The following is a 56,944-nucleotide window of genomic DNA, read 5'->3' as shown; positions in this document are numbered from 1 at the left end:
CGGCACCGTCGAACAGGCCCATGACGCCCTCGACCAGCAACAGGTCTGCGCCCACGGCCTGCATGGATGCGAGGGATTTGAGCCGAGCGGGCGACATCGACCACGGATCAAGATTGACCGCTTCGCGCAGCGCGGCGCGGCCGAGAAAGGCCGGGTCGATATAGTCCGGCCCGGTCTTGGCGGGTGCCACGACAACGCCGCGCCGGCGCAAGGCGGCCAGCAGGCCGAGCGTGATCACGGTCTTGCCCGAACCGGACCGCGGCGCAGCTATCACAATGCCCTTAGCCAAAGACATGCCTCCGGGCTTCCCCGACATACCAGTCGAGCGTCTCGCGATAGGCGCTGACCGGGCCGAGCACGACAATGGCCGGCGTGGGCACGTCGACAAGCCCCGGCACCTCGGCGAGGGTGGTTTCAATCACCGATTGCTGCGGGGTCGAAGCATGCGAGACGATGGCGACACGGTCGGCCCCGTCGCGGCCGGCCGCAAGGAGCTTTTGCGAGATCGAGTTTAGATGCTTGATCGCCATGAACATGACGATGACCGGCGCCGCCTTGGCCACTGCCGGCCAGTCGACCCCGCCAGGCACCGCGCCGGTCTCGTCATGCCCGGTGAGGAAGATCACGGCCTGGTTGGTGTCGCGGTGCGTCACCGGTACGCCGGCATAGGCAAGACCGCCGAGGCCCGCCGAAATGCCCGGCACGATGCGGAACGGCACGCCGGCCCGGGCCAGCGCGCCGGCTTCCTCGCCGCCACGGCCGAACATGAAAGGATCCCCGCCCTTGAGGCGAAGGACCCGCTTGCCGGCCTTGGCCAGCTCGATCAGCTGCAGGGAAATGTCGGCCTGCTTGGGCGATGGCCGGCCGCCGCGCTTCCCGGCAAACAGCCTCTGGGTACGCCTGGGCGCCATGGCCAGCAGATCGGGCGAGACCAGTGCGTCATGGACGATCACGTCGGCCTGGCTGAGGGCATGATAGGCCAGCAGCGTGACCAGCCCCGGCCCGCCGGGCCCGGCGCCGACCAGCCAGACCGTGCCCGGCTCCATTATCGGAAAATCCGCATGGTCGAGCGCGGCGAAGTGGCCCGGGCGGAATGGACGTCTGATCCAGTCGAACATCAGCGTGACCACCCTTGAGACAGCGGCCGGGAATGGGCACATTGGGCGCGAGGAGACCTGCAAGCCCGATGAAGATTCTGATCCTTGGCGGCACCGCCGAAGCCCGCCAGCTGGCCAACAGGCTGGTGGGCATGGGCCACGATGTCATCACGTCGCTGGCCGGGCGCACGCAGGATCCCATCCTGCCCGCTGGCGGGCTGCGCATGGGCAAGTTTGGTGGCATTCCCGGGCTGGCGGCCTATCTGAGCGTGGCCAATATCGGCCGCCTGGTGGATGCGACGCATCCCTATGCGGGGCAGATTTCCATCAATGCCGTCGCTGCGGCGCAGGCGGCCGGCGTCGCGCTGGTGCGCTACATGCGTCCGGCATGGGAGCAGCAGATCGGGGATGACTGGCTGACGGTCGAGACCGCCGCAGAAGCCGCTGCCGCCCTGCCGCCCAATGCGGACGTTCTGCTGACCACCGGCCATACCGGGCTCGAGCATTTCCTCGGACGCAATGACTGCCAGTTTGTGGTGCGGACCATTGAGGCGCCGGCCATGGAGCTGCCACGCCACGCCCGCCTGCTGCAGACGCGGCCGCCCTATACGCTGATCGATGAAATGGCGCTGATGGAGCGCGAGGGCATCACTCATCTGGTGACCAAGAATTCAGGGGGCGGACAGACGGCCGCCAAACTGGAGGCGGCCCGGAAACTGGGGGTCAAGGTCTTCATGATCGCACGCCCCGCCTATGGTCCGGCGCATGAGGTCGACAGCGTTGAAGCGGCGATCGAGGCCCTGGGGCTCGACGCCTGAGCCTGCATATCCAAACGACCGTCGCAGAGTGCCAGCGCGCAGGTGGCATGCGATGACCTGCGCTTGGCGAGCAGCAGGGGACCGACCGCGGCCGCGGCGGCCTCGGCAATCGAGGGCTGGCCGATGGCCGCCAGGACGCGGGGCGACGGCGTGGGCATATCGGCACGCAGTTCTGCATCATCCAGCAGGCGGACCGGGATGTCGAAATGCTGCGCAGCAGCCAGAAGCCCGGGATGGTTCGCCTTCCGGCTGTGGCTGACGAGGCCAATGAGCGAAGCGGGCGCTGCGCCGAGCTCGACAAGGCATTGCTCCACCAGAGCAACGATCTCCGCGACATCCGCCGCACTGCTGCAGCCGATGCCGGCAACCAGCCGGGCGCCAATGGGTAGCGTTGTTCCGGGCAGTGGCCCGGCCTGAACCGTCGTCATCATCGCCTCTCAAGACCAAGAGGCAGGTTCGCTCAAGACCGTTGCAGCTCCGGGGTTGGTCCCCGAATTGGGTCGACCGCACCGGATTCTGTTTCAGTTCCTTCACGGGAACTCTGCGCAGGTCTGGTTCTAGGCGGGGAGAAGCATGTGGTCAATCAATGGCTTGCGCCACCCATCGACCAGATCGGAATGCTTCTGAAAATGATTTGCAAATTCAAGGACTTGCCCTCTTCGCCCGGGAGGACTATGGCCGTGTAACCACTTCCGATGGGGCACCGGGTGAGCATCACCACCAACAACCGAACGCTGGCCATAGCCGCGGCGAGTCTGCTCGTCGGGGTCATTGTGCTCGGCCTCAAGTTCCTGGCCTGGTACATTACCGGCTCGATCGCGCTCTATTCGGACGCGCTGGAATCGATCGTCAATGTCGTGACCGCCGTGGTCGCCCTGATCGCGGTGCGGCTGGCGCAGCGGCCGGCCGATGCCGCCCTGCCCTATGGTTATCACAAGGCCGAGTATTTCTCGGCCGTCATCGTCGGCGTGATGATCATCGTCGCCGCCATCCTGATCGTGCGCGAGGCCGTGCTGGGCTTCCTGGCCCCGAGCCTGCCCGAAGCGCCGATGCAGGGGCTTGTCGTCAGCAGCGTGGCCACCGTCATCAACGTGATCTGGGCCGTCGTGCTGATCCGGCATGGTCGCTCGGTGCAGTCCCCGGCGCTGGAAGCCGATGGCCGGCATCTGATGACCGACGTGGTCTCGACGGTCGGCGTGCTGGCCGGGCTGGCCCTGGTCTATGCAACCGGCTGGGCGGTGCTCGACCCCATTCTGGCGGCCCTGGTGGCGCTCAACATCCTGTGGTCGGGCTGGGGCGTAATTCGCCACAGCGTGGGCGGACTGATGGATGTCGCCGTGCCGCCCGATACGCAAAAGACCATTCGCGACGTGATCGCCACCAATGCCGACGGCGCCATCGAGGCGCATGACATCCGCGCGCGGCAGGCAGGGAAGATGACCTTCATCGATTTCCACCTGGTCGTGCCGGGCGCGATGAGTGTCGAGGACGCACACACGATCTGCGACCAGATCGAGGCCAAGCTGCGCGAAGCGGTGAGGAATGTGCAGATCACCATCCATGTCGAGCCCGAGCAGAAGGCCAAGCATTCCGGCATTGTGGTGCTGTAGCGCCCCTTGTCACCGCATGGCGCCGCCGCTAGCCTTGATGCATGCACATGCTCAAGGCCGCCCTGCTGATGACCCTGCTCGCTGCGCCTGTCGCGGCGCAGGAGTGGCAGCGCTTCGAAGACAGCAATGCGGGCTATTCCATCGAGGTGCCGGCGGATTTCGTGCCGAGCGGTGACGGGCTGGGCTTCGTTCGACCGGGCAAGGTGCAGAAGATCATGGTCTGGAGCGGGTCTGCCTCCGGGTCCTTCGAAGCGGCGGTGAGCAGCGAGAACGCGGCGCTTGAGTCTGACGCCTGGGCCATATCGGGGCAGACCGTCACGCCGCGCTGGGCCGAGGTGTCCGGCATCAAGGGCATCCAGACCTTCACCCAGCGCATGATTGTCCTCTGCGACGGCGCCGGCTACGCCGCCTTCCGCGCCGAATACTCCGTGGCGGATAGGGTCGAGATGGAGCCGGTCATTGCCGGCCTGACGCGCTCGCTGCAGGCCAGCTGCTAGAATTCGATACCCTTCTGTGCCTTCACGCCCGCCCGGAAATGGTGCTTGATCTCGGTCATTTCGGTGACCAGGTCGGCGATCTCGATCAGCTCATCCTTGGCGTTGCGGCCGGTGACGATGACATGGGTATCGACCGGCTTGTTGCGCAGGAACTCGACCACTTCCTCGATCGGAAGATAATCGTAGCGCAGCACGATGTTGAGTTCGTCGAGCAGGACCAGCTTGTAGGCCGGGTCGGAGATCAGCGCCTTGGCCTGGTCCCAGGCCTTGCGCGCGGCGGCGAGGTCGCGCTGGCGGTCCGCGACGTCCCAGGTAAAGCCCTCGCCCATGGCGTTGATCGTGACCAGGTCGGGAAATTTCAGAAGCACGTCGCGCTCGCCCGTCTCCCAGACGCCCTTGACGAACTGCACGACGCCCACCTTGAAACCGTGCCCCAGCGCGCGAAACACCATGCCGAAAGCGGCGGTCGACTTGCCCTTGCCCTTGCCGGTATGGACGATGAGCAGGCCCTTTTCCTGAGTCTTGGTGGCGAGGATCTTGTTCCGCGCCTCGCGCTTCTTCTTCATCTTTTCCGCATGATAGGCGTCGCGCTCCGCCTCGGTCATCAGGTCGGTCTTCTTGACGGGCTTGTCGGTCATTTGGAGTCCTCCAGATAGGCAAAGGCGGAGTTGGAGCGTGGCGTCCACAGCCCGCGCTGGCGGGCGTCGTTGAATTTGGCGATCAGCTCGTCATAGCCATGGTGATTGGCGGTGCGGATGAAGTCGCGGATGGCCTCGTCCTCGACGAAAGCCTCGAAAGCCAGGTCGAAATGGTGCGTCTTGACCGCGCCGGTGGTGGCGGCGAAGGCGAACATGAAATCGACCGTGGCGATGATCTCGAAGGCGCCGCGATAGCCATGGCGCTGCATGCCCGCCAGCCATTTGGGATTGACGACGCGGGAGCGCATGACGTGGGAGATCTCCTCCTCCAGCGTGCGGATCAGCGGGCGTTCCGGGCGGGAATGGTCGTTGTGATAGGCGGCGGGCTGGATGCCGGTCAGGGTCTCGGCGGCGGCGGAGAGGCCGCCTTCGAACTGGTAGTAGTTGTCTGAGTCGAGCAGGTCGTGTTCGCGATTGTCCTGGTTGTGGACGACCGCGTCGATGTCGCTGAGACGCGCGGCGAAGCGATCGCGCTCGGGCGTGCCGGCGGCCTGCGCGCCATAGGCATACTGGCCCCAGTCGAGCGCCTGGCGGCCGAGATCGGCCTTGCTGGTCCAGGAACCGGAATCGATCAGCGCGTTGAGGCCGGCGCCGTAAGTGCCTGGCCTAGAACCAAAAATCCGGTGTCCTGCCGACAGCGCCGCATCGCGTTCGGACTGCCCCTCGGCCATCAGGCCCAGCGCATCGGTGCGCATGCGGGCGGCGATGGGGTTGTCGTCCGTGGGTTCGTCGAGCGCGCCGATGGCGCGGATGGCGCGGTCGAACAGGGCGATCTGGGCCGGGAAGGCATCGCGGAAGAAGCCGGAAATGCGGAGCGTCACGTCGACACGCGGGCGGCCGAGCCTGGGCAGCGGGATGATCTCGTAACCCGAAACGCGGAGTGAGCCCGGATCCCAAGTTGGGCGCGCGCCGATCAGCGCCAGGGCCTGGGCGATATCGTCGCCGCCGGTGCGCATATTGGCGGTGCCCCAGACCGACAGGGCGACCGAGCGGAGGTGGTGGCCATGGTCCTGCAAGTGGCGGAGAACCAGGCTTTCGGCGGATTTCCGGCCGAGTTCCCAGGCGGTGGGCGTGGGGACGGCGCGGCTGTCGACGGAGTAGAAATTGCGGCCTGTCGGGAGCACATCGAGCCGGCCGCGCGAGGGGGCGCCGGAGGGGCCGGGGCGAATGACTTTTCCGTCGAGGCCGTCGAGCAGAGCCTGCATTTCGGCGGGGCCGGAGGCGGCCAGGCGGGGGCGGATGAGGGTTTGGACTGTGTCGAGGACGGCTGATGTGGCTGTCCAGGCGGGGTCGGGCATGAGGGTGCGGTCGACGAGAGCGGCAGCGATGGCCTCGAGGTGTTCGACCACGTCGCCAAGGGTGCGCGCCACAATTTCGCCCGCGGTATGAACGGTGAATGAACGCGACAATGACGGGCCGGACCACGGCTCAACGAGCTTGGCCGTCAGCGGATCAAAACCAAGCTTGAGATCGTCGGCAAGGGCACGAATGAGCGAGGCCTCGCCCGCGCTCTCGCCGCGCGGCACGCGGGCCAGTGCGACGATGAGATCACGCTGGAGATCGCCCTGCGGCGACTGGCCGAAGACATGCAGGCCGTCGCGGATCTGGGCTTCCTTGAGATCGCAGAGGAAGTTGTCGATCTTGATCAGCGCTTCCGTCTCGTCCTCGGGCAGGCCGATATCGCGGTCAAGCCGGGCGTCGCGGGTGAAGTCGAGAATGCGCTGGCGCAGATTGGCCAGCCGCCGCCGATCCATGCCGGAGGCGGCGTAATATTCGTCGAGCAGGGCCTCGAGGTCTTTGAGCGGACCATAGGTCTCGGCCCGGGTCAGGGGCGGCACGAGATGGTCGATGATCACCGCGCCGGTGCGTCGCTTGGCCTGGGTGCCCTCGCCGGGGTCATTGACGATGAAGGGGTAGAGATGCGGCAACTGCCCCCAGAGCGCGTCGGGATAACTGGCCTCGTCAAGCGCGGTGGCCTTGCCGGGCAGCCATTCCAGCGTGCCATGCTTGCCATTGTGAATCAGGGCATGCGCCGCGAATTCGTGGCGCAGCCAGAGATAGGCGGCGAGATAGGCGTGCGGCGGGACGAGGGCCGGGTCGTGATAGCTCGCCGTCTCGTCGAGCTGGTAGCCACGGGCGGGCTGCAGCAGGATGGCGACATTGCCAAAAATCAGCGCGGGCAGATGGAAGGCGTCGTCGCGGATGAAGGGATCGGACGCCGGATCGCCCCAGCGGGCGGTGACAGCCTCGCGGATGGGTGCCGGGAGGGCGGCGAAGAGGTCGGCGTAGCGGGCGAGGCCGAGTGTGGCCGGGGTGTTGCCCCGCTGCGGATTGGCGTTGGTGGGGCCGGACTGGAGGAGGGCGATGAGGTTGGCGCTACTATCCGGCAAGGCCCCCTCACCCGTCGGCTGCGCCGCCGACCTCTCCCCCGGAGGGAGAGGTGAAGAAAGAGCGTACTCCGCCTTTTCCAGTTCTTTCAGCATTCGTACCGTGGATTCGGGCGCGTCGTAGCCGACGCCGTTGGCCAGCCTGCCGTCGCGGATGGGGTAGTTGGCGAGGACGAGGGCGATGCGGCGGTCGGCGCGAGGTGTGGCGCGGAGGCGGGACCAGTTGCTGGCCAGGGACACGGCGCGGGTGATGCCCGAGGCATCGGGGGCGTAGCTGGTGAGCGGGACCTGGCAGCGCTCGTGCCAGACCGCGTCGGCCTTGTGGCCGACGATGAGGCCGCCAAGGCGCCCGTCGACTTCGGGCATGACGAGGAACATCGCCATGTCCTTGGAGGAGAGACCCTGACTGTCGGCCCGCCACTGCGCCTCGGAGCGGCCGGACTGGATGAGCTGGATCACCGGGGCGTCGCTGGTGGAAAAGGGATTGGCCTTGTCGTCGAGCCCGTCAATGCCCAGCGCGAAGCCGGTCAGGTTGAAGATGGCGCTGGGTTTGACCGCCGCCAGCACCTGCTGCACGAAGCGGATGCAAGGCGCTTCCTTGAGCGATGAGACCAGGATGGGCACCGGGGCCATGCCCTGGCTTTCCAGTTCGACAACCAGCGCCTCCAGCGTCGCCGTGCCGGCGCCCTCGAGGGCAGCGCGGTAGAACAGGATCGGCACATGCGCCGGCTTGGGCGCACCGGGCGGGAGGCACAAAGCAGCGCGGATACTGTCGAGATCGGTCACGCCATGGCCGGGATACCAGAGGCCGAAGCGGGCGAAGGGGGTGGGGGCCAGGTCGGCAAGAAAGCCCCCCTCACCCGGCGGCTGCGCCGCCGACCTCTCCCCCTGGGGGAGAGGTGAAGCGAGCAGGTTGAATGCCTTGAGGATCGTATCGGCATTGTCCGGGCCGCCGGCGATGAAGAGGCTGTGCAGGCGGCTCCAGTCATCGGGGTGAATGGTGGAGCGGGACTGCAGGATGGGGTCGGGATTGGCGTCGCCTGGCAGCAGCGCGAGCGGGATCCTGCGGTTGGCGCAGAGCGCAGTCAGCTCGTCCACGCCATACTGGAAATAGGCGGCCCCGCCGATGAGGCGGAGCACGACGAGGCGGGCATGGGCCACCGTCTGTTCCAGCCAGAGATCGACCGAAAGATTGTTGGACAGCCGCAGCGTATTGGCGAGGCGGAGTTCGCCCTCCCCTGCCCGATCGGCGGCGCCGGCCAGCATGGCCAGTTCGCTATCGGCCGAGCTGGCAAAGACCAGCGCACCGGGGCGCTGGTTGAGGTCGATGGCCTCGCCTTCCTGCTGGATGGCGCCGGCCTGGGCGGAAAGGAGGTGCACGGCGCTAGGCCTTCTTGAGGAACTCGGTGCGCAGAACGAGGCCCTTTACCTTTTCGGCATTGCACTCGATTTCGGCAGTGTCGTCGGTGAGGCGAATGTTCTTGATCAGCGTGCCGCGCTTGAGGGTGACCGAGGTGCCCTTGACCTTGAGGTCCTTGATCAGCGTGACGGCGTCACCATCACTGAGCTGGGTGCCGTTGGAGTCCTTGGTGATCTCGGTCATTTCTTATCCTTGGTTGGCACCCACCTTGTCGCGGGCGCCCCCACCTAACCTCCCCCTGAAGGGGGAGGGACAGATCGGGGCCGGGCTGGTTTCAGGCGGCGACGGCCAGGGCGCGCTGCAGGCTGGCGGTGATCGCCGCGTGGTCGAGCGGGCTTTCGCCGATGACGACCAGTGCCGTCTCGCGCATTTCGCCGTCCTTCCAGGGACGATCGAAATAGGCGGTGACGCGGGGGCCGACGGCCTGGATGGCGAGACGCGCGGCAGCCCCGGGCACGGCAGCAAAGCCCTTGAGGCGCAGTATGTCGTGGTCGCGGATGGTCTGCTCGATGACCGTCAGCAGCTCGTCCTTGCTGCCAATGGATGGCAGGCGCAGCGAGAAGCTGTCGAAATCATCATGCTCATGTGTCTCGCCGCCATGCTCCAGCTCGTGGTGGCTGGGGCGATTGGCGATATCGTCTTCCGAACTCATGCCCAGGCCGAGCAAAGCGGCGATGTCGACATGGCCGTTGCGGGCGCGGATGACGCCGACGCCGGGGCGCAGTTCCGCGCGGATATTGGCCTCGACCTTGTCGAGCGTGGCCGCATCGAGCAGATCGGCCTTGTTGATGATGACCAGGTCGGCCACCGAGAGCTGGTCCTCGAACAGTTCGCCCAGCGGGGTCTCGTGATCGAGCATCTCGTCCTGGCGGCGCTGGGCGTCGACGGCGGCTTCGTCAGATGCAAAGCGCCCCTCGGCCAGCGCGGCGGCGTCGGCGACGGTGACGATGCCGTCAATGGTCACCTGCGCCTTGATCTCGGGCCAGTTGAAGGCGCGGATCAGCGGCTGCGGCAGGGCGAGCCCCGAGGTTTCGATGACGATGTGATCGAACTTGTCCGGACGGGCCAGCAAAGCCTGCATGGTGGGGATGAACTCGTCGGCCACGGTGCAGCAGATGCAGCCATTGGAGAGTTCGACCATGTCCTCTTCGCGGCAGGTTTCGTCGCCGCAACCGGCCAGGATATCCTTGTCGACGCCGAGATCGCCGAACTCGTTGATGATCAGCGCAATGCGCTTGCCCTTGGGGGCATGCGCGAGGAGATGGCGCACCAGGGTGGTCTTGCCGGCGCCAAGGAAGCCGGTGATGACGGTGGTGGGGATCTTGCTCATGCGTGGGCTCCTGCGGGGACGGCGGCGCTGCGGGCGGCGAAGACATCGTTGAGCTTGCCGAAGACGGTGCCCAGCACCAGCCAGAACACCAGCGCGGTGCCGAGGGTGATGGCGGCGAATTCAGTAGCCAGATGGGCCGGGACAGCACTCGGCTCATCGGGGGCCATCGGGGCGCCGATAATGTGCGGCGCGACGACCAGGGCGATGGCGACGGCAAAGGCCCAGCTGGCACGGGTCTTGGCCAGCAGCAGGCAGGCCGCGCCGGTCGCGAGAGCCGTGCCGGCCCACCAGACCTGGCGCGGGAACACATCGGCGGCCGGCATGCCGGGCAATTCGGGCGCCAGGCCATAGGCCGGGGCCAGCGAGAAGGTGACGAAGCCGGCCATGCCCCAGAGGAAGCCATTGGCAAAGGTGATCGGGATACCGGCAAACATGGAGACGGCGCCGATGACGAGGGCAAAGCCGGCAGCGGCAAGCACTGTGGCGAGTGTCGTATAGGCAGTGCGCTCGAACCCGTCTTGCGGGGCCCATTCGGGCTCGGCGGCGGCCGTGGTGACCACGTCGTGGCTATGCTCAGGCGTGCCTGGGGGATGTTCATGCGCGGCGACGGCGGCTGCCTCGCCATGGCTATGGCCACCCTCGCCCTCGAAGCTCTCGGCATGCTGGATGATCGGAGTGACGCGGAAATGCTGGAGCGCGGCATTGACCAGGCCAGCACAAAGGGCTGCGAGAAGCGCAGCGGCAAACAGATTGCGGATCATTTTGATTTTCTCTCGTTTTCATTGTCGCGCTTCCGAACCGCAAAACCGGTTCCCAGTCTTGCTGGAAGCGCTTCAGATGCCTGCCCTAGTGGCAGGGGAAGCCCATGGCGTGGCGGGTATCGTGGGCGCCGCTATGCAGGCGATAATCGCCGGCAAAGCCAGTGCCGACCAGAAGGGTCAGCCCGAGCATGAGCGCCAGCGAACCGGCAATGATACGCTGGGAAATCGAGAGCGACTGGAGATCAGTCGAAGTGGTCGTCGTATTGGTCGTGGTATTCATTGCAGCACCCTCCGTGCGCGGAATAATATGGGCGTGGTCGCCCGGCCTGTGCGTTGGCAGGTCTCCTGGCTCGCGGTGGAGATGGCACGCTCGCCTTCCCGGCTTTCGCCAGTGGCATAGTGAGAGTGCGCACCGCTTACAGTTGCGGGGGCAGCCACGGTTTTGCGCCCTGATGGGTACGTCGCACCGTGTTCCCTTTTGATTCCTCCGGCACAACGGCCTTTGGAAACCAACACGGGAACTGGTTTGCCACCAAATGGGCGCAAGTGCAACGGCGGTGTCCCGTTGCTCGGAAAACAGCGCCGCGGTCAAGCCCGCGCCGGGCGCTTGAGGGGCAATAGGGCGCCGCCTGGCGGGGGCGACTCACAGTAGACCTCGCTCTGATCAAGCCTCGTCCTGCGACACGCTGGGTATGAGGTCCAAGTTCCAAGGTGAGAGAGATGAAACCCATCAAGTTCAGCCGCGAGGAAACAAAGGCCATCGTGGGCGAAATCCAGGACTATTTCCGCGAGGAGCTGGACCAGCAGATCGGCGCCATACCGGCGGAAATGCTGATGATGTTCTTCGTCGACAAGATGGGCGCCTATTTCTACAACCGCGGCCTCTATGACGCCCAGGGCCTGATCCGCGAGCGCATGGACAGCCTCACCGACGAGATTTTCGGGCTCGAGCAGCCGACCAAGCATTTGCGCTAGGCGGGCCCTGCACAAATCGCGCTTTCACGGCGTGGCCAATACGGCTAGATAGCGCCGCCGGGGCTGACCGGTTCGTTCAGGAGGAAGCCTTGGGCTTCAACTTTGCCACGCTGGCGCCGATCGGGCTGCTGGTCGCATCCAATCTGTTCATGACCTTTGCCTGGTATGGGCATCTCAAATTCCCCGCCACGGCCCTCTGGGTCGTGGTGCTGATCAGCTGGGGCATCGCCTTTTTCGAATATTGGCTGGCCGTGCCGGCCAACCGGATCGGCTATGGCGTCTATTCGGGCGCCGAGCTCAAGACCATCCAGGAAGTGATCTCGCTCTCGGTCTTCGTGCTGTTCGCAGTGTTCTATCTCGGCGAAAAGTTCACCTGGAACCACGGTATCGGCTTCGCCATGATCGCCCTGGGGGCCTTCTTCATCTTCAAGGGGCCGCTGAAGTAGGGCCTGGTCGGCTATCCCCACCCAGCCTCCCCCTGAAGGGGGAGGAGCCGCATCAAGTGTGTGGCGAAATCTCGGACCGTCACTGGGCGGATCCCTCCCCCTGGCAGGGGGAGGCGAGGTGGGGGCTTTCTAGTGAACGGCCCCTGAACCGCCGACAGCAACGATATTGTAGGGCGCGCCGGCGACGGGGATGGCGCCGGCTTCGGTGAAGCTGGCAATGTCGATCAGGTGCACTTGGCCCTGGTTGGGGTCGGTTACGGCCACCACGTCGCCGGCCACGGCGATGCGCGGGCGCGGCAGGCTCCAGTCGCCATCCATGGAATAGGGCTCGGTCACTGCCAGAGACTGCACGATCTCCCCGGAGAGCACGTCGAGCTGGTTGAGCTTGCCGTCCTCGGTGAAGATATAGGCGAATTTCGGCCGGATCGGATCGACCGCGAAGTGAACGCGGCGGGTCGGCAGGTCGACGAGGCGATAGGGTTCGGCCTCGGCGGGATCGATCAGCACGACCTTGTCGGCCCCGTAATTGCCCAGGAAATACTGCATGCCGACACCACCGAGGAAGGTGGTGGCCTTGCCGTCGGGCAGGCCATCATAGGAAAGCTTGGTGACCTGCGGTTCGCTCGACCCGGAGACGATCAGCAGGCCATCGCCGCAGCCGACGATCACCAGATTGCCCGAGGTGGCCTCGCCATGCAGGTCCGGGCAGACATGGGTCTCGCCCAGGACCTCGCCATCGGCATCGAGCACATTGAGGCCGAGGCGCGGCTTCTTCTCGTCATCGGCATTGGCCACCGAGGTCAGCGTGTAGTCGCCCCAGGGGATGGCTACGCCGTGATGGGCGGTGCCGCTATCGAGCTGCCTGGCGTCGATCGTGCCATCGTTGGTCCATTGCTCGGCGCTGAACAGGTTGATCAGGCCCGAGCCATCAAAAAACATTGCGGCCTTGCCGCCATGCTCGACGAAGTGGGCGGGCTTTTCGCCGGTCATCACGGCCTCGACCAGTTCAGGGTCGCTGATCTCGATATCGCCATGGTCGCCGTGATCGTCGAGGGCAATGCCGCTGCGGATGACGGACACCTGGTTGCCGGCGCCCTGCACGGCAAAGACGGCCCCATCGGTGGTGTAGAGCGCGGCCGGGCTGGCCAGCGGGAAGCTGGCGAGCGTGTCGCCGCTGGCCAGGTCGATGGCCGTGACTTCGGCCTTGGCGTGGTCGGCGACGAAGAGGCGCCAGGCCGAGACGTGATCATCGGCGATGGTGGGCAGGGTGAGCGCCGTGGCGGCGAGCAGCGGCAGGAGGAAGCGAGCGTGCATGATGTCTCCGATATGTTAGCACGTTACGTTTGAGGTGAAATTTCGGGCGTGATGGTGGGCGCCCTCCCCGTTGTGGGGAGGGACAGACGGGGCTCTCAGCCCGTACTAGGCCCCCACCCACCCTCCCCCTGAAGGGGGAGGGGCAGGTCGTGTTTTGGGGCAATATAGGTGATGATCACCGGGCGGATTCCTCCCCCTTCAGGGGGAGGTCAGGTGGGGGTGTTCTAGCCCAGGCAGTCCACAAGGCTGGTTGCCAGTCCGCGCAGCAGATCCGGGTAGAGATCGACGCCTTCGGTCAGGGCGCCGCCCTCGGGGTCGAGCACGCCGGCTTTGGCCGGGGTGCCTTCGGTGATGGCGGAGATGATGGTGGGTTCGAAATTGGGTTCGGCGAAGACGCAGGTCACACCCAGTTCGGCCAGCTTGGCCTTGAGCTCGTCGATGCGCGCGGCGCCGGGCATGGTGTCGGGCGTGACGGTGACCGAACCGGCCAGATTGAGCCCGAAGCGGGCTTCGAAATACTGATAGGCGTCGTGGAAGACGATGAAGGGCTTGTCGGCGACCGGGGCCAGCATGGCGGCCAGCTCGGCCTCGAGGGCGTCGAGCCTGACCAGTTCGGCCTCGGCATTGGCCTGGTAGGCGGTGGCGTTTTCCGGGTCGGCTTCCGCCAGCGTCGTGGCGATCTGGGTGACCATCAGCTTGGCGTTTTGCGGATCGAGCCAGAAATGCATGTCGCCTTCGCCATGCTCGTCATGGTCGTGCCCATCGTGCTCATCCGCCTCGTGGGTATGCTCGTCTTCGTGCCCTGCCTCGTCATGGGCATGGGCTTCGAAGGCGCCGCCTTCGCGGACGGGCAGCAGGGTAATGCCGGGGGCATCGGCCAGCTCGACCACGGTGGCGCCGGTGGCCAGGGTTTCGAGTGCGTCGCCGAGGAACAGCTCCATGCCATGGCCGGTCCAGAACACGATATCGGCCGCTTCCAGCGCACCGGCATCGGAGGGGCGAAGCGCATAGGTGTGGGGTGAGGCCGAGCCCTTGACGATGAGGGTGGGTTCGCCGACGCCCGCCATCACGGCCGAGACCAGCGAATGGACGGGCTTGATGGAGGCCACGACGCTAGGGGCGGCGATGGCGGTGGTGCTGAGGAAAGCCGTGGCCAGCAGGCTGAGCGGGGCGAGCAGTTTCATCGGCGGGGCCTCTTGATATGTTATGTTATTACGCTTGCGGCGGTGTTATGCTATAACGTATTGAGAGGCGTCAAGAGGTTTTCGAATGGATGCACCTGCACACAAGGAAACGCTGATCACGCTCAGCAATGCCGGCGTAACGCGTGGCGGACGGACGCTGGTCCGCGGCGTGGACATGACCATTTCGCGCGGCGAGATCGTGACGCTGATCGGCCCGAATGGCTCGGGCAAATCCACCACGGCCAAGCTGGCAACCGGCGTGCTGAAGCCGAGCACGGGCAGCGTGACGCGCCAGCCCGGCTTGCGCATCGGCTATGTGCCGCAGAAGCTGACCATCGACTGGACGCTGCCGCTGACGGTGGAGCGGCTGATGACGCTGACCGGGCGCTACCCCGCGACCGCCATCGACGAGGCGCTCGAGGCGGTGGGCGCGCTGCGCCTGCGCAAGGCGGCGGTGCAGGAGCTGTCCGGCGGCGAATTCCAGCGCGTGCTGTTCGCCCGGGCGATGATCAGGAAGCCCGACCTACTGGTGCTGGACGAGCCGGTGCAGGGTGTCGATTTTTCCGGCGAAGTCGCACTCTACGAACTGGTGCGGCAGATCCGCGACACGACGCGGAGTGGCATATTGATGATCAGCCACGACCTGCATGTGGTGATGGCCGAGACCGATACGGTGATCTGCCTCAATGGCCATGTCTGCTGCCGCGGCACGCCGTCGGCGGTGAAGCGGAGCCCGGAATATCTCCGGCTGTTCGGCGAACGCGCGGCGCATACGCTGGCGATCTACGAACATCACCACGACCACGAGCATCATGACGACGGCTGCGTGGTGCCCGAGGGGCATGCGCATGAGCATCATCACGACCATGAGCATGCGGGGCACGACCATGTTCGGTGACTATTTCTCCCGCGCGCTGATCGCCGGCATCGGCCTGGCGCTTGTTGCCGGCCCGCTGGGGTGTTTCGTAGTCTGGCGGCGCATGGCCTATTTCGGCGATACCATGGCGCATTCGGCGCTGCTGGGCGTGGCGCTGTCCATCATCCTCTCGATCAACATGACGTTGGGCGTGTTCGCTGTCGCGGCCCTGGTGGCCGGGGCGCTGATCGTGCTGCAGCGGCAGGCCACGCTGTCGACCGATGCGCTGCTGGGCATATTGAGCCATTCGACGCTGGCGGTCGGGCTGGTGCTGGTGGGGTTCCTCACCACGGTCCGCATCGACCTGATGGGCTTCCTGTTCGGCGATATCCTGGCCGTATCGGTGGAAGACATCGCCATCATCTATGGCGGCGGCGCGGCGATCCTCGCCATCCTGATCCTCGCATGGCGACCGCTGCTGGCCTCGACCGTGAGCCCGGAACTGGCGGAAGCCGAAGGCCTGCGGCCAGAGGCCAGCCGGCTGGTGCTGATGATCCTGATGGCATCGGTCATCGCCATTGCCATGAAGCTGGTGGGCGTGCTGCTCATCACCTCGCTGCTGATCATCCCGGCCGCCACGGCACGACGGCTGAGCGCCACGCCGGAAATGATGGCGGCGGTGGCGGCCATACTGGGCGCCATTGCCGTCGTGGGGGGCCTCTTCGGCTCACGAACGTGGGATACCGCGTCCGGCCCCTCGATTGTGGTGATGGCTTTGATCATATTCCTCGTGTCGCTGACGGTTCCCGTCACGCGGCTGTTTGGCCGGAGAGAAACCCATGGCGCATAGTCACGATGTTCCAAGCGACCTGACGCGCAACCAGGGGCTGGTGCTGGGGGCGCTCAACCATTCCGAAGGGCCGCTGAGCGCCTATGACATCCTCGACAAGCTGCGTGGCGACGGACTGCGGGCGCCGCTGCAGGTCTATCGGGCGCTGGACAAGCTGGTGGAGCGGGGCCTGGCCCATCGGCTGGAATCGCTCAATGCCTTCGTCGCCTGCGCCGACGAGCACTGCCACCGCAAGGGGCTGATCGCCTTCGCCATCTGCGAGGGCTGCGGCAAGGTCGATGAATTCGCCGATGCGGTGATCGAGGACAGGCTTGGCGACTGGGCCAGCGCCAAGGGCTTCAAGGTCGAGCGGACGACGATGGAAATCCGCGGCAAATGTGCGGTGTGTGTAGAGGCGGCTTGAGTGCGGGACGAGTACCCCCACCCACCCTCCCCCTGACAGGGGGAGGAGCTGCATCGCGATATTAGCAGCATCTCAGGACATCCGCCGGCCGGATTCCTCCCCCTTCAGGGGGAGGTTAGGTGGGGGTTATTCCCCAAAGCTCAGAAAATGTACTGCGGCTGACCCGTATTCCCGCCGGTCGTCCAGCGTGAACCCGGGCGGTATCTCCACCGCCGCATCAACGCTTTCCTCGAAGACCAGCGTGGCGCCGGGGGCCAGCCAGCCGCCCGCGGCGAGGCCGGCCAGCGCCTGTTCGCCCAGGCCCTGGCCATAGGGCGGATCGAGGAACACCAGGTTGAACTGTCCGAAAGTGCCGGGCGTGCCGAGATCGGTAGCGTCGCGGCGCAGCAGCTTGGTGATGCCCCCGGCCCCGAAGGCCTCAATGTGATCGCGGATCAGGCCGCGCGATTCCGCACCCATATCTACAAAGGTCACGTGGCTGGCGCCGCGTGACAGGGCTTCGAGCCCCAAGGCGCCGGTGCCGGCAAAAAGGTCAAGCACGCGGATGCCCTCGAAGACCGGACCGAGCCGGCTGGCGAGGATGTTGAACATCGATTCGCGCACGCGGTCGGCCGTCGGGCGGATCGAATCGTCCGACGGCGAGATCAGCTGCTTGCCGCGAAATTTACCGGCAACGATGCGCATGGCTTAGGCCTTGGGTCGACGCGGACCGGCTGGACGGCCGGCGCCACCCGAAGGACGACCGGCGCCACCGCTCGGGCGACCGCCGGCAGACGGACGACCCGCGCCGCCGCCTGGACGACCGCCTGGCTTGCCACCGAAGCCGCCGGGCTTGCCGCCGCCGGGACGCGGACCGCGTGCCGGTGCAGCGCCGTCGCGCTTGGGCATGGGCTTGCCATCGGCACGCATGCGCGGCTTGCCATAGGTCTTGGCCTCGGAGCCGAACTCATCGCGGCCGGGGCGGGTCGGACGATCGCTGCGCGCGGGACGGTCGCCGGCGGGACGGAAGCTCTTGCCTTCCGGGCGGTAGGTCTGCGGCTTTTCCACGAAATTGCGGCCGGGGCGCTTGGCCTCGGCCTTGAAGGCCGCGCCGTCGCCGCGCTCGCTGTCGGGACGGACACGCGGCGTATAGGCGGGGCGCTCGGCGCCAGCGTCGCCGCGGCGCGGACCGCGCGGCGTGCCGGCAAATTCACGACCCTGAGGGGGACGACCACCTTCGGGACGGGGGCTGCGCGGCCGATCGCCGAACGGCTTGCCGCCAGCCGGACGACCACCGAAATCGCGCGCGGGACGCTCGCTGCGCTCGGCGGACGGACGGGCGCCGGCGGGACGATCGCCATAGGGGCGCTTGGGGCGATCGCCGTCTTCGCGGCGCGGGCCGCGTGGCTTGTCGCCGAAGCTCTTCTTCTCGAAGGGCTTCTTGTCGCCGAAGGACTTCTTGTCACCAAAGGACTTCTTGTCCCCGAACGACTTCTTCTCGCCGAAGGCGGGCTTGCCGCCGGTGGGGCGCGGCGCCGCCTTGCCGTAGGTCTTGGCGGACTGGTCGTCGCGGTCGGGACGCTTGACGATGCGGGTATTGCGCTTGGCCACGAATTCCTCCGGCGCACGGCCGTCTTCGTCAAAATGGATGTGCCGCGGCGGCGGCGCATATTCATCGTCCTGCGCGTCATCGCGCCGGCTGGCGGGCTTGCGGCTGTCGAAACGGCCGGGGCGATCCTGGCGCGGGCGTTCCGCGCGCATTTCTTCCTCGGTCTTTTCGGCGCCGTCGGTGAAGCGGAAGCGCTGGCGGTCGATCTCCACCGTATTGGTGCCGCGGCCGGTCAGGCGGTCCCGCGTCGGCTTGCCGATCAGCGCGGCCTGCTCGGGCATTTCGCTGTCGAAATCAACATCGGCCGCGTCGGCGAGCTTCTTGCCGAGCTGGTCGCGCAGCATCTTGGCCTTGACCGTCTCGACGCCGCCCACCGGAATATCGCCGAGCTGGAACGGGCCATAGCTGACGCGGATCAGCCGGTTGACCTCAAGCCCGAGGGCGCCGAGCACGTTCTTGACCTCGCGGTTCTTGCCTTCGCGCAAGGCCAGCACGAGCCAGACATTGGAGCCCTGCTCGCGCTCCAGCGTGGCTTCGATCGAGCCGTATTTGATGCCATCGATCTCGATGCCATCCTTGAGCTTGTCGAGCGCCGCCTGGGTCACCGTGCCATGGGCGCGCACGCGATAGCGGCGCAGCCAGCCGGTGGCGGGCAGTTCGAGCACACGCTTGAGGCCGCCATCATTGGTCAGCAGCAAGAGGCCCTCGGTATTGATATCGAGGCGCCCGACGGTGACGACGCGCGGCAGGCCATGGGTTTCGAGATGCTCGAAAATGGTGTCGCGACCCTCGGGGTCCTTCTCGGTGACCACAAGGCCGGCGGGCTTGTGATAGAGCCAGACGCGCGTGCCCTGGCGGGCGGCGAGCGGGACGCCATCGACCATGATCTTGTCGCGGTCGGTGACGTTGAAGGCGGGGGTCAGCACCTTCTTGCCGTTGACCACGACGCGGCCCTCGGTGATCCACACTTCGGCGTCGCGGCGGGAGCAGAGCCCGGAGCGGGCAATGACCTTGGCGAGACGATCGCCGGTATCGGGTTTGGCGGGGGCGGGGGCGGGGGCGGAGTCGCTCATAGCGGCGTACTTTCTGTCATGCGGGACCCATCTGGGCGGCGCGGGAAAAGGCGAAGCGGCCGGATCAACCGGCCGCCCGCAAAACATCAAACCGACGATATCGTCAGTTCAGGGTGGTCTCTTTTTCGGTCAGGCCGACACCGGGATTGCTGCTCATCGACGATGCCGCGCTCGGCGCCGTGCGGCGGGACGCGGCGATGGCCTTGCGCACCGATTCCGGGCAACGCGCATCATTGAGGGCAACGATCTCGCCGCCCGGGGTGGAGCAGACCAGTTCGGCGTCGCCGACGCGGGTGAAATATTCATCGGGCGGCAGGTAGAGCGGGCGCTGGCCGTTGACAGTGGTGACATCGGCATTGGCGCGCTGCATGCGGGCAACCAGGGTGCGGGTTTCCTGCTCGGTCAGCGGGCGGCCGGCGGTGGAGCGCAGGTCGACGACCTTGGCGTTGCGCAGACGCTGGATATCGGCCTGGGTCAGGTTGGTGGTGTCGATCCGCACCGTATCGCTATCGGCCGGCAGCTGGGCGGCTGCCGTCTGCTGCACGGGCGCCGGCAGGGCCTGGCCGGCCGCCGGCAGCACCAGGGGCGCGCGGGCGGAGGTCAGGTCTTCCTTGGGCGCTTCGCCGGGAATGAGGCCGACGCCACGCGCCGTGCTGGACATGACCTCACGCTCGAACGTGCCCACATCGGTCAGGGCATTGGTGCCTTCAACGGTGGTGCAGGCGCCGAGCGCCAGAGCCAGCACGAGACCCAGTGAAGCCAGGCCGGTGCGGGTGAGCGCCTTGTGAGCAGCCTGCTGCCCGGTCAATCCAATACGCATGAAACGTCCTTCGAGATGTCGGCGGCGCTTATAGCGCATTCTGCCGCCTAAGGCCAGATTCTGGCAGCAACGTGTTCGGCGGCTCAATTGGCCGGCTTGCGCAGCCGGGCAAGACCGATGAGATCGGCGATCAACAGGATGACGCCGACGGTGATGGCGACGTCGGCGATGTTGAAGATGTAGAAAGACCAGGTGCCCCAGTGCAGGTGGAAAAAGTCCGCCACCGCGCCATAGATCAGCCGGTCGACCGCATTGGACAGCGCCCCGCCGATGCAGAGCGCCAGGCCAATGCGCACCAGCGGAGAATCGGCGCGCAGCCACCACACCGAGAGCGCGACGATGGCGACCAGCATCACCACGCCCAGCGCCCAGGCCGGCAGGCTATCGAACAGGCCGTAGGAAATGCCGGTATTCCACACCAGCACGTAGTCGAAGAAGTCGGTAACACGCAGGATTTCCCCGCCGCGCCAGCCGGTCATGGCGAAGGGAATATAGCTGGTGAAGACCTCGACGCAGGTCGCCGAACCGATGGCGATGCAGTCTGCCGAAACCTGGAAGGCCTTGTGCGCACGATCGAGCCCGAAGGCGAGAATGGCCAGGGTCAGGGAGAGGTAGACGGTGGGGTGGAACAGAGATCTAGGGTTCACGACAATGCCCTTTCACCCAGATTGTCAGTCGACACCCTCCCCCTTGCGGGGAGGGTCAGGGAGGGGGGCGTCTGGCCCGAATATCCGGGCTCCGGCACCCCCTCCCACCCTCCCCCGTCAAGGGGGAGGTGCCGCGCAGTGGATGGGGCGGGATAGGAGAACCGACCAGCCAAGCTAGAGACCCGCCGCGGCGCGTTCGCGCAGGGCCTGGGCGTCGCGCGGGGAGACGTCGGGATAGTCGGGATCGGAGCCGACATCAGGGAGGATCTTCCACGAGCGGGCACAGCGCGTGCCCTGGGCCAGCGCCGGCACTACGGCCACGCCGGGCACGTCGTCGAGGCGGAAGGCTTCGGGCGGCGCCTCGGCATTGCCGATCTCGATTGCCGAGGTGATGGCGATTTCGGCAAGGTCTTCGCCGGCCAAAGCCGTCAGCAGGTCCTCATCGGTGATGAACACCTTGGGCGCGGCTTCGAGCGAGGAGCCGATGCGCTTGTCGCGGCGCTCGATCTCGAGGGCACCGGTGACGACGCGACGCACCGCGCGGATCTTCTGCCACTTGGCGGCGAGCCCGTCATTGCGCCATTCGCCCGGCACTTCGGGGAAGAGGCGCAGGTGAACCGACGAGCCCGCACCCGGATGCCGCTCAAGCCAGCATTCTTCCATGGTGAAGACCAGGATCGGCGCCAGCCAGGCCGTGAGGCAATCGAACAGGTGATTGAGCACCGTGAGCGACGCCTTGCGCGTGGTCGAGGAGATCGGATCGCAATAAAGCGCGTCGCGACGGATGTCGAAATAGAAGGCCGACAGCTCGGTATTCATGAAATTGGACAGGGACGTCACGATCCTGCGGTAGTCATATTCCTTGTAGGCGCCGCGCACCTGCTCATCGAGCTGGGCCAGGCGATGCAGCATGAGCTGTTCGAGCTCGGGCATGTCGCGGAAATCGACAGCGTCGCCGGGCTGGTAGTGGGCAAGGTTGCCCAGCAGCCAGCGCAGGGTGTTGCGCAGCTTACGGTAGCTGTCGACCGTGGTCTGGATGATTTCCTTGCCCAGGCGCAGGTCTTCCGAATAGTCGGAGGAGGCGACCCAGAGGCGCAGGATATCGGCACCATACTGCTTGATGATGTCCTGCGGGGCGACGGTATTGCCCAGCGACTTGCTCATCTTGCGGCCTTCGCCATCCATGGTGAAGCCATGCGTCAGCACGCTTTCATAGGGGGCGTGGCCATTGGTGGCGCAGCTTTCCAGCAGGCTCGAATGGAACCAGCCGCGATGCTGGTCGGAGCCTTCGAGATACATCGAGGCCGGGAACTTGAGATGCGGCCACTTCTGCTTGTTGCGCAGCACCCAGGAATGGGTGGTGCCGCTGTCGAACCAGACGTCGAGCACGTCGGTGACCATCTCGAAATCATCGGGATTGCGCGCTTCGCCGAGATAGCGGGCAGCGGCGCCGGGCTTGTACCAGGCGTCGGCACCCTCTTCCTCAAAGCTCTGGGCGATGCGGTGATTGATGGCATCGTCCTTGAGGATGTCGCCCGTGGCCTTTTCGACGAAGACCGTGATCGGCACGCCCCAGGCGCGCTGGCGGCTGAGCACCCAGTCGGGGCGGTCGGCGATCATGGCGCGCAGGCGGTTCTGGCCAGCGGCGGGGTAGAATTTGGTGGCGTCGATGGCCTTGAGTGCGCGATGGCGCAGCGTGTCGCCGGCCGCACCCTCGATGTCGCGGTCCATATAGACGAACCACTGCGGCGTATTGCGGAAGATCACCGGCTTCTTGGAGCGCCAGGAATGGGGGTACTGGTGCTTGACGCGACCGCGCGCGACCATGGCGTTGCGCTCGGCCAAAGCCGCGATGACGCGGTTATTGGCGTCGCCCTTCTTGCCGTTGTCGTCGATGACGCGCGCGCCTTCGAGGCCCGGGGCTTCGGACGTGTAGAAGCCGTCGTCGCCGACGACATAGGGGATGGCGGTGTCGATGCCCTTTTCGCCCAGCAGGCGCGACGAGTTCATCCAGATCTCGAAGTCGTCGAGACCATGGCCGGGGGCGGTATGGACGAAGCCGGTGCCGGCATCATCGGTGACATGTTCGCCGTCGAGCAGCGGGACTTCGAAAGTGTAGCCGTCACCGAGGCCGCGGAGCGGATGGTGGCAGGTGAGGCCAGCCAGCACGGCCGGCGGCACGTCCTGCAGACGGACAAATTCCTCGACCTTTGCCTTGGCGAAGGTTTCGGCAGCCAGCTTGTCGGCCAGCACATATTTCTCGCCGGTCGAGGCCCAATTGCCGTCGGGCGCCTTGGTGACCTCGTAGAGGCCATAGGCGACCTTGGACGAGAAGCTGATGGCGCGGTTGGCGGGGATGGTCCAGGGCGTGGTGGTCCAGATGACAACCGAGGCACCGGTCAGGTGCTCGCGGCGCGCGATATTGTCCTCGACGCCCGATCCGGCAGTCGCCGCGATATGCGCGGTCTGGAACTTCACCCAGATCGTGTCGCTCTCATAGTCGGCATATTCGATCTCGGCCTCGGCGAGCGCCGTGCGCTCGACCACCGACCACATGACGGGCTTGGAACCGCGATAGAGCTGGCCGGTGCTGGCCACCTTCATCAGCTCGCGGGCGATCTGGGCTTCGGCGTCGAAGCTCATGGTGAGGTAGGGATTGTCCCACTCGCCCAGGATGCCGAGGCGCTTGAACTCGTCGCGCTGCACATCGACCCACTGCTCGGCAAAGGTGCGGCATTCCTGGCGGAATTCGACGACCGGAACCTCGTTCTTGTCCTTGCCCTTGGCGCGGTACTGTTCCTCGATCTTCCACTCGATGGGCAGCCCGTGGCAGTCCCAGCCCGGCACATAGGCCGAGTTGTAGCCGAGCATCTGCATGGAGCGGGAGACGAGGTCCTTCAGCGTCTTGTTGAGCGCGTGACCGATATGGATATTGCCATTGGCATAGGGAGGGCCATCATGGATGGTGAAGAGCGGCCGATCCTTTGCCTGCTCGCGCTGCAGCGCATAGATGTCCATCTCTTCCCAACGCTTGAGCCAGTCGGGCTCGCGCTGGGGCAGCCCTGCGCGCATGGGGAATTCGGTTTCCGGCAGGAACAGCGTCGACGAATAATCGGTTTCGGCGGCGCCCGTGGCGGTATCGGTCATGGGAAACGGCAATCGGTTGGGGAGATTTTGCCGCCTTTTAGCAAGGCAGGACGGCCGGGGCAAAGGATGATTTGGGCAAGCGCTCCGTCGCAAAGCAAGATGCCGCAGTCGACCGTCCTCCCCCGCCTGCGGGGGAGGGGGACCGCCGAGAGGCGGTGGAGGGGGGAGCCGCTTGCGCAATGGCGTAGCTGACCGCCCGCCGTTCTTGCGCGTGAGGCTCCCCTCTCCACCACGCTTCGCGTGGTCCCCCTCTCCCGTGAACGGGAGAGGAGCTACCCCACAAATCCCAGTTTCGCATCCAGCTCGCCGAGCGGCCGGGCAGCGGCCAGTGCGGCGCGCGCCTTGCGGCTGTCGCGGTCCATGGCGGCGATGAGTTCATCGAGCCCGGAAAACACTTCCTGGCCGCGGATATGGTCGACCAGCGCCACGGTGATGGTCTGGCCGTAAATGTCTTCGTCGAAATCGAACAGATGCGTCTCGAAGGGCGGGCGCTGGTTGTCGAACATGGGCTTGCCATAGGCCGCCACGCCATCGAACAGGCGATCGCCCAGGCGGGCGCGCACGGCGTAGACGCCCTGGGCGAGCTGGAAATTGGCGTGGGTCATCGTGTTGGCAGTAGGGTAACCCAGCTCCCTGCCCCGCTGGTCGCCCTTGACCACGCAGCCATCGAAAAACCAGTGATAGCCCAGCAGGCGATTGGCGGCAGTGACCGCGCCTTCCGACAAGGCGGCGCGGATGCGCGAGGAGGAAATGACCTCGTCGCCCTCATCCATCAGGTCGAGCGTTTCCACGGCAAAGCCCTGCGCCTCGCCAGCGGCCTTGAGGAAGGTCGGCGTGCCGCGCCGCTGGCGGCCGAAATGGAAGTCGGCGCCGACGATGACGCCGGTGACGCCCAGGGCATCGATCAGGAAGCGCGAGACGAAATCCTCGGCCTCGATCTGGGAGAAGGCGCGGTCGAAATTGAGGATGGCAATGGCGTCGAGCCCCAGCGCCTCGGCCAGCCGCGCCTTGGCCTTGCCGTCGGTGAGGCGGAACATGAAGGGCGCCGGCGCGAAGACGTCGCGCGGATGCGGCTCGAAGGTCAGCATGATGGCGGGCACACCCGCCTCGGCCGCGCGGGCCTTGAGCTTCGCCAGCACGGTGCGATGGCCACGATGGACGCCATCGAAATTGCCGATGGCCACATAGGCGCCGCGCAAGGCAGCAGGGACAGTGTCGAGGCCGTCGAGGCGGGTGAAACCGGCCATCGAATTACCAGGTCAGGCGCGGCAGGAAGCCGGCCATGTGGGCGCGGCTGGGCGCGACCAGATCGGCAATGGCCTGCGGGTCGGGCTTGCCGAAGGCGTCGAGCTCGGCCGCATGGATGGAGCCGGTGACAAAGAGCAGGTCGATGCCGAACTGGGCCGCGCCGGTGGCGTCGGTGCGCACGCTGTCGCCGATGGCCAGCACCCGGTCCTTGTCGAGCGGCCGGCCGGCGGCCACTTCGGCGAGGCGGAAGGCCTCTTCATAGATGGGCTGATAGGGCTTGCCCGCCATCAGCACCATGCCGCCCATGGCGGCGTAGAGATCGCCCAGAGCGCCGCCGCAATAGATGATCTTGTCGCCATGCTCGACCACGCGGTCGGGATTGGCGCAGATCATCGGCAGCTTGCGGCTCAGCCAGTGCCGGGCACGCTCGCGATACATTTCGGGGGTGTCGTCGTCGGTATCGAGATCGGTCACGACGACCACCTCTGCCTCGTCGGCGCCGGCGCGGCGCACGCCGAGGCCCTCATAGAGCGCATCGTCCTCGGTCGCGGGGCCGACATGGTGGATGGCCCTGCCGCTATATTTGGCGATCATGGTGCGCGTGGCGTCGCCCGAGGAGACAATGGCGTCATAGGCGTCGCGGTGAACACCGAGCCGGTCCAGCATCTCGATGATGGGGCCGGAGGGACGCGGGGCATTGGTGATGAACACCACCTTGCCGCCCGCCTTGCGGAACTCGGCCAGCGCCTGGACCGCGGAGGGAAAGGCCTCGACCCCGTTGTGCACGACACCCCACACGTCGCTGAGCACTGCGTCATAGCGGACGGCAAGATCGGCGAGGCCGGAGATGGAAGGCAGCGGGCTGGTCATCGTGATATTCCGATGCGGACAGGATGGGGGTTCTATGTGGCAGCTTGGCCCTCGGGATCAAGTGGAAACCGCGATGTGCCTGCAGCGGGAGAGGTTCAATGCAGCCCGTGGGCGCCTAGAGTTCGGCGCGTCGCAACTGCACGGTCTGGCGGGATGGCTCGGCCATCAGCTCGGGCCGGGCCGGGCCAGGCGCGGCGATATGCGGGCCCTGGACCAGCAGGATGCCATCTTCCAGCAGCTCGACGATCTGGCTTTCATTGGCAATGCCGGTGGCCAGCAGCTTGATGTCGAAACGCCCGACATAGTTGGCGATGTCGGAGGCATGGAAATCGGTAAAGACTTCCGGCTCATCGATGAAGCGGGCCGCGTCGATGCGCAGCGAGCGTACGCCCTGGGCGGCCATTTCGGCCACATCGACGCGCAGCGAGCGGACATTGGTGATGGAAAAGCCGGCGCCTTTCTTGACGATGGCATCGGCGATGGCGCGTTCGCCGGTGGTCAGGCCCAGCCAGTCAGTCTCGCTGATGGCAAAGATCAGATTGGCGGCGATGGCGCGATTGGCTTCGAGCGAAACGAGCAACTGTTCGGAGGCCATCGAATCGCCAAGCGTGGCGCGCGACAGCGGGATGTAGAGCGTCACCGGCTGGCCGCCGGTCCGGGCGCGGCGGCAGATGGTGATGGCTTCGACCAGACCAATCCCCTCGATCTGGCGCAATGCATCCTCGCCGCCGCGGCGGGGCATGAAATCGGCGCGGTCGGCCAGTTCGCCCCCTTCCTGGATCATGCGGGGCACAAGGTCATAGCCCTGCGGGCGGCGCTGGGGCAGCGTTACCACGGGCTGGACATGATGGATCAACCGGCCTTCGTCCAGTGCCTGGCGCAGGCGATCGAGCGGGATGGTCGGCTCGGGTTCGCGCACGGGCGGCGGGGCGGCGGCGGCGATCATGCGCTCGCGCGTGGCGGGCGCCGGCTTGCGGGTGCGATCCTCGATTTCGGCAACGGCCTCGGCCACCTGGCGGATCACGGTGCCCAGCACTGAAATATCGGCCTCGACACCCTCGAGGCGCGCACCGGCATTGATATCGGCCATGGCATTGATGCGCTGGCCCAGCACGGCGCCGGCCTGGGCATCGGTAGCGAGCAGGCGCGACAGATCCTCGATGGCCTTTTCCAGCCGGTTCTCGGCGCGCTGGCGCAGGGTGCGCTCGAGCAGCACGACACAGACGCAGCCGAACACCACGGCGGCCAGGATGGCATCGGCCGGGGTGAAGGTCAGCCCGAAATAGGCGGCAGCGCCGACGGCGACAGCAGCAAGGGCGATGAACGTGTAGACCAATGCCTGCACGGGCGGACCTCAGACCCTTCTCGAAAACCGGGATTCGGCCCATTCCTCATAGCATTGCGCAAGAGCAGGCAAAAGCGCGCAACCTGCGCTCTCCCAAGCCTATTTCGCCGCTTCAGGTGGCAAAGAGATTCCAGGCCCGCGAGAAATAGCGCCGGAACAGCATCATCTGCGCCGCGCCGGTCGCGGCCGCCGCGCCGCCGAGATGGCCCATGGCAACCACCGGCCGCTCGCCATAGACCGGCAGCAGCGCCAGGTAATGGGTGACCCGGTCGACCAGCTGGCGCACCACCGCGCGGGGCATGATGCCGTCGATGACGATCAGATCAAGCTCGATCACGGCGCGCGTGCTCACCACGGCCGTAGCCAGCGCCCGGCCCGCATCGTCGAGCCAGGCCTCGGCCACCGGCTCAAGGGCAGACCAGTCCCAGTTCAGCGGATTGCCCGGCGGCAGCCGGCGGCCGGCCTGTTCCAGCCGCTGCTGCAGCGCGACCATGGACGCAATATTGTAGACGCCGGTGGGTTGGCCATTGGCGTCGGGCACCATGATGGCACCCAGATTGGCGGCATTGCCGGTCCGCCCTTCCCACACGGTGCCTTCATTGGCGATGCCGGCGCCGACATAGGTGCCGATATGGAAGGCCGCAAAGCCCATCGGCCGCGGGCTTTTGAGGGCGAGCCACTCGCTCCAGCAGGCGGCGCTGCCATCGTTGATCCAGAAAGCATCGAGGCCCGTGCGGCCGGCTAGCCTGCGGGCAATATCGACGCCGCGCCAGCGCTCCGCATGGCCGATGGGGGCGCCGAGGCGCTCGACATTGTTTTCCATGTGGCTGGGGCTGGCGACGCCGATGCCGGTGAGGCGGCTGGTCTGGATGTCGCTCATGCCGGCGCGGAGCGTGGCGATCTCGGCGCTGACTTCCTCAAAGATCGTGTCGACATCGGGATAGTCGTAGCTGCGGCGGATGCTCGCCAGGGTCTTGCCCGACATGGCCAGCAGCAGCACCTCGAAATGGCGCCAGCCGATTTCGACGCCTATGACATAGGCGCCGTCGGGATTGAGAAACAGCGGCGTGGCCGGCTGACCGCGGCGGCCGCGCAGCACCTCGCCGCGCATGACCAGTTCGCGCGCCTCCAGGTCGGCGACGATGCGCGAGGTGGTCTGCGGCCCCAGGCCCGACAGGCGGGCCAGCTCGGCGTTGGAGGCGCCGGCATTCATGGCGATCAGCGTCAGCACGGCGCGCTCATTGGCAATGCGGACACCGGACTGTGCGAATCCGCGCGCCAGCGGCTCATGAACATTGGCGGGAGAAAAGTTCTGCATGGCGGCAGACTTAATAGGCAGACTGCTTGGCGAGCAAGCGGCAAGTCTGTGGCCCCATTGTGCAAATTGCGACGATCCGGAACGGATTATTTACCCTGTTGGGGAACAATCGCCAGAACACCGGGGAAGCCGCGGCGGCGGCAGACAACCGGCATAGTGATTTATCCCAACGCAAGGACTGGGCCGCATGGCGATGCACACTCGAAGCGACGGCGAGCCATTTGGTCGGCTATTGCTGATCGACGGCGACGATGCTGGCGCGCCGCTGGTGGCAGAGACGCTTACCCAAAGCCTGGGCGGCAGCCTGCGCATCACCGTTGCGGCGGGCGGGCGGCACGCGGCCGAACTGCTGCGCGATACGGGCTTTGATATCGTCCTGGCGGACCTGTCGAGCCTGCACGACCTCAGCGAACGCAGCGATGATGCCGTGGGGCGCCTCGTGCGGCTGGCCGATGGCGCGCTGGTCGTGGCGCTGTCCGATGGCGCCTCGGTATCGGCTGCGGTCGGCGCCATGCGCGCCGGAGCGCATGATTATGTGGTCAAGCCGGTCAGCGGCCCGGCCATGGCGGCCCGCATCGGCGAACTGGCGCAGCGCCACGGCAAGGCAAGGGCGCTGAGCATCGAGCCGCGCAATGCCGGCCGAGCCGATTTTGCCGGCTTCATCGGCGCCTCGAGCGCCATGCAGTTCGTCTATGAGCAGATCGGCCGCATCGCAACCTCGTCGGCGCCGGTCTTCATCACCGGGGAAAGCGGCACCGGCAAGGATGTCTGCGCCGAGGCCCTGCATGCCGAGGGGCCGCGCTTTGGCAAGCGCCTCGTGGCGATCAACTGCGCGGCGATTCCGCGCGACCTGATGGAAAGCGAACTGTTCGGCGTGGCGCGCGGCGCCTTCACCGGCGCGCATGAGGACCGCAAGGGCGCGGCCGAGCTGGCCGATGGCGGCACGCTGTTCCTCGACGAAATCGGCGAGATGGACCTCTCCCTGCAGTCCAAGCTGTTGCGGTTCCTGCAGACCGGCACGCTGAGCCGTGTCGGCGAATCAGGCGTGCGGCATGTCGATGTGCGCGTGATCTGCGCCACCAACCGCAATCCGATGCAGCTCATTACCGAGAAGAGGTTCCGCGAGGATCTGTTCTATCGGCTGCATGTGCTGCCGATCCACCTGCCGCCGCTGCGGCAGCGGCCGACCGACATCATGGTGCTCGCCCGCCACTTCCTGGCGCTATACGCCGCCGAGGAACACAAGCGTTTCAGCGGCTTCTCCCCGGAAGTAGCGAGCCTGCTGACCTCGGCGGAATGGCCCGGCAATGTGCGCCAGCTGCAGAACCTGGTGCGCCGGTTGGTGGTGATGTGCGACGGCGGCGAAATCACCATGCCCATGCTCAGCGCCGCCGATATCGAATCGCGTGGCGTCGTCGCCGCATCCGAGCCGACGCCGCGGGCAGAGCGGCGCCAGCCCATCCTGCCCATGTGGCAGCAGGAGCAGCGCATTATCGAGGACGCCATTGCCAGCTTCGGCGGCAATGTCTCGCTGGCCGCCGCCGCCCTCGAAATCAGCCCCTCCACCATCTACCGCAAGCGACAGGGCTGGGCCGAGATGGCCGCGGCAAGCTAGGGCGTGTTGGCCTCGCGGGCCTTGACGCGGTCGAGGCCCAGATAGTGTTCGCGCAGGATCACGGCGATGCCGGAGGCGACGATGATCGTGGCGCCGAAAATCATGCTGAGCGTGGGGACTTCGGCAAAGACCACGAGGCCCAGGATGATGGTCAGGATCAGCGAGACATATTCGAAGGGCGCGATCACCGACATGTCGGCATAGCGGTAACAGGAGGTCAGCAGCAGCTGGCCGATGCCGCCGGCAAATCCGGCCACGATCAGCAGCAGCCATTGCCCGGGGTCGGGCCAGACCCAGCCGAATGGGATGGTGAGCAGCGAGAGCAGCGTCGCGCAGATGAAGAAGTAGATCACGATGGCTTCGGTGCGCTCGGTCTGCACCAGCTTGCGCACCTGCATCATGGCAAAGGCCGAGAATATCGCCGCGACGAAGCAGGCTATGGCGCCAACCGTCGCGGCATCGCCCAGGGCATCCCCGCCGGAAAACACGGTCAGGCGCGGCCAGAGGATGATGACGACGCCGACAAGGCCGACCAGCACGGCCGTCCAGCGGAATACATGCACGCGCTCCTTGAGCAGCAAGGCGCTGAACACGACGATCAGCAGCGGCGTGGCATAGCTGATGGCGGTTGTTTCGGGCAGCGGCAGCCGGGTCAGGGCAAAAAAGCCCAGCCCCATGGCGGACACGCCGATAAACGCCCGGAGCACGTGTCCCCAGGGGTTGCGTGTATGCAGTGCACTGGTCAATTGCCGGCGCCAGGCGAGATAGAACACCACCGGCAGAATGGCGAAAAAGCAGCGGAAGAAGACCAGCTCGCCCGCCGGAACCGTCTCGGTGGCCTTGAGCAGCGTGGCCATGACCACGAAACAGCAGACCGACAGCACCTTGAGGACAATGCCGCGCAACGGCCCGCCCGCATATTGCGCAGGGCTGGTCGGGTGGGCCGGCTTGGGACTGGTCACGAGGCTCTCGATGCTGGGCGGGCACCGCCCGGCAGAACTGCGTCAGCTCTTGGCGGTTTCGAGCTTTTCCTTGGCGATGCGCGCAGTGGCGAATGCCTTATGCTCGGGGCCGACAGCACTGCCGGTCTTGACGACCTTGCCGGCCGCGTCGTGGATTTCCCAATGCCAGTTTGCATTTGGGCCGCTGCCGCCCTTGAGGCGCAGCTTGATCTGAAGGGTGTTGTCCTGGGTCATGTGTGCCTTATGGCGCAGCTTGGCGCGGCGTGGAAGGGGAAAAGTGGCGAAACAGCATTGGCGGAGCTCTGAGGGCGATCCCGCGGTGTCACTCCGGCCCTCAGCCGTGGCCTTCCAGGAGACGTGCCGCAGCGGCAGGGTGGATCGGTGCTCGACCGACGCAAATCGGAATGGTCCCGGAGCAAGGCCGGGATGACATCAGGTGTGGTGGCATGGTGCCGTCTCCACCTGCCGATCGAGGTTTGAAGGCAGAGGTGTTTCAGTCGACACCCTCCCCCTTGCAGGGGGATCAAGGGTGGGAGGTCGTTGGCCGAACTCAGCCCTTCGTCGCTCTTCCCCCACTTATCCCCGCCCGCAAAACCTGTGGCACAATTATCGCCATCACTCCGCACGGGCGGCCTGCAGGCGAACAGTGGCGGGGTGAGCCGGGCGCGGGTTTTGCCTCTCGCGCAGGTTCGAGACCTGGCCGCAGCATGGCGAGCGATCATGCTGCGCGATAACCGGGACTGTTCCAAAAACCGGCACCCCGAGGCGGCTGTCGTCTCGTTTTTTAATTTCCAGAGGCGATAGGCGCCTCGGGGTCCGTCCATCATGAAAACCGCGTCAGAGGCGGCGTCTTGGCACGCCTAGACGTCGGAGTAGCGATATTCGATGCGGTCGCCGCGGAAGGCGAGGTGATCGCGGATCGGTTCAACCAGGGGGCATGGATCGGGATAGTACCAGGCCTGGTCCGGGCCGTCGGCAGTGAGTGTCTTGAGTGTGTAGTAATGCGCCTCGCCCTTGTAGGGACAGGTTGTGCGGGTCTCGGAGAGCTCGAGGATGTCCTCCCGCACATCCTCGCGCGGCAGGTAGATGCGCAATGGCTCGCCCGGTTCGTGGACTTCCAGCGCGTTCAGCGAACTGCCGATTTCGGCGTCGTCGAACACTACATGGACCCGGCCCTTGGCGGGGTTGATCTTGATATCCTTGTCCAGACATTGACGCGTCATGTTGTCCTGCCAGTGATGAGATTGAAGCCTGCGGAGACAACGCGCGAGAGGAAAGCGGGTTCACCCGACCTTGACTCCGCACAGGCCCAGCCATATATCCCCGTCACCCTGTTAGCACTCTACAATCGTGAGTGCTAACAGTGCGAAATTGCATTTCAGCTTGATGCCATAGGAGCAATCATGAGCTTCCGTCCCCTGCACGACCGCGTGGTCGTCCGTCGTCTCGACAGCGAAGAAAAGACCAAAGGCGGGATCATCATTCCCGACACCGCCAAGGAAAAGCCCTCCGAGGGCGTGATTGTTGCCGTGGGCCCGGGCGCCCGCGACGAAGATGGCAAGTACATCACCCCCGACGTGAAGGCCGGCGACCGCGTGCTGTTTGGCAAGTGGAGCGGCACCGAGGTCAAGGTCGACGGTGAAGACCTGCTGATCATGAAGGAATCCGACATCATGGGCATCATCGAAGGCTGATCGCCTTCTTCGATCCCATTCGTTTCCATTACACTTTAAGGAGCGCCTCACATGGCTGCCAAAGAAGTAAAGTTCTCCACCGAAGCCCGCGACAAGATGCTGCGCGGCGTCAACATCCTGGCCAATGCGGTCAAGGTGACCCTCGGCCCAAAGGGTCGTAACGTCGTCATCGAAAAGTCGTTCGGCGCCCCGCGCATCACCAAGGACGGCGTCACCGTCGCCAAGGAAATCGAACTGGAAGACAAGTTCGAGAACCTGGGCGCCCAGCTGCTGCGTTCGGTCGCCTCCAAGACCAACGACATTGCCGGTGACGGCACCACCACCGCGACCGTGCTCGGCCAGGCCATCGTCGTCGAAGGCGTCAAGGCTGTTGCCGCCGGCTTCAACCCGATGGATCTCAAGCGCGGTATCGACCTCGCTGTCGAAGAAGTCGTCGCTTCGCTCAAGGCCGCTTCGTCCAAGATCAAGTCGTCTTCGGAAGTCGCTCAGGTCGGCACCATCTCGGCCAACGGCGAATCCGCCATCGGCGACATGATTGCCGAAGCCATGCAGAAGGTCGGCAACGAGGGTGTCATCACCGTCGAGGAAGCCAAGACCGCCGAGACCGAACTCGATGTCGTTGAAGGCATGCAGTTCGACCGCGGCTACCTCTCGCCCTACTTCGTGACCAATGCCGAGAAGATGACTGCCGTGCTCGAGGATCCCGTGATCCTGCTGCACGAGAAGAAGCTCAGCAACCTCCAGGCCATCCTGCCGATTCTGGAATCGGTCGTGCAGTCGCAGCGCCCGCTGCTGATCATTGCCGAAGACATTGAAGGTGAGGCTCTCGCGACCCTCGTCGTCAACCGTCTGCGTGGCGGCCTCAAGGTCGCTGCCGTCAAGGCTCCGGGCTTCGGCGATCGCCGCAAGGCCATGCTGGAAGACATCGCCATCCTGACCGGTGGCCAGGTCATCTCGGAAGATCTCGGCATCAAGCTCGAGAACGTGACCATCGACATGCTGGGCACTGCCAAGCGCGTCGAAATCACCAAGGAAAACACCACGATCGTGGATGGCGCCGGTTCGGCCGAAGACATCCAGGGCCGCGTTGGCCAGATCAAGGCGCAGATCGAAGAGACCACTTCGGACTACGACAAGGAAAAGCTGCAGGAACGTCTGGCCAAGCTGGCCGGTGGCGTTGCGGTGATCAAGGTCGGCGGCTCGACGGAAGTCGAAGTCAAGGAGCGCAAGGACCGCGTCGACGACGCGCTGAACGCAACCCGCGCCGCCGTTGAAGAAGGCATCGTTGCTGGTGGTGGCGTGGCCCTGCTGCGCGCTTCGAGCAACATGAAGGTCAAGGGCGCCAACGCCGACCAGGACGCTGGCATTGCCATCGTCAAGCGCGCTCTGCAGGAGCCCGTGCGCACGATCGCCAACAATGCCGGTGCCGAAGGCTCCGTGGTCGTGGGCAAGATCCTCGAGAACAGCTCGATCACCTTCGGCTACAATGCCGCAACCGGTGAATATGGCGATCTCGTCGCCCTGGGTGTCATCGACCCGGTGAAGGTGGTTCGCACCGCCCTGCAGGACGCGGCTTCGGTTGCTTCGCTGCTGATCACCACGGAAGCCCTCATCGTCGAGGCTCCCAAGGACGCAGCACCGGCAATGCCGGGCGGCGGCGGCATGGGCGGCATGGGTGGCATGGACTTCTAAGAAGTCCGACCCGAAAGCTTTGGAGTTCGTTTCTTCCCAGTCACGAACTTCACGAGAAAGGCGCAGTGGAAACACTGCGCCTTTTTCTCGTCGACGCAGGGCGCTAGACTGGATGGATCACCCAGTGAGGATTCGATGCGGACACCCCGACGTGGCAGCGCCTATGACCAGGCGGAGGCTGCCTTCAAGAGCGTAACCAGCAAGCCGGCGGAGGCGCCGCGCAAGCCGGTCGCCGCGCCGGAGGGCCGAGAGATGGTGACGCTGCGGCTCGACCGCGCCGTGCTGGAGCATTTCCAGGATGAGGGCCCCGGCTGGCAGGAGCGCATCAACGCCGCCCTGCGCGCGGCCGCCGGGCTCGACCCGGCCTGACGATCAGAAAAACAGCAGCCGCAAGGCCAGCGCGATCGACACCACGACCACCACGGGCCGGATAACCCTGGCCCCGTAGCGGATGCTGGTGCGCGCGCCGATATAGCCGCCAACCACCTGCCCGACGGCCATGGCAATGGCCGCCGGCCAGACAACGTCACCGGCGGGGATGAAGATCGCCAGCGCCGCCAGGTTGGAAGTGAGGTTGAGGACCTTGGTATTGCCCGAAGCGCGCGTCAGGCCCAGGCCGAACAGCATGACAAAACCGATGGTGAGGAACGAGCCGGTGCCCGGGCCGAAAACGCCGTCGTAAAAGCCAATGGCAAAACCCATTACCGGGACGAACAGGCCGAAGGGCAGACGGGCGGCCTTGTCGGCGTCCGACAGGTTGGGCGCAAACAGGAAATAGAGCGCGATGCCGATCAGCGCGACAGGCACGGCGATCTCAAGCAGGCCGACATCGAGCTGGCGCACGACCAGGGCACCCGACAGGCTGCCGGCAAAAGTCAACAGCACGGCGGGCAGCAGGGCGCGCAGCGAGACATAGCCGCGCCGCCAGAAAGTGAGCGCCGCCATGGCCGTGCCGATCGACCCCTGCAGCTTGTTGGTGGCAAGCGCCGCCACGGGCGGCAGCCCGACCGAAAGCAAGGCCGGCAGCGCAATCATGCCGCCGCCGCCGGCGATGGCGTCGACGAAACCGGCCAGCATGCCAACGGCCGCCAGGGCCAGCAGAATGATAGGATCGAGCATAATATCCTGATGGTCAGGGATTGGGCTGGGGCGGCGGCGCCTCGGCGACGCGCCGCTCATAGATCGGGATATTGATCATCGAGGACATGAAGCCGCTCATCATCAGCTGAAAGCCGGTGACCAGCGCCGTCATGGCCAGGATGACCGGGCGCATGGTGCGGCTGGCATTGAGCGGGCCGAAATCGCGGAGGGCCCATTGATTGACGCCCCAGACCAGGGCGGCGAGGCCTACCAGCATGAGGGCAATGGCGATGAGCAGGATGCGCTCGAGCGTGAGGGCCTCAAGCAGGCGGTCATAATGGCCGGAGCGCGGGATGAAGCCATAGCGGGAGGCAAAGCGGCGGCCGATGATGGCAAAGGAAATCGACTGCAGGCCGACGATGATGCAGAGCGCGGCGACGAGGAAGGTATGCACATCGAAAGAGACGTCGCCGATGCGGAATGGCCCCGGCAGGAGAACGGCGCCGACCAGCAGACCCAGCCCGAGCAGCGCGATGCCGGGATAGAGGAACAGCCAGCGCGGCGAGAACAGCAGCAGGAAGCGCAGATGGCGCCAGCCATCGCGGAACGAGCGCAGATGCGGTGGACGGGAGCGACCGTCCTTGGCGAGGGTCGTGGGCACTTCGCGCAGATCGAGATGCGCCAGCGTGGCCTTGACCACCATTTCGGAGGCGAATTCCATGCCCGTGGTGCGCAGGTTGAGACCCAGCACGGCGGCGCGGGAGAAGCCGCGCAGGCCGCAATGGAAATCGCCGATGGGGGTGCGGAAGAACAGCCGACCGACGGAGCTCAGCACCGGATTGCCGATATAGCGGTGATGCCAGGGCATGGCTCCGGGCGCGATGCCGCCGGCAAAGCGATTGCCCATGACAAGATCGGCGCCGTCGCGCAGCTGGGCGACGAAGGCATCGAGCTTGGCAAAGTCGTAGCTGTCGTCGGCGTCGCCCATGATGACGAAGCGGCCGCGGGCTGCTTCGATGCCGCCGGCCAGAGCGGCGCCATAGCCGCGCTGATCGACCGGCACGACACGGGCGCCCAAGCCCTCGGCGATCTGGCGGGAGCCATCGGTCGAGCCGTTGTCGGCGATGACGATCTCGCCGGCGATGCCGGTGCGATCAAGAAAGCCCTGCGCCTTGCGGATGCAGGTCGCCAGCGTCTCTGCCTCGTTGAGGCAGGGCATGAGAATGGTCAGTTCGAGTTCGTCGGCCACGTGGTCCCCCCGGCCAGAATGCTGCTTGTGCCGTGAATCGGGGCGCTATGGCAATTCTCAGCTGTCGAGTCTGGCGGACAGGCCAAGGTGGTCGAGAAAGCCGGTCAGCCGGGCCGTCCTCGTCTTCGACCATTTCGCGGTACGCGAGACGATAAGGCAGGCCTGGCTCTGCAGCATCACGCCATCTTCGAGCACACGCAGTCCATTGGCCGCGAGGGTGGAGCCGGTGGTGGTGATGTCGACCACGATATCGGCAACGCCCGATGCCGGAGCCGCCTCGGTGGCGCCAAGGCTCTCGACGGTGCGGTATTCGGCAATGCCGGCGCTGGCGAAATGCTGGCGGGTGATGGTGATGTATTTGGTGGCGATCCGCATCCAGCGACCGTGGCGGCTTCGGAAATCGGAGGCGACGTCGGCCAGGTCGTGCATGTGGGTGACGTCGATCCAAGCCTCGGGCACGGCGACCACGACATCGGCATTGCCGAAGCCGAGCTGGCCGGCGATGGAGACGCTGGCCGGGCCGCTTTCACTGGTTTCGTGAATCAGATCGAGACCGGTGACGCCCACATCAATGCTGCCGCGAATGAGTTCGCGGGCAATCTCGGAGGCCGGGAAGAAGCGCACGGTGATGTCGGGCATGCCCTCTATGGCGCCGAGATAGGAGCGCGCGCCGCCCGGGCGGGTGATGGTCATGCCCCGGGCCGCGAACCACTCGCGGGTCAGTTCTTCAAGGCGCCCCTTGGAGGGCACGGCAAGGGTAATGCCGGTCATGGGCGGACCTCCGCTTCCAGCCGATCGACCCAGACCGAGCACCCGGAGGCGGCGATGGGCGCGGTGGCGCCGAGCCGCTCGAGCAGGCGGTCATACTGGCCGCCGGAGGCAAGGATTTCGCCGCTGGGTCCAGTCATTTCGAAGACGATGCCGGTATAGTAATCGAGGCGTGGGGAGAAGCTGGCGTCGAAAGTGACGCGGGCTTCGCCGAGACCATTGAGGTGGCGGCGGATGGCGCGGATGGGCGCGCCGAGCATCAGCTTGTGCTCGGCCGCCAGCGCCTCGACCCGGGTCAGCGCCTGCAATACCGGCCCCGAAATGGCGAGATAATCGCGCAGCAGCTTCAGCGTCCTGGGCGGGACCTGCGCCGCATCGAGAGCCTGCTGCTCGAGATAGCGGTCGGCGATTTCCTCGGGGGAGCGGCCCTCGGACAGGCTGAGGCCGGCGGCCACCATCTGTTCGGTGACCGACTCGACCAGGGCCTTGCGGCTGGGCTGCTTTTCGCGCGCCGCATCGGGCGCTGCCTCGAGCCGGCTCAGGAGACGATCGAGCGCCTCCGTATGGCCGAAGCGGTTGCGAATGCGCGGGCGCCAGGCGTCGGGCATATCGGCCTGGGCCAGGAGGCCCTCGAAGAGGCCAACGCCGCCAAGGCGGATATCGGGTGCGACGCCGAAAATGGAGAGGGAGGCGCGGGCAAAGGTCAGCACCTGGTCGAGCGCCACATCGCCATCGGGCTGGGCGAGCAGTTCAATGCCGGCCTGGTCGAACTCGGCGGCGCCGGTTTCGCGCTGGCGGAAGATGGGGCCGAGATAGGAGAAGGCGGCCGGTCGGCCGACGCCGTCGGCGATATAGGCAGTGACGATGGGCAGGGTGAAATCGGGACGCAGGCAGTATTCGGCGCCCGTCGCGTCGGTGGTCAGCAGCAGGCGGCGGCCAAACTCCTCGCCGGCGAGATCGAAATAGGGATCGGCGCTCAGCAACAAAGGCGGCGTGGCGCGCGTGGCGCCCTGGGCTTCGACCAGCGCCTCGAGATTGGCACGGCGGAGGGCGGCGCCGGTCATGGGAAGTGTTCCTTGACCGGGGGAGAGGTGAAGGCGGCCCGACCCAAGATGCGTGCGATAGCGTTCATTGCTCGCTCAGCAGCTTCTGGACGGCGGCGACGAGTTCGTCGCGCCTGATCTCGAACTGGCCGGGGCGGGCGGCTTTCCATTCGGCGTTGTCGGTGATGGCGGCGGCGGCCTGCTTGCCGGCGATCAGGTCCTTGATCTGCAGGATACCCTGCTCGCGCTCCTGGCTGCCTTCGATGATCACGACGGGCGAATTGCGCTTGTCGGCATAGGCGACCTGCTTGCCGAAATTCTTCGTGTTGCCGAGGAACATTTCGGCGCGGATGCCGGCATTGCGGAGTTCGGCGACCATGGCCTGGTAGCGGGCCATCTGCTCCTTGTCCATGACGAGGACGACCACAGGGCCGACTGGCTCGGTGGCGCCGAGATTGCCCGTGAGCTTGAGCGCATTGGCGAGACGGGAGACGCCGATGGAGAAGCCGGTGGCCGGCACCGGCTCGCGGCGGAAGCGGGAGACGAGGCCATCATAGCGACCACCGCCACCGACCGAGCCGAAGACGACGTCCTGGCCCTTTTCATTCTGCACCTTGAAGGTCAGCTCGATCTCAAAGACCGGGCCGGTATAATATTCGAGGCCACGGACGACGGAGGGGTCGAGCACGACGCGCGAGCCGAAGCCGGCCGCGCTGACGAGGCCAAAGATGGAGGCGAGTTCCTGCACGCCCGCAAGGCCGGCTTCGGAGCCGCCGATGAGGCCTGCCAGCGTGTTGATGGTGGCGACGACATGGGCATTGCTGCCCTTTTCGACGCCTGCAGCGGGCGTGCCGCTGTCGATATAGGCGAGCAGGGGTTCGATCTGGTCGGGCGAGAGGCCGGCGCCCTTGGTGAAGTCGCCGCTCTCATCCTTGCGGCCGGCGCCGAGCAGGAGCTTGACGCCTTCAGTGCCGAACTTGTCGAGCTTGTCGATGGCGCGCAGCACGGTGAGCTTCTGCTCGTCGGTCGTGACGCCGGCGGTGGCGAGCACGCCGTCAAGCACCTTGCGGTTGTTGACGCGGACCACATACTGGCCCTCAAGCCCCAGCGCATCCATGACGTCGGCCATCATCATGCACATCTCGGCGTCGGCTTCGGGGCCCCCCGCCCCAACCGTATCGGCGTCGAACTGCATGAACTGGCGGAAGCGGCCCGGGCCGGGCTTTTCGTTGCGGAAGACATAGCCCTGGCGATAGGAGCGGTAGGGCTTGGGCAGGGTCTCGAAATTCTCGGCAAAGTAGCGGGCGAGCGGCGCAGTGAGGTCGTAGCGCAGGCTCATCCACTGCTCGTCGTCGTCCTGCAGGGAGAAGACGCCGGCATTGGGCCGGTCGGTATCGGGCAGGAACTTGCCGAGGGTCTCGGTATATTCGAACAGGGGCGTTTCGACCGGATCGAAACCATAGCGCTCATAGACTTTCCTGATCTTGTCGATCATGGCGCCCACCGCGGCGATTTCGCCGGGCGTGCGGTCCTCGAAGCCGCGCGGCAGACGCGGGGCGATCAGCTTGGTCTTTTCGGTCATCTGGCAGTTCCTGGAAGTCGCGCCGTTGTTAGCGGATCGGGGTTGTGGAGACAACAGGCGCGCCAACGCGCCCATCCGGCTTTCACCCGCGGGTTGGAGACAGGCGACCCAGAGGCGGCCCGACTTGGGGGAGACCAGGCATCCCGGCCTCCCCTGCCCCTATAGTCCGGGCCGCCACATGGGTGGCGGGACCTGGGGATTGTCCGATGGCTCTGGCCAATACACCGGACGGGTATCGGGCGGCAGACCCATATCGGCGCGCAGCCTGGCCGGCAGATCGTCCGGTATGCGAGGTCGGTTGAACCAGGCAACGACGGCAAGCCGGAGAACGGCGAGGAGACCGCGTTGGTGAACGGCCCTCGTGACGTAGAATTCCAGGCGCAGGGCAACGCTGCCCTCTTTGAGTAGGTCATAGGACATTGTGGTATCCGGCGACGCGCACGCCGACCGGCCTTCTGATGTGGGTGGACGAGGGGGAGGCGGACCGAAGCCCAGCCACCCCCGCCGTTTACATGCTGGGCCTTCGCAGCGGATCGGGAATGCCCGAACGCATGGGGATGTCGGTCCAGTGGGCAGCGTTTGCGCGCGACGGCAGGCCGACATCGGCCCGAAGGTCGTCAGGCAGATCCGACGGTACCCGGGGACGGCTCCACCAGGCGGAGATGGCTGCGCCGAGCACGGCGAAGAGACCACGCTGGTGGACGGCGTCAGCGATGGAGAATTCGAGGCGCAGAACGACGCTGCCCTCGGGAAGGCTCTGATAGGTCATGATGGTTTCCGGGCGCGCCAAGACGCGAACCGGCCTCTGTTGGGGTTTGAGATGAGATGGAATCGGGGGCGCAAGGCGACCCGGTTTCAGCACATCACGGTCTGGTGGCTAGGAAAGTGTCCACGGCTGGTGAGCCGGGCGACGCAGGCGACGGAGCTCTAGGCTCGGCCGAGATGTCGCGGATTGGGACCCTGGCGGAGTACGAACATGACTGTCATGTAGCTGCCTCCCTCAGGTTGGCGGTTGTGGACAATTCGCTTCTAGCTCGCGATTCCGTGATCTGCAAGAACAGATGTGGCGGGATGACGCAGGCAGCCCGCATTGTTGCGCAATCGCAACAGGTTGGGCGGGGGCTGTCTAGCGCGGTCGCACCAGGGCGTTGCGCTCCGCCTCGACCTCGTCGCGGCAAAAGCAGGTCTCGGCGTGGTCATTGACGAGGCCCATGGCCTGCATAAAGGCGTAGCAGGTGGTGGGACCGACAAAGTTGAAATCGCGCTTGCGCAAATCCTTGCTGAGGGCGCGGGAGGCGTCGGTCTGGGCGAGCAGGCGCAGCGCATCCCAGCTCAGATCGTCGGGGCGATGTTCGGGGCGGGTTTCGAAGCGCCAGAAATAGGCGGCCAGCGAGCCGAACTCCTGCTGCAGTTCCAAAGCCCGCCTGGCATTGTTGATGGTGGCCGCGATCTTGCCGCGATGGCGGATGATGCCGGTGTCCTGCAGCAGGCGCTTGATATCATCCTCGGTCATGGCGGCAACCCTGGCAATGTCAAAGCCGTGGAAGACCTCGCGAAAGCGTTCGCGCTTGCGCAGGATGGTGATCCAGGAGAGGCCGGACTGGAAGCCTTCAAGGCAGATCTTTTCGAACAGGCGCGTATCGGCGGTGACCGGCCGGCCCCATTCGCGGTCATGATAGTGCCGGTAGAGGGGATCGTCGCCCGCCCAGGGGCAACGCGGCAGACCATCGGGCACGGCAGCAATCGACATGGGCAGGCTCCTTGACGCGGACAATCCATAAACCGGCGCTGGCGCAAAGGGAATCCGCTTCCGACCAGGGCCTTAGCATTCCGCTAACCATCAGGGCGATCAATGGCTTAACCATGCCAATTCACCCCATATTGGCCCTTCTGCGGCACTCTTGCAGCCAAGCCGGCATTGGCCGGCAGGACAGATGGACGCTGCCATGATCGGAATGAAGACGGCCGGCAAGGGACTGCTGGCGCTAGTGATTACCCTATCGAGCCTGGTGCCGGCATCGGCACAGGGGTTGCAGCCGGGCTGGCGTTTTGCACCGCCGCCGGGCGTGACCATCGTGCAGGGCAAGCCCAGGCATGCCTTGCAGCTGCAGGCCAATGCCCAGGTCAATCCGGTCTATCTGCGCCAGGTGGTGCAGTATCCGACCGGCGAGCGCAGCGGCACGATCGTGGTCGATACGCGCGCGCATTTTCTCTATTTCGTGCTCGGGGATGGCAGGGCGCTGCGCTATGGCATCGGCGTGGCCAAGAGCGGCTTTGAATGGAGCGGCACGCACCGGGTGACGCGCAAGGCGGAATGGCCCAGCTGGACGCCGCCGGCCGAAATGCTGCGGCGCAGGCCGGACCTGCCGCGCCATATGGTGGGCGGGCCGGACAATCCGCTGGGCGCGCGGGCGCTCTATCTGGGCTCGACGCTCTATCGCATCCACGGAACGACCGAGCCCTGGAGCATCGGGCAGAACGTGTCGTCCGGCTGCATCCGCATGACCAATGCCGACGTGATCGACCTTTATGGACGCGTCAAACTTAATAGCAAGGTAGTGGTCCTTTAATAAGGAATTTGCACCAGGATCGGGACGCTCCGCATCGGGGCAGACAACCTATGGGTGCCCGCGTCATGCATCGCTTTCTCTCATTGGTATCGCGCTTCGGGCGGGACGAGCGTGGCGTTTTCGCCGTGCTGTTCGGCCTGATGGCGATCGTGCTGATCGCGCTTGGCGGCGCGGTAGTGGACTATGTCTCGCTGGAGCAGGCGCGCAACCGCGGCCAGCTCGCGCTCGACGCCGCGGCCCTGGCGCTGCAGCCGGAGATCTTTGACGATACGCTGACGACCGAAGACATCCGCATCCGGGCTCGAGACCTTGTGGTGAACCGCATCGGCGACGACCGCATCACCATCACGGTTGGGACGCCCGTCATCAACACCGACCTGGGCTCGCTGTTCTTCACCGCCGATATGACGGTGCCGACGATCTTCGTCAGCCTGGTGGGTGTGCAGTCGTTGCCAGCCCGGATCCAGTCGGAGGTGCGGCGCGGGTCGCTGGATGTCGAAGTGGCCGTGGCTGTCGACATTACCGGTTCGATGAATGACCGCGTGCCTACCGGCAATGGCTGGGAGACCGAAGCCAAGATCGAGGCGCTGGAGCGCGCGCTGGGCGAACTGATTGACGTTGTCGTCAAGGACGAACAGGAACCGAGCTACTCCAAGATGGCCATCGTGCCCTATTCCATGGGTGTCAATGTCGGCGGCTATGCGGCGACCATTCGCGGCGCCGTCACCGCGCCTACGGCCATCACCAATGTGTCCTGGTCGACAGGGTCGGCCAAGACGATCACGGGCGCGACGAAACAAAATCCGGTGGTGATCACGTCGAACAACCACGGCTTTGCGAACGGCGACCGGGTGTACATCAACGGCGTGAGTGGCATGACGCAAATCAACAATGCCATCTTCACTGTGGCCAATGCCAACACCAATACCTTCCGGCTGCAAGGCGTGAACGGGACTTCCTATAGTACCCATTCGGGATCGACCGGCCGGGCGACCAAGTGCGTGGTGTCGACCTGCGAGCTGGTGGTGACTTCGGCGGGGCACGGCCTGTCTACCGGTGACAATGCCTTTATTTCGGGCGTCGTCGGCACCACTTCCGGTTCGATGAAGACCTATAGTCCTCCGGGTTGGCCCGTGCCAGGCTATGCGCGCTACGACAACAACCCGAATTTCGACAATGCCAACTACAATTGGGTCAATAACAACACCAACGGCATCAGCGACTATCGCTTTCTGGTCTGGAAGATCGGCACGGTCCTGTCGACGAGCAGCTTCGTTCTGCCCGGAACGTCGCGGGTCAACAAGGACTTCGGCACTTATGCCTCGGGCGGCACAGTGGCCTGCGTAACCGCGGGATGCCAATATTACCTGTTTCAAAACCGCTACAGCAACGGTGAAAGCTGGCGGCGCCATCCGATCAGCACCTGTGCCACCGAGCGCACCACCAATGGGCTGAACGATGCTTCGCCAGCCACAACGTTGCTTGGCCGCAACTATCCGACACCGGCCAATCCCTGCCCGAGCGTGACCATCCTGCCACTGACCGACAACAAGGCCGTGCTGCACGACCTCGCTGATGACCTGCCTGCGGCGGGCTCGACGGCCGGTCATCTGGGCATTGGCTGGGCATGGTATCTGGTGTCCCCCCGGTTCAATGGCCCCTGGCCCGCCGCCAGCCAGCCAGCCCCTGCGGACGAACCCAATGTGCTGCGGGCCGTGGTACTGATGACAGACGGGGCATTCAACACGTCCTATTGCAATGGCGTGATCAGCCAGATCTCCACCAGCGGCAGCGGTGACGAGAACAGCAAGATCAACTGCAGTCCTGCCAATGGGGACTCCTATACCCAGGCGGAGGCGCTGTGCGATGCGATGAAGGCGGCCGACCCCAGCGTGCGCGTCTATACCGTGGCGTTCGACGTGGGCGACATCCAGGGTGCGCAGGACGTGATGGCCAACTGCGCCACCGATTCTTCGCATGCCTTCGAGGCGACGACGGGCGGGGACCTCTCCGCCGTGTTCGCCCAGATCGGTGAAAACCTGGCCTATCTGCGGGTGACGCAATGATGGCGCGAGGGAGAGAAATGGTACCGCCTCCCCGGATTGAACGGGGGACCTCTAGATCCACAATCTAGCGCTCTAACCAACTGAGCTAAGGCGGCAAATGCTCTGCGAGGGATGGCGAAACGCTCGTCCCGAAAGCGGGCGGAACATAGGTCGAGAATTCCGGGATGACAAGCACCGATTTCGCGCGCGGCTGACAAGGGCAAGCCCATGGCCGACTTAACCATCCGGCCCGAAGGACAGGGACGCCTCCAGCGTTGCACTGGACCCTGCCGAGCGCAGCCTATATTGAAGAAACCTTAAGCTTCCCGCTGCGATTGTGCCGGAATGGCACGGATGCGACCGCATCGGGGACGGAGACAATAATCGTATATGGATGCCGACTGGATCACATCGCCAAGCGCCCCCCGCGTGCTGCAGCACGCCGGGGACTCGCGGCCGGCGTGGCTCTGGTCGCAGGACGGCCAGGCGCTGCTGTGGCAGAACGATGCCGCGCCGCTCTTCCTGGGCAAGCTCAAAAAGCATGGGCTGAAGCTGGCGCCGCCTGCCGTGCCGATCAAGGGACAGGTCGCGCGCAATATCCGGCTGGGATCGCCCGGGCGGACGAGCCTGGCCCGCATCCAGTTCATCGCCGGAGACAAGCCGGCCTCGGGCACCTGCGCTACTACGCCCCTGCCCTGGCAGGACGGGCAGACCGTACTGCTGGTCGTGGGTGTCGATCCGATCGCGCCGGACATTCTGGCCGCGGCTGAGAGCGAAGCGGACGCAGCAGCGCAAGAACCGGCAGACGTGATCAGCCCAGCAGAGACGGGGCCCATGGATTCGGATCTCGTGGCCGCGCAGGATGCGCTGGACGAGAGCGAGCATGCGGCGCCAGCCGAGGACGCAGTGCCGCCGCCTCCCGTCTCGGATGAGCATGCCTATGCGCAGGAGCTCGAGAACTGGCGCGAAGCCGAGCAGGATGGGGCTGCGGCGCTGGAGCCGGCCGCCGGCGAGACGGCCCCTGAAGCGGCAGACCAGGACAGTGGTGCCGAAGTGGAAACACCAACCGTCAGCCGGCTCAGCCAGCTGGTGGACCGGCTCGCGGCGGATGATGCGCTGTTCACGCCGCTGACTGATGCCGATGATCCCCCGCCCCAGCTGCCAGCGGTGCCGGAGGCCGGCGACCTGTTCCAGGTGACCGGGGCGGATGCTATGGCCGACGGTGCCGAGCAGGACGTGCCGGAAGCGGAACTGACCGATGCCGAGGCCGATCTGGGCGACCTTGCCGCACTGGACGCCGTTGCGGCGCCGCCCGAATCCGATGTCCCCGCCGACGACGGCGCGCAACAGGTCACCGAGGTCGTGGCCGAACTGGTGCCGCCGCCCGCCGCCGATGCCGAGGCGGTGGAGCGCGTGTCGCGTTACAATTTCGACGAGCTGGCGCGCATCCTCACCGATCGGGTGGGCGAGCCGGAGCCGGAGCCGGTGGCGCAACTGCCCAGGAAGGTCGAGGAGCCGGCCCGCACCGGGGCGCTGATCAATCTGGGCGGCGAGACCCTCGTGCTCAACCGGCTGCCGCTGGGCATACTGGTGTTCCGCGACCAGCAGGTGCTGTTCGCCAATCGGGCCATCACCGAAATGGTGGGCTACGATTCGGTGGAAAACCTGCGCGCGGCGGGTCTCGGTGCAGTCTTCCCCGCGGTGGGCGCCGAGGGCGAGGAAAGCGCAGGGCCGGTCAACCACCTGGTGCAGCGCGATGGTACGCTGGTGCCGGTGACGGCGCGGCTGCAGTCGATCTCCTGGCAGGGCCGCCCTGCCCTGATGCTGTCGGCCAGCACGACCGAGGTCCGGACCGGACACGAGGCCGCGGTGACGGCCTTTGCCCGCGCCTTTGCCGACAAGCGGGGCGATGGATTCTTCGAGGCGACGCGCGCCGGGGTGATCAGCGCCATCACGCCGCGCAGTGCCAGCCTGCTCAATGTCGAGGGCATGCTCGAGGGCAAGTCGCTGTCGACGCTGGTTGCCGGCACGGAGGTGGCGAGCCTGCGGGACTTCCTCGAACGTCCGGCCCGCTTTGCCGAAACCGAACGCCCGAGCCTCAGCCTGCGCTCGCTATCGGGCAGCGCCGAGATCGTGCTGTTCGCCCAGGGCCAGGCAGGCGTGATCACCGGCTATTTCGGCTTCGTGCGCGGGCGCGACGCGGCCCCGGCGCGGCTTGCGGCGGCGGCGGAGATCGATCCGGCGCTGTTGGCGCGGATCAGCCGCGGCGTGCGCCGGCCGCTCAACACCATTATCGGCTTTGCCGACCTGATCCGCTCGGAAGCCTTCGGCGCGCTGGAGAATGACCGCTACGAGGCCTATGCGCAGGATATTACCACGGCCGGCCAGGAGATTGCCGCGCTGGTGGACGAGCTGGACGACTATGCCCGGCTGCGCGATGGCCGTTACCTGCCGCAGCGCACCAGCATCGACCTGACGAGCCTGCTCGAAAGCTGCGTGGTTCGCATCCGCAAGCAGGCCAGCGGCGCCCGCGTGATCGTGCGCAATGCCATTTCGGAAAGCCTGCCGCGCGTTACCGCTGACCGCGCCTCGCTGGCGCAGGCCGTGCTGAACCTGCTGGCCAGCGCCATCGACCAGACGCCAAGCGGCGGCGGCGTGGTGATCTCGGCCCAGCTCGAGGATGACGGCGGCATCGCCATCCATGTGCGCGACAGCTCCACCAATGCCGTCGACATGGCCGAGCGCTTTGTGGTGTTCCGCGACGGCACCGGCCGCGATGGGCGGGCGATGGTCCCGGTCCGGTCCAGCATCGGGCTGGCGCTGACCCGGTCGCTGCTGGCGGTCAACGCCTTCTCACTCTCGGTCGACCCGGCCGGTGAACAGGGCATGCTGTTCACGCTGATCGTGCCGGCCGACCTGGTCGAGCGCGCCACGCCCGACGTCGCGGAGTGATGCGGGGTCTGCGCCGGTCTGCCGCAGGCAAAATAAGTGGATTGTCTCAATCAGCTAATAGACTGATTTCACTGGTATAAGTCATTGCTGTTTTGAACGGTTCTAGACTTCAAGCCATTGATTTTGCTGAGCATTCTTGACTCTTGCGAGCCAATTGCGGAGAAGGCGCCCATTACAGCGGGACCTTGACCCCGCCCTATGGGAGTAGACACATGACCCTGACCTCGCGCATTGCGCTCGCCCTGCTCGGATCGGTTGCCCTGACCGGCATGGCCGCCCCCGCCTTTGCCCAGAGCGGCGAAGTGAACATCTACAGCTATCGCGAACAGAGCCTGCTGCAGCCGCTGCTGGACAAGTTCAGCGAAGAAACCGGTATCAAGGCCAATGTGCTCTATGCTGGTGATGGCCTGCTGGAGCGCGTCGCTGCCGAGGGTGAGCTTTCGCCCGCCGACGTGGTGCTGACGGTCGATATCGGCAACCTGGTCGGTGCCGAGGAGCAGGGCCTGACCCAGCCGATCACCACGCCGGACCTGGTGGCGCGCGTGCCGGAAGCCTTCCGCGATGACGATGCGAACTGGACCGCCCTGTCGCTGCGCAGCCGCGTCTTCTACGTCTCCAAGGACCGCGTCGACGCCACCGCGCTGACCTATGAGGACCTGGCCTCCGAGGAGTGGGACGGCCGCATCTGCACCCGCCCGGGCGACCATGCCTACAATATCGGCCTCATCGCCCACTACATCGCCGTCAACGGCGAGGAGAAGGCCCGCGAATGGCTGACCAAGGTGCGCGACAACCTGGCTTTCGCCCCCGACGGCAATGACCGCGCCCAGGTCAAGAGCATCCTCGACGGCACCTGCGACCTGGCGATCGTGAACACCTATTACATGGGCGCCATGCTCAACAACGAAGCCGAGCCGGAGCAGAAGGACTGGGCCAATTCCGCCCGGATCATCTATCCCAATGCCGAGGCCGATGGCACCCAGGTGAACGTGGCTGGCGGCTTCATCGCCAAGCATGCGCCCAATGCCGAAAATGCCAATGCGCTGATCGCCTTCCTGCTGTCGGACGAAGCCCAGTCGATCTATGCCGACACCAATTATGAATTCCCGGTGGTGGCGAGCGCGCCGATCAACGAGCTGGTGCTGAGCTGGGGTGAACTGAAGGCCTCGACCGTCCCGCTGACCGAAGTGGCCGCCAATCGCGGTGCCGCGGCAGCGCTGGTGGACGAGCTCAAGTTCAACGAAGGTCCCCAGGACTAGGCCGCCGCTTGGCGACCGACCACGAGGTCCGGACCATGTTGACCGGCAGGGCGCGCGCCCTGCCGGTCGTTCCGCTTTTGCTGGCTGCGCTGATGGGCCTGCCGATTGCCTGGCTGGGCTGGTCGGCCCTGCTGGCGATTGGCGGCAGCAATGGCCTGGGCGCCAACATGCTGCCCACGGCCCTGCGCGAGACGGGCCTGCTGATGGTTTCGGTGGGCCTGCTCACCGGAGGCGTCGGGCTGGTCGCCGCCTGGCTGGTGACGCATTACGAATTTCCGCTGCGACGGGTGTTCGACTGGGCGCTGGTGCTGCCGCTGGCGGTGCCGACCTACCTGGCGGCCTATGCCTATGTCGAAGTGCTCGACTTTACGGGGCCGTTGCAGAGCGCGCTGCGGGCGGTGAACGGGGCGACGACGCTGCGGGACTACTGGTTTCCCGACATCAAGAGCCAGTGGGGTGCCGCGCTGGTGCTGTCCAGCGTGCTCTATCCCTATGTCTATGTCGCCTGTCGGGCCTTCTTCCTGATGCAGTCGACGTCGCTCAATATCGCGGCGCGGACGCTGGGCGCCGGCGGCATGCGGACCTTCTTCACCGTGACGCTGCCGACCTCGCGCCCGGCGCTGGTAGTGGGGGTGACGCTGGCGATGATGGAAGTCGTCAACGACCTCGGGGCGGTGCAGTATTTCGGCATCAATGCCATTACCGCGATCATCTATTCGACCTGGATCAACCGCTCCGATTTCGGCGGCGCCGCACAGCTGGCCGTGACCGTGGTGCTGGTGATCGGGCTGCTGATCGTCGCCGAACAGCGGGCGCGGCGGGACCGCGTCTACATGACACGCCGCGACAGCCGTATCCCGCCAGCGCGGGAGCCGCTGCGAGCCGGGCGGCGCTGGGCTGCGGTCGGCTTCTGCCTGCTGCTGTTGGGGCTGGGTTTCGGCATTCCGGTGGGGCAGCTGGCCTATCTGGCATTCCGCGTGATGTTGCCCGAGACCATTGCCATGACGCTGAATGCGCTGGTGCCTACGGTGACGCTGGCGGCGGCGGGCGCGATCATCACCGTGGTGGTCGGGCTGGTGGCAGCCAAGCTCGCGCATCGCTCGGGCAATACGGCCAGGGGAGCGATCCGGCTGGCGACGCTGGGTTATGCCATTCCCGGCACGGTGCTGGCGCTGGGGCTGCTGCAGCCGCTGGGCCAGGCCGACCTGTGGTTCAACCGCATGACCATGGCCCTTTGGGAGTGGCGCCCGGGGCTGATCCTCTCCGGGTCGATGGCGGCGCTGCTCTATGTCTATTCGATCCGGTTCCTGGCCGTCAGCCATTCGACCATCGACGCGGCGATGAAGAAGCGCGGTGACTCTATCTTGGATGCCGGACGGGTATTGGGCGAACGGGGCATGGGGCTGCTGTTCAAGATCGACCTGCCCACCCTTGCGCCGGCTTTGTTGAGCGCGGCGACGCTGGTGTTCGTCGAGATCGTGAAGGAATTGCCGGCGACGCTGCTGCTCCGGCCGCTTGGCGTCGAGACGCTGGCGACGCTGGTCTATTCCCGCGCCAATGTCGGGCTGTTTGCCCAGGCGGCGCTGCCGGCGCTGTTCATCGTGCTGGCGGGCCTCATTCCGGTCATTCTTGCTACCCGGCTGGGCGACCGTAGGAAAGTATAACAGGCTGGCCTGCTGCCATGTTAGTCACGGTTCCCTATATGATGCGGCCAAGAGCGCAGCAATGCGCGCAGCGCGGGGAATGACGATGAACAAGACAATCAAGGCTCTGGGCCTGGCACTGATGCTGACGACGGCGGCGGGCGGCATGGCGCTGGCGCAGCCGACTGAAGTTCGGATCGGCGTGGCGCTGGAGCCGCCGGCGCTGGACCCGACCGCCGGGGCAGCGGAAGCCATCGACATCGTGGTCTATCAGAACATTTTCGAGGGGCTGACCCGCGTCGACCAGAATGGTGCGGTGCAGCCGGGGCTGGCGGAATCCTGGACCATTTCGGACGACAGCCTGACCTATACGTTCAAGCTGCATGACGGAGTGACCTTCCACGACGGCACGGCCTTCGATGCCGAGGACGTCAAGTTCACCTTCGACCGCATCCTGGCGGAAGACAGCGTCAGCGCGCACAAGGAATTCTACGAGCCGATCGAGAGTGTGACGGTGATCGATCCGCTGACGGTGGAGATCAAGCTCAGCCGGGTGGTCGGCAACTTCCTGTTCGATCTGGGTCGCGGCGACGCGGTGATCGTGGCGCCGGAAAGCGCCGGCAACAATGCCAATGTGCCGATCGGCACCGGGCCCTTCGCCTTCCTGCAGTGGGACAAGGGGAGCCGGGTAATGCTGGAAGCCTATGGCCCCTATTGGGGCGAGCCGGTGAGCCTGTCCAAGGCGAGTTATGTGTTCATCGGCGACACGGCGACGATGATCAATGCGCTGCTGGCCGGCGATATCGATGGCACCAACAATTTCGGGCAGGAAGCGCTGGAAGTGTTCGAGGCCAATCCGCAGTTCCAGGTGCTGGTCGGCACGACGGAAGGCGAGACGATCCTATCGACCAACAATACCAAGCCGCCCTTCGACAATCTCAAGGTGCGCCAGGCCATGGCGCATGCGCTGGACCGGCAAGCCATCATCGATGGCGCCACCTATGGCTATGGCGTGCCGATCGGCAGCCATTTTGCCCCGCACAATCCCTACTATGTCGACCTGACCGGCACCTATCCGCATGACGTGGAGGCCGCCAAGGCACTGCTGGCCGAGGCCGGTTTTCCGGATGGGTTCAGCGCCACGCTGAAGATGCCGCCGCTGGCCTATGCTCGGCTCTCGGGACAGATCATTGCCAGCCAGTTTGCCGAGGTGGGCATCAGACTCGAACTGATCAATGTGGAATGGGCGCAGTGGCTGGAAGACGTCTATGCCAACAAGGACTATGACCTGACCATCGTCAGCCATGTCGAGCCGTTCGACATTGGCAACTACGCCAACCCCGACTACTACTTCGGCTATGACAACCCCGAATTCCAGGCGCTGATCGAGACCCTCAATGGCACGACCGACGACGCCCAGCGCAAGGAACTCGCGGTCGAGGCGCAGACCATCCTCGCCAATGATGCGGTCAATGGCTACCTGTTCGAACTGCCGCAGACCGGCGTCTGGAATGCCAAGCTCACGGGCATGTGGCAGAACTCACCCATCGAAGGGCTGGTGCTGCGGGATATCAAGTGGACCGAGTGATATCCCGACTATTGAGTTTGTAACTTCCCCCCTCCCAGCCTCCCCCACAAGGGGGGAGGTGCCGGCCGGTGGTTGGGGCTCGATCTCTAGCCAAGCACATATCTTCACCTCCCCCCTTGTGGGGAAGGCCGTGAGGGGGGGCGACTGGCCCTTGCCCCATCGATGATCCTCTTCGCCCTCCGTCGTTTCCTCGGATTTGCCGTAACGCTGCTGGTGGCGGCGCTGGTAATCTTCTGGCTGCTCGACCTGCTGCCGGGGGACCCGGCGCAGTTCATCCTCGGCATCAATGCCACGCCGGACGCCGTGGCGCGGCTGCGGGCGCAGATGGGGCTGGATGCGCCGGCGCATGAGCGCTTCCTGGGCTGGATCTGGGGCATGCTGCAGGGCGACTTCGGCATGTCCTATACGCAGCGCGCGCCGGTGGCGGAGCTGATCTGGGGGCGGCTGGGCGTGACGCTGCCGCTCTCGATCATGGCCATGGTGATTTCCGTGGTGGTGGGCCTGCCGCTGGGCATCCTGGCCGCACGGCGGCGCGGCAAGCCGCTCGACACGATGGTGATGATGCTGGCGCAGACCGGCATCGCCATTCCCAATTTCTGGTTCGGCATGCTGCTGACGCTGCTGTTCGCGGTGACGCTGCGCTGGCTGCCGCCGGGCGGCTTCACGCCGTGGGACGAGGACAGCGGCGCGGCACTGCGCGGGCTGATCCTGCCCAGCCTGGCGCTGGCGCTGCCGCAGGCCTCTATCCTGGCGCGGGTGATGCGAACGGCGCTGGTGGATGTGACCAGCCAGGACTATATCCGCACCGCACGCGCCAAGGGGCTGACCATGGGCGAGGCGGTATGGCGGCATGGGGTGCGCAATGCGCTGCTGCCGGTGCTGACAATCCTGGGGCTGCAGTTTGCCTATCTGGTAGCCGGCACGATCATCGTGGAAAACGTGTTCTACCTGCCCGGCCTGGGCCGGCTGATCTTCACCGCCATTTCCGAGCGCGACCTGATCCTGGTGCGTGGCGCCACCATCATCCTGATCGTGACGGTGACGGCGACAATGCTGGTGACGGACCTCACCTATGCGCTGGTCGATCCACGCCTGCGGGAAAGGAGCGCGCCATGAACCGGCTCTGGTCCCATCCGAGCCTGGTCATCGGCCTCGTTGCCACGCTGATCTTCGTCGCCATCGGGCTGTTGTCGCTGGTGTGGACGCCCTTTCCCATCGAGCAGATCGACATTCCGCGTCGTTTCCTCGCGCCGAACGCCGAACACTGGCTGGGCACGGACAACCTGGGCCGGGACATGGCGTCGCTGGTGATGTCCGGCGCCTGGACGAGCTTTCTCGTGGCGGCCATTGCCGTGGCCATCGGCGTCGGTGTCGGCGTGCCGCTGGGCCTTGCCGCAGCGGCCTGGGGCGGACATGTCGAGTGGGTCGTGCTGCGCCTGACCGACTTTGTCTTCGCCTTCCCGGCGGTGATCGTGGCGATCCTCATCACCACGCTGGTCGGCCCCGGCGCGGTCAACGCCATCGTGGCCATCGGCATATTCAATATTCCGGTCTTCGCGCGGGTGGCGCGCGGCGGGGCGCTCAGCATTGCCACGCTCGACTTCGTCGCGGCCGGGCGGCTGGCGGGGCTGGGCAATGCGATGATTGCCTGGCGGCACCTGCTGCCCAATATCATGAGCCTGCTGATCGTGCAGGGCACGATCCAGATGTCGCTCGGCATCCTGGCCGAGGCGGGACTCTCCTATATCGGGTTGGGCACCCAGCCGCCGGCGACGAGCCTGGGGCTGATGCTGCGCGATGCACAGGGCATGTTCCTGATCCATCCATGGCTGACGCTGGTGCCCGGGCTGGCCATCGTGCTCATCGTCATTGCCCTCAATATCGCGGGCGACGGCCTGCGCGACGCCATAGACCCGCGGCTCCGGCAAGGGAATCCCAATGTCCTTGCTTGATGTCTCGGGCCTCTCCATCCGTTTCGGCAATACCGAAGTGGTTTCCGATGTCAGCTTCTCGCTGCAGCGGGGGGAGCGCTTCGGCATTATCGGGGAAAGCGGCTCGGGCAAGACGCTGACGACGCTGGCCATAGCGGGCCTGTTGCCCGACGACGCCGTGGTGGGCGGCACGATAGCGCTCGACGGCGAGCCCCTGCCCCGCGCCGAGCGCGCCATGGCAAGGCTGCGCGGTGAACGCATCGGCATGGTGTTCCAGGAGCCGATGACGGCGCTCAATCCGCTGATGCGGGTGAACGACCAGATCGAGGAGGCCATCCGTCTCAACATCGCGCATGGCGCGCCGCAGACCAAGGTTGGCAACCTGCTCGAGGAAGTGGGCCTCGAACTCCGCCATGGCGAGCGCTTTCCGCATCAGCTGTCCGGGGGGCAGCGGCAGCGCGTGATGATTGCCATGGCGCTGGCGAGCCGGCCGGACCTGCTGATCGCAGACGAGCCGACCTCGGCGCTCGATCTCGTCACCCAGCGCAAGGTGCTCGACCTGATTGCCGATATCTGCGCGCGCCGGCAGATGACGCTGCTGTTCATCACCCACGACCTCAAGGCGGTGGCGGCGCTCTGCACGCGCGTGGCCGTGATGCATGATGGGCGGCTGGTCGAAACGGGCGAGGCCATGAGCGTCTTCTCGGCGCCCAAGCAGCCCTATACGCAAAGGCTGGTGGCTGCGTCACGGTTCGATTTTCCGCCCCTCGAGCGCGCGCCGCTTGGCGGGAGCCTGCTCGAGGTCGATGGTATCGTGCGCGACTATCGCCAGAGCGGCGGACTGTTCCAGCGGCACAAGCCGCTGCGGGCGGTCGACGCGGCGCGCTTTGCCATCGCCAGCGGCGAGTGCCTGGCGCTGGTCGGGCCATCCGGCTGCGGCAAGACCACGCTGGCCAAGATCATCGTCGGCCTCGACAGGGCAACGGCGGGTGAGGTGCGGCTGGAGGGCCGGACCTATCATGGTTCGGACCTGCCCAAGGACTTGCGACGCGACATCTCGCTGGTGTTCCAGGACCCGTTCGGCAGCTTCAACCCCCGGCTGACCGTGGCGGATTCGCTGGGCGAACCACTGCGGCTGGAGCCGGGCCTGACGGCCGAGACGGTGCGGCAGCGGCTGGTGGAGTCCGTCGAGGCGGTCGGGCTCGATGCCGGCATGCTGGAGCGCTACCCGCATGAATTCTCGGGTGGGCAGCGGCAGCGACTGGCCATTGCCCGGGCGCTGGTGACCAGGCCAAAGCTGGTGGTGCTCGACGAGCCGGTATCGGCGCTGGACATGTCGGTGCGGGGCGAGGTGCTGGCGCTGCTGGCCCGCCTGCAGGCCGATTTCGGCCTCACCTATCTCATCATCAGCCATGACCTCGACATGGTGCATGCCATGGCAGACCGGGTGCTGGTGATGGAAGCCGGACGGATCGTCGAAGAGGGCAAGCCGGATCAGCTCTTCGCGCGGCCGCAGCATCGGCTGACGCGCGATCTGGTGGCCGCGCGCCTGCCGCAGGTCGCCTGAAGGCTACAGCACGCCGATATAGGATCCGAACGGTTCGAGATCGAGTTCGCCGTCGATCGGCGCAGCAGTGACGCCGGGGCAGCCGGCATCATGGGGGCTGAGATCGGCCGGAATGGCGAATTCGGCGGCGGTGTCGCCCATGTTGAAGACGCAGAGCAGGCGCTCATCGCCCGCCTCGCGGATAAAGGCCAGTACATTGCCGGGAGCGTCGAGCAGCCTGATCGAACCCTTGACCAGCGCCGGATGGGCGCGGCGGAACTGCAGCAGCGCACGATAGAATTCCAGCACCGAGCCATCGACCTTGTCCTGCGTGTCGACGGCATGGACGAGATGCTCGGCCGGCACGGGCAGCCAGGTCCGGTTTGCGGTGGAAAAGGCGCCATTGGCGGCATGCGCCTGCCAGACCATGGGCGTGCGGCAGCCGTCGCGCCCCTTGAACTGGGGCCAGAACTCGATGCCATAGGGATCGACCAGGTCCTCGAAGGCCAGTTCGGCCTCCTTGAGGCCCAGCTCCTCGCCCTGGTAGAGGCAGACCGAGCCGCGCATCGCCAGGATCAGCGTGATGGCCAGGCGTGCAAAGACATCCTCCTGCCCATGGACGGCCCAGCGGCTGACATGGCGCACCACGTCGTGATTGGAGAAGGCCAGGCAAATCCAGCCATCGGGAGCAGCCGCCTCGGCGGCCGCGATCGACTTGCTGAAATGGGCGGCCGAGAACTCCCCGCCGAGGAAATCGAAGGTATAGGCCATGTGCAGGCGCTCATCGCCCGAGGTGTATTGCGCCATGACTTCGAGCTGGTGCTGGCTGTCGCCGATCTCGCCGACCGTGGTCTTGCCCGGATACTCATCCATCATGGCGCGGAGGCGCCTGAGGAACTCCAGGTTTTCCGGCCGGGACTTGTCGTAGAGATGTTCCTGGAAATTATAGGGGTTCACCGCAGGGGCGGTCGAGGCGTTAAAATCCTCTGGCTTGACCACGGGATTGGATTCCAGACCCGTCGA

At 65.7% G+C, this 56,944-nt stretch carries 52 protein-coding genes, 1 tRNA gene and 1 riboswitch (2 of these 54 only partly in view); of the genes, 21 read left to right on the top strand and 32 right to left on the bottom strand.

All coding sequences use genetic code 11. The annotated features are described in order from the left end of the window. Both ACLI1C_RS05240 and cobA read right to left on the bottom strand, forming a co-directional pair. Positions 1–295, bottom strand: partial view of a cobyrinate a,c-diamide synthase gene (locus tag ACLI1C_RS05240; protein WP_411395803.1) — the beginning only. It extends 1,001 nt beyond the left edge of the window; the window shows 295 of its 1,296 coding nt (coding positions 1–295); the start codon lies at positions 293–295; its stop codon lies beyond the left edge, outside the window. Beyond that, on the bottom strand, positions 282–1,118 hold the full coding sequence (gene cobA / locus ACLI1C_RS05235) for a uroporphyrinogen-III C-methyltransferase (RefSeq protein WP_411395802.1): 837 nt from the start codon (positions 1,116–1,118) through the stop codon (positions 282–284). The genes ACLI1C_RS05240 and cobA overlap by 14 nt, the downstream gene beginning before the upstream one ends. 68 nt (positions 1,119–1,186) lie before the next feature. On the opposite strand from cobA, the gene ACLI1C_RS05230 reads away from it, so the two are divergent. After that, positions 1,187–1,915, top strand: a complete 729-nt coding sequence (locus ACLI1C_RS05230; RefSeq protein WP_411395801.1) for a cobalt-precorrin-6A reductase — start codon at positions 1,187–1,189, stop codon at positions 1,913–1,915. Here the strand turns inward: ACLI1C_RS05230 and ACLI1C_RS05225 are convergent. Then, positions 1,849–2,346, bottom strand: a complete 498-nt coding sequence (locus ACLI1C_RS05225) for a cobalamin biosynthesis protein (RefSeq protein ID WP_411395800.1) — start codon at positions 2,344–2,346, stop codon at positions 1,849–1,851. The two genes, ACLI1C_RS05230 and ACLI1C_RS05225, sit on opposite strands and share 67 nt — an antisense overlap. A 276-nt stretch (positions 2,347–2,622) precedes the next feature. Between ACLI1C_RS05225 and ACLI1C_RS05220 the strand changes: the two genes are divergently transcribed. Continuing rightward, positions 2,623–3,525: a cation diffusion facilitator family transporter gene (locus ACLI1C_RS05220; protein ID WP_411395799.1), complete on the top strand. Its 903-nt coding sequence runs from the start codon at positions 2,623–2,625 to the stop codon at positions 3,523–3,525. Positions 3,526–3,572: 47 nt separating this feature from the next. Continuing rightward, positions 3,573–4,022 (top strand): hypothetical protein, encoded by a 450-nt coding sequence (locus ACLI1C_RS05215; protein ID WP_411395798.1) that lies wholly within the window; start codon positions 3,573–3,575, stop codon positions 4,020–4,022. Here the strand turns inward: ACLI1C_RS05215 and cobO are convergent. The 6 genes from cobO to ACLI1C_RS05185 all read right to left on the bottom strand — a co-directional run bounded on the left by cobO (position 4,019) and on the right by ACLI1C_RS05185 (position 10,898). Continuing rightward, a complete protein-coding gene (cobO, locus tag ACLI1C_RS05210) occupies positions 4,019–4,660 on the bottom strand; it encodes a cob(I)yrinic acid a,c-diamide adenosyltransferase (RefSeq protein WP_411395797.1) in 642 nt (213 codons plus the stop codon). The genes ACLI1C_RS05215 and cobO overlap by 4 nt on opposite strands. After that, on the bottom strand, positions 4,657–8,487 hold the full coding sequence (cobN, locus tag ACLI1C_RS05205) for a cobaltochelatase subunit CobN (RefSeq protein WP_411395796.1): 3,831 nt from the start codon (positions 8,485–8,487) through the stop codon (positions 4,657–4,659). The genes cobO and cobN overlap by 4 nt, the downstream gene beginning before the upstream one ends. A 4-nt stretch (positions 8,488–8,491) precedes the next feature. Continuing rightward, positions 8,492–8,710, bottom strand: coding sequence for an alkylphosphonate utilization protein (locus tag ACLI1C_RS05200; protein ID WP_411395795.1), 219 nt, complete (start codon positions 8,708–8,710; stop codon positions 8,492–8,494). A gap of 91 nt (positions 8,711–8,801) precedes the next feature. Beyond that, positions 8,802–9,857 (bottom strand): cobalamin biosynthesis protein CobW, encoded by a 1,056-nt coding sequence (cobW, locus tag ACLI1C_RS05195; RefSeq protein ID WP_411395794.1) that lies wholly within the window; start codon positions 9,855–9,857, stop codon positions 8,802–8,804. Then, positions 9,854–10,618: a CbtA family protein gene (locus tag ACLI1C_RS05190; RefSeq protein WP_411395793.1), complete on the bottom strand. Its 765-nt coding sequence runs from the start codon at positions 10,616–10,618 to the stop codon at positions 9,854–9,856. The genes cobW and ACLI1C_RS05190 overlap by 4 nt, the downstream gene beginning before the upstream one ends. Before the next feature lie 85 nt (positions 10,619–10,703). Next, a complete protein-coding gene (locus ACLI1C_RS05185; protein ID WP_411395792.1) occupies positions 10,704–10,898 on the bottom strand; it encodes a CbtB domain-containing protein in 195 nt (64 codons plus the stop codon). A gap of 37 nt (positions 10,899–10,935) precedes the next feature. After that, a riboswitch (cobalamin riboswitch) is annotated at positions 10,936–11,147 on the bottom strand. A gap of 191 nt (positions 11,148–11,338) precedes the next feature. On the opposite strand from ACLI1C_RS05185, the gene ACLI1C_RS05180 reads away from it, so the two are divergent. Together ACLI1C_RS05180 and ACLI1C_RS05175 are read left to right on the top strand one after the other, a co-directional pair. Then, positions 11,339–11,593 (top strand): DUF2164 domain-containing protein, encoded by a 255-nt coding sequence (locus ACLI1C_RS05180; protein ID WP_411395791.1) that lies wholly within the window; start codon positions 11,339–11,341, stop codon positions 11,591–11,593. Between the two features lie 89 nt (positions 11,594–11,682). Continuing rightward, positions 11,683–12,039: a DMT family protein gene (locus tag ACLI1C_RS05175; protein WP_291359321.1), complete on the top strand. Its 357-nt coding sequence runs from the start codon at positions 11,683–11,685 to the stop codon at positions 12,037–12,039. Between the two features lie 129 nt (positions 12,040–12,168). On the opposite strand, the gene aztD is transcribed toward ACLI1C_RS05175, so the two are convergent. Continuing rightward, positions 12,169–13,353 (bottom strand): zinc metallochaperone AztD, encoded by a 1,185-nt coding sequence (gene aztD / locus ACLI1C_RS05170; RefSeq protein WP_411395790.1) that lies wholly within the window; start codon positions 13,351–13,353, stop codon positions 12,169–12,171. Positions 13,354–13,577: 224 nt separating this feature from the next. Continuing rightward, entirely contained in the window at positions 13,578–14,537 is a 960-nt protein-coding gene (locus tag ACLI1C_RS05165) for a zinc ABC transporter substrate-binding protein (RefSeq protein ID WP_411395789.1), read from the bottom strand. An 85-nt stretch (positions 14,538–14,622) separates the two neighbouring features. On the opposite strand from ACLI1C_RS05165, the gene ACLI1C_RS05160 reads away from it, so the two are divergent. From ACLI1C_RS05160 to ACLI1C_RS05150, 3 genes are read left to right on the top strand one after another with little or no spacing between them, the layout of a single operon-like run. Next, a complete protein-coding gene (locus tag ACLI1C_RS05160; RefSeq protein ID WP_411395788.1) occupies positions 14,623–15,435 on the top strand; it encodes an ATP-binding cassette domain-containing protein in 813 nt (270 codons plus the stop codon). After that, positions 15,425–16,243, top strand: coding sequence for a metal ABC transporter permease (locus ACLI1C_RS05155; protein ID WP_411398228.1), 819 nt, complete (start codon positions 15,425–15,427; stop codon positions 16,241–16,243). The genes ACLI1C_RS05160 and ACLI1C_RS05155 overlap by 11 nt, the downstream gene beginning before the upstream one ends. Continuing rightward, on the top strand, positions 16,233–16,646 hold the full coding sequence (locus tag ACLI1C_RS05150) for a Fur family transcriptional regulator (RefSeq protein ID WP_411395787.1): 414 nt from the start codon (positions 16,233–16,235) through the stop codon (positions 16,644–16,646). The genes ACLI1C_RS05155 and ACLI1C_RS05150 overlap by 11 nt, the downstream gene beginning before the upstream one ends. 126 nt (positions 16,647–16,772) lie before the next feature. Here ACLI1C_RS05150 and rsmD read toward each other — a convergent pair whose 3' ends face one another. The 9 genes from rsmD to ACLI1C_RS05105 all read right to left on the bottom strand — a co-directional run bounded on the left by rsmD (position 16,773) and on the right by ACLI1C_RS05105 (position 28,702). Continuing rightward, a complete protein-coding gene (gene rsmD / locus ACLI1C_RS05145; RefSeq protein WP_411395786.1) occupies positions 16,773–17,330 on the bottom strand; it encodes a 16S rRNA (guanine(966)-N(2))-methyltransferase RsmD in 558 nt (185 codons plus the stop codon). 3 nt (positions 17,331–17,333) lie between these two features. Further along, a complete protein-coding gene (locus ACLI1C_RS05140) occupies positions 17,334–19,307 on the bottom strand; it encodes a pseudouridine synthase (protein WP_411395784.1) in 1,974 nt (657 codons plus the stop codon). A gap of 103 nt (positions 19,308–19,410) precedes the next feature. Continuing rightward, entirely contained in the window at positions 19,411–20,127 is a 717-nt protein-coding gene (locus tag ACLI1C_RS05135) for a hypothetical protein (protein WP_411395783.1), read from the bottom strand. Between the two features lie 83 nt (positions 20,128–20,210). Continuing rightward, positions 20,211–20,774 carry a signal peptidase II gene (lspA, locus tag ACLI1C_RS05130; RefSeq protein WP_411395782.1) on the bottom strand — a complete coding sequence of 188 codons (564 nt, stop codon included), beginning with the start codon at positions 20,772–20,774 and terminating at the stop codon, positions 20,211–20,213. Between the two features lie 174 nt (positions 20,775–20,948). Next, entirely contained in the window at positions 20,949–23,921 is a 2,973-nt protein-coding gene (ileS, locus tag ACLI1C_RS05125; RefSeq protein WP_411395781.1) for an isoleucine--tRNA ligase, read from the bottom strand. A 272-nt stretch (positions 23,922–24,193) separates the two neighbouring features. After that, positions 24,194–25,168, bottom strand: a complete 975-nt coding sequence (locus ACLI1C_RS05120) for a bifunctional riboflavin kinase/FAD synthetase (RefSeq protein ID WP_411395780.1) — start codon at positions 25,166–25,168, stop codon at positions 24,194–24,196. A gap of 4 nt (positions 25,169–25,172) precedes the next feature. Further along, the gene (locus ACLI1C_RS05115; RefSeq protein ID WP_411395779.1) at positions 25,173–26,039 is read right to left on the bottom strand and encodes a TIGR01459 family HAD-type hydrolase; all 867 of its coding nucleotides are present in this window, start codon (positions 26,037–26,039) and stop codon (positions 25,173–25,175) included. Positions 26,040–26,154: 115 nt separating this feature from the next. Further along, positions 26,155–27,384, bottom strand: a complete 1,230-nt coding sequence (locus ACLI1C_RS05110; RefSeq protein WP_411395778.1) for an EAL domain-containing protein — start codon at positions 27,382–27,384, stop codon at positions 26,155–26,157. A gap of 112 nt (positions 27,385–27,496) precedes the next feature. Beyond that, on the bottom strand, positions 27,497–28,702 hold the full coding sequence (locus tag ACLI1C_RS05105) for an ROK family transcriptional regulator (protein ID WP_411395777.1): 1,206 nt from the start codon (positions 28,700–28,702) through the stop codon (positions 27,497–27,499). A gap of 187 nt (positions 28,703–28,889) precedes the next feature. Here ACLI1C_RS05105 and ACLI1C_RS05100 point away from each other — a divergent pair, with 187 nt between their 5' ends. Continuing rightward, the gene (locus ACLI1C_RS05100) at positions 28,890–30,317 is read left to right on the top strand and encodes a sigma 54-interacting transcriptional regulator (RefSeq protein WP_411395776.1); all 1,428 of its coding nucleotides are present in this window, start codon (positions 28,890–28,892) and stop codon (positions 30,315–30,317) included. Here the strand turns inward: ACLI1C_RS05100 and ACLI1C_RS05095 are convergent. The 3 genes from ACLI1C_RS05095 to ACLI1C_RS05085 form a co-directional block, all read right to left on the bottom strand. Beyond that, positions 30,314–31,279, bottom strand: a complete 966-nt coding sequence (locus ACLI1C_RS05095) for a DMT family transporter (protein ID WP_411395775.1) — start codon at positions 31,277–31,279, stop codon at positions 30,314–30,316. The two genes, ACLI1C_RS05100 and ACLI1C_RS05095, sit on opposite strands and share 4 nt — an antisense overlap. A 42-nt stretch (positions 31,280–31,321) precedes the next feature. After that, entirely contained in the window at positions 31,322–31,513 is a 192-nt protein-coding gene (locus ACLI1C_RS05090; protein ID WP_411395774.1) for a hypothetical protein, read from the bottom strand. Between the two features lie 626 nt (positions 31,514–32,139). Continuing rightward, positions 32,140–32,502, bottom strand: a complete 363-nt coding sequence (locus ACLI1C_RS05085) for a DUF427 domain-containing protein (RefSeq protein WP_411395773.1) — start codon at positions 32,500–32,502, stop codon at positions 32,140–32,142. Between the two features lie 180 nt (positions 32,503–32,682). Between ACLI1C_RS05085 and groES the strand changes: the two genes are divergently transcribed. The 3 genes from groES to ACLI1C_RS05070 all read left to right on the top strand — a co-directional run bounded on the left by groES (position 32,683) and on the right by ACLI1C_RS05070 (position 35,034). Next, a complete protein-coding gene (gene groES, locus ACLI1C_RS05080) occupies positions 32,683–32,973 on the top strand; it encodes a co-chaperone GroES (protein ID WP_332691199.1) in 291 nt (96 codons plus the stop codon). Between the two features lie 51 nt (positions 32,974–33,024). Beyond that, positions 33,025–34,665 carry a chaperonin GroEL gene (groL, locus tag ACLI1C_RS05075; RefSeq protein ID WP_411395772.1) on the top strand — a complete coding sequence of 547 codons (1,641 nt, stop codon included), beginning with the start codon at positions 33,025–33,027 and terminating at the stop codon, positions 34,663–34,665. A 135-nt stretch (positions 34,666–34,800) separates the two neighbouring features. Continuing rightward, positions 34,801–35,034: a BrnA antitoxin family protein gene (locus ACLI1C_RS05070; RefSeq protein ID WP_411395771.1), complete on the top strand. Its 234-nt coding sequence runs from the start codon at positions 34,801–34,803 to the stop codon at positions 35,032–35,034. 3 nt (positions 35,035–35,037) lie between these two features. Here the strand turns inward: ACLI1C_RS05070 and ACLI1C_RS05065 are convergent, their stop codons facing one another. The 7 genes from ACLI1C_RS05065 to ACLI1C_RS05035 form a co-directional block, all read right to left on the bottom strand. Then, entirely contained in the window at positions 35,038–35,784 is a 747-nt protein-coding gene (locus tag ACLI1C_RS05065; RefSeq protein ID WP_411395770.1) for a TSUP family transporter, read from the bottom strand. Between the two features lie 13 nt (positions 35,785–35,797). Further along, positions 35,798–36,994: a glycosyltransferase family 2 protein gene (locus ACLI1C_RS05060; protein WP_411395769.1), complete on the bottom strand. Its 1,197-nt coding sequence runs from the start codon at positions 36,992–36,994 to the stop codon at positions 35,798–35,800. A 57-nt stretch (positions 36,995–37,051) separates the two neighbouring features. Then, complete coding sequence (gene hisG / locus ACLI1C_RS05055) at positions 37,052–37,765, bottom strand: ATP phosphoribosyltransferase (RefSeq protein ID WP_411395767.1); 714 nt, start codon at positions 37,763–37,765, stop codon at positions 37,052–37,054. Then, a complete protein-coding gene (locus ACLI1C_RS05050; RefSeq protein ID WP_411395765.1) occupies positions 37,762–38,826 on the bottom strand; it encodes an ATP phosphoribosyltransferase regulatory subunit in 1,065 nt (354 codons plus the stop codon). Before ACLI1C_RS05050 ends, hisG begins: the two co-directional genes overlap by 4 nt. 64 nt (positions 38,827–38,890) lie before the next feature. Continuing rightward, positions 38,891–40,387: a histidine--tRNA ligase gene (hisS, locus tag ACLI1C_RS05045; protein WP_411395764.1), complete on the bottom strand. Its 1,497-nt coding sequence runs from the start codon at positions 40,385–40,387 to the stop codon at positions 38,891–38,893. Between the two features lie 508 nt (positions 40,388–40,895). Further along, entirely contained in the window at positions 40,896–41,156 is a 261-nt protein-coding gene (locus ACLI1C_RS05040; RefSeq protein ID WP_411395763.1) for a hypothetical protein, read from the bottom strand. A 357-nt stretch (positions 41,157–41,513) separates the two neighbouring features. Next, on the bottom strand, positions 41,514–42,137 hold the full coding sequence (locus ACLI1C_RS05035) for a DNA-3-methyladenine glycosylase I (RefSeq protein WP_411395762.1): 624 nt from the start codon (positions 42,135–42,137) through the stop codon (positions 41,514–41,516). 196 nt (positions 42,138–42,333) lie between these two features. Here ACLI1C_RS05035 and ACLI1C_RS05030 point away from each other — a divergent pair, with 196 nt between their 5' ends. Both ACLI1C_RS05030 and ACLI1C_RS05025 read left to right on the top strand, forming a co-directional pair. Beyond that, a complete protein-coding gene (locus ACLI1C_RS05030) occupies positions 42,334–42,957 on the top strand; it encodes a L,D-transpeptidase (protein WP_411395761.1) in 624 nt (207 codons plus the stop codon). A gap of 65 nt (positions 42,958–43,022) precedes the next feature. Further along, entirely contained in the window at positions 43,023–45,023 is a 2,001-nt protein-coding gene (locus ACLI1C_RS05025; RefSeq protein WP_411395760.1) for a ubiquitin-activating E1 FCCH domain-containing protein, read from the top strand. Positions 45,024–45,041: 18 nt separating this feature from the next. Here the strand turns inward: ACLI1C_RS05025 and ACLI1C_RS05020 are convergent. Then, positions 45,042–45,118, bottom strand: a tRNA-His gene (locus ACLI1C_RS05020). A gap of 274 nt (positions 45,119–45,392) precedes the next feature. Between ACLI1C_RS05020 and ACLI1C_RS05015 the strand changes: the two genes are divergently transcribed. From ACLI1C_RS05015 to ACLI1C_RS04985, 7 genes are all read left to right on the top strand, one after another. Then, positions 45,393–47,954 (top strand): histidine kinase dimerization/phospho-acceptor domain-containing protein, encoded by a 2,562-nt coding sequence (locus ACLI1C_RS05015; protein WP_411395759.1) that lies wholly within the window; start codon positions 45,393–45,395, stop codon positions 47,952–47,954. A gap of 212 nt (positions 47,955–48,166) precedes the next feature. Beyond that, a complete protein-coding gene (locus tag ACLI1C_RS05010) occupies positions 48,167–49,213 on the top strand; it encodes an extracellular solute-binding protein (protein ID WP_411395758.1) in 1,047 nt (348 codons plus the stop codon). An 8-nt stretch (positions 49,214–49,221) separates the two neighbouring features. Continuing rightward, positions 49,222–50,877: an ABC transporter permease gene (locus ACLI1C_RS05005; RefSeq protein WP_411395757.1), complete on the top strand. Its 1,656-nt coding sequence runs from the start codon at positions 49,222–49,224 to the stop codon at positions 50,875–50,877. 79 nt (positions 50,878–50,956) lie between these two features. Beyond that, complete coding sequence (locus tag ACLI1C_RS05000; protein ID WP_411398226.1) at positions 50,957–52,444, top strand: ABC transporter substrate-binding protein; 1,488 nt, start codon at positions 50,957–50,959, stop codon at positions 52,442–52,444. A 162-nt stretch (positions 52,445–52,606) separates the two neighbouring features. Then, positions 52,607–53,560, top strand: a complete 954-nt coding sequence (locus tag ACLI1C_RS04995) for an ABC transporter permease (RefSeq protein WP_411395756.1) — start codon at positions 52,607–52,609, stop codon at positions 53,558–53,560. After that, a complete protein-coding gene (locus ACLI1C_RS04990; protein WP_411395755.1) occupies positions 53,557–54,396 on the top strand; it encodes an ABC transporter permease in 840 nt (279 codons plus the stop codon). The genes ACLI1C_RS04995 and ACLI1C_RS04990 overlap by 4 nt, the downstream gene beginning before the upstream one ends. After that, positions 54,383–55,942 carry a dipeptide ABC transporter ATP-binding protein gene (locus tag ACLI1C_RS04985; protein ID WP_411395754.1) on the top strand — a complete coding sequence of 520 codons (1,560 nt, stop codon included), beginning with the start codon at positions 54,383–54,385 and terminating at the stop codon, positions 55,940–55,942. The genes ACLI1C_RS04990 and ACLI1C_RS04985 overlap by 14 nt, the downstream gene beginning before the upstream one ends. Positions 55,943–55,945: 3 nt before the next feature. On the opposite strand, the gene ACLI1C_RS04980 is transcribed toward ACLI1C_RS04985, so the two are convergent. Next, positions 55,946–56,944: the 3' portion of an alpha-glucosidase family protein gene (locus tag ACLI1C_RS04980; RefSeq protein WP_411395753.1), read on the bottom strand. The gene runs 672 nt beyond the window's last position; only the last 999 of its 1,671 coding nucleotides appear in the window; its start codon lies off the right edge, out of view; its stop codon occupies positions 55,946–55,948.

It is taken from the genome of Devosia sp. XGJD_8, from assembly GCF_046614475.1.
In the GTDB taxonomy this organism is placed as follows: Bacteria; Pseudomonadota; Alphaproteobacteria; order Rhizobiales; family Devosiaceae; genus Devosia.
This window is presented reverse-complemented; position numbering and strand designations above follow the sequence as displayed.

Coding starts and splice junctions, on each gene's coding strand:
- cobA (WP_411395802.1), bottom strand. CDS start 1,118: ATGTTCGACTGGATCAGACGTCCATTCCGCCCGGGCCACTTCGCCGCG.
- ACLI1C_RS05190 (WP_411395793.1), bottom strand. CDS start 10,618: ATGATCCGCAATCTGTTTGCCGCTGCGCTTCTCGCAGCCCTTTGTGCT.
- ACLI1C_RS05230 (WP_411395801.1), top strand. CDS start 1,187: ATGAAGATTCTGATCCTTGGCGGCACCGCCGAAGCCCGCCAGCTGGCC.
- cobW (WP_411395794.1), bottom strand. CDS start 9,857: ATGAGCAAGATCCCCACCACCGTCATCACCGGCTTCCTTGGCGCCGGC.
- ACLI1C_RS05165 (WP_411395789.1), bottom strand. CDS start 14,537: ATGAAACTGCTCGCCCCGCTCAGCCTGCTGGCCACGGCTTTCCTCAGC.
- ACLI1C_RS05140 (WP_411395784.1), bottom strand. CDS start 19,307: ATGAGCGACTCCGCCCCCGCCCCCGCCCCCGCCAAACCCGATACCGGC.
- ACLI1C_RS05070 (WP_411395771.1), top strand. CDS start 34,801: ATGCGGACACCCCGACGTGGCAGCGCCTATGACCAGGCGGAGGCTGCC.
- ACLI1C_RS05160 (WP_411395788.1), top strand. CDS start 14,623: ATGGATGCACCTGCACACAAGGAAACGCTGATCACGCTCAGCAATGCC.
- ACLI1C_RS05090 (WP_411395774.1), bottom strand. CDS start 31,513: ATGACCCAGGACAACACCCTTCAGATCAAGCTGCGCCTCAAGGGCGGC.
- ACLI1C_RS05100 (WP_411395776.1), top strand. CDS start 28,890: ATGGCGATGCACACTCGAAGCGACGGCGAGCCATTTGGTCGGCTATTG.
- ACLI1C_RS04995 (WP_411395756.1), top strand. CDS start 52,607: ATGATCCTCTTCGCCCTCCGTCGTTTCCTCGGATTTGCCGTAACGCTG.
- groES (WP_332691199.1), top strand. CDS start 32,683: ATGAGCTTCCGTCCCCTGCACGACCGCGTGGTCGTCCGTCGTCTCGAC.
- ACLI1C_RS05065 (WP_411395770.1), bottom strand. CDS start 35,784: ATGCTCGATCCTATCATTCTGCTGGCCCTGGCGGCCGTTGGCATGCTG.
- ACLI1C_RS05120 (WP_411395780.1), bottom strand. CDS start 25,168: ATGGCCGGTTTCACCCGCCTCGACGGCCTCGACACTGTCCCTGCTGCC.
- ACLI1C_RS05150 (WP_411395787.1), top strand. CDS start 16,233: ATGGCGCATAGTCACGATGTTCCAAGCGACCTGACGCGCAACCAGGGG.
- ACLI1C_RS04990 (WP_411395755.1), top strand. CDS start 53,557: ATGAACCGGCTCTGGTCCCATCCGAGCCTGGTCATCGGCCTCGTTGCC.
- ACLI1C_RS05015 (WP_411395759.1), top strand. CDS start 45,393: ATGGATGCCGACTGGATCACATCGCCAAGCGCCCCCCGCGTGCTGCAG.
- ACLI1C_RS05030 (WP_411395761.1), top strand. CDS start 42,334: ATGATCGGAATGAAGACGGCCGGCAAGGGACTGCTGGCGCTAGTGATT.
- ACLI1C_RS05135 (WP_411395783.1), bottom strand. CDS start 20,127: ATGCGTATTGGATTGACCGGGCAGCAGGCTGCTCACAAGGCGCTCACC.
- ACLI1C_RS05050 (WP_411395765.1), bottom strand. CDS start 38,826: ATGACCGGCGCCGCCCTCCGCCGTGCCAATCTCGAGGCGCTGGTCGAA.
- ACLI1C_RS04985 (WP_411395754.1), top strand. CDS start 54,383: ATGTCCTTGCTTGATGTCTCGGGCCTCTCCATCCGTTTCGGCAATACC.
- ACLI1C_RS05010 (WP_411395758.1), top strand. CDS start 48,167: ATGACCCTGACCTCGCGCATTGCGCTCGCCCTGCTCGGATCGGTTGCC.
- ACLI1C_RS05185 (WP_411395792.1), bottom strand. CDS start 10,898: ATGAATACCACGACCAATACGACGACCACTTCGACTGATCTCCAGTCG.
- groL (WP_411395772.1), top strand. CDS start 33,025: ATGGCTGCCAAAGAAGTAAAGTTCTCCACCGAAGCCCGCGACAAGATG.
- ACLI1C_RS05215 (WP_411395798.1), top strand. CDS start 3,573: ATGCTCAAGGCCGCCCTGCTGATGACCCTGCTCGCTGCGCCTGTCGCG.
- aztD (WP_411395790.1), bottom strand. CDS start 13,353: ATGCACGCTCGCTTCCTCCTGCCGCTGCTCGCCGCCACGGCGCTCACC.
- hisS (WP_411395764.1), bottom strand. CDS start 40,387: ATGACCGAAAAGACCAAGCTGATCGCCCCGCGTCTGCCGCGCGGCTTC.
- cobO (WP_411395797.1), bottom strand. CDS start 4,660: ATGACCGACAAGCCCGTCAAGAAGACCGACCTGATGACCGAGGCGGAG.
- ACLI1C_RS05025 (WP_411395760.1), top strand. CDS start 43,023: ATGCATCGCTTTCTCTCATTGGTATCGCGCTTCGGGCGGGACGAGCGT.
- ACLI1C_RS05115 (WP_411395779.1), bottom strand. CDS start 26,039: ATGACCAGCCCGCTGCCTTCCATCTCCGGCCTCGCCGATCTTGCCGTC.
- rsmD (WP_411395786.1), bottom strand. CDS start 17,330: ATGCGCATCGTTGCCGGTAAATTTCGCGGCAAGCAGCTGATCTCGCCG.
- ACLI1C_RS05085 (WP_411395773.1), bottom strand. CDS start 32,502: ATGACGCGTCAATGTCTGGACAAGGATATCAAGATCAACCCCGCCAAG.
- ACLI1C_RS05155 (WP_411398228.1), top strand. CDS start 15,425: ATGTTCGGTGACTATTTCTCCCGCGCGCTGATCGCCGGCATCGGCCTG.
- hisG (WP_411395767.1), bottom strand. CDS start 37,765: ATGACCGGCATTACCCTTGCCGTGCCCTCCAAGGGGCGCCTTGAAGAA.
- ACLI1C_RS05000 (WP_411398226.1), top strand. CDS start 50,957: ATGACGATGAACAAGACAATCAAGGCTCTGGGCCTGGCACTGATGCTG.
- ACLI1C_RS05105 (WP_411395777.1), bottom strand. CDS start 28,702: ATGCAGAACTTTTCTCCCGCCAATGTTCATGAGCCGCTGGCGCGCGGA.
- ACLI1C_RS05040 (WP_411395763.1), bottom strand. CDS start 41,156: ATGACCTATCAGAGCCTTCCCGAGGGCAGCGTCGTTCTGCGCCTCGAA.
- ACLI1C_RS05200 (WP_411395795.1), bottom strand. CDS start 8,710: ATGACCGAGATCACCAAGGACTCCAACGGCACCCAGCTCAGTGATGGT.
- ACLI1C_RS05035 (WP_411395762.1), bottom strand. CDS start 42,137: ATGTCGATTGCTGCCGTGCCCGATGGTCTGCCGCGTTGCCCCTGGGCG.
- ileS (WP_411395781.1), bottom strand. CDS start 23,921: ATGACCGATACCGCCACGGGCGCCGCCGAAACCGATTATTCGTCGACG.
- ACLI1C_RS05180 (WP_411395791.1), top strand. CDS start 11,339: ATGAAACCCATCAAGTTCAGCCGCGAGGAAACAAAGGCCATCGTGGGC.
- ACLI1C_RS05225 (WP_411395800.1), bottom strand. CDS start 2,346: ATGATGACGACGGTTCAGGCCGGGCCACTGCCCGGAACAACGCTACCC.